We start from the raw sequence: 46,671 nt of genomic DNA on the forward strand, positions 1-46,671 counted from the left end.
GACGGGCTACGACACTTTCGACCCGGCTGTGGTCCTCCGCCGTCGGCGCCACCCCAGCCGATGTCGACCGCTGCTGGCGAGCGTTCCTACGCCGCTTCGACCTGGAGCACACCTTCCGTCTGTTCAAACAGACCCTCGGCTGGACCCCGCCCGAAGATCCGTACCCCGAGGCCGCCGACCGGTGGACCTGGATCGTCATCACCGCCCACACCCAGTTACGCCTCGCCCGGCCCTTGGCCGCCGACCTGCGTTGCTCGTGGGAACGCCCCGCGCTTCCGCAGTGGCTCACCCCGCTCGGGTCCGGCGAGGTTTCGGAACCTCCGACCGACCAGCGCTCTACCCGCCGGTGCGCCGAAACCCAGCAAGCCCGGCCCCGGCCGCCCACCCGGTTCACCAAACCGCAGACCAGCACCCAGCTATGACATCGGCAAAACCATCAAACGCGACCTGACCATCACAGCCCGCATGCAACGCACTTAAAGAACAAGCTGAGATCCCGTTCCCGAACTGACGTGCGGTGGGCGTGTCGGGGCATCGATGTGGAGAAATTCCTGGTCGACCGAGCCTCTGTTCGGCGGTGCCAGGCTACCCGAGTCGGACGATGAGGTCGCGGGCCGTTTCCTGCAGGTCCTCGTCGTCGTCGATGCTTGCGAACCGTCCGCTGCGTCTCGTGTTGGCCAGTTCCGCTACCAGGTAGGGAAGGGCCGGGGCCGCGGCCGACCCCATCACCTTCAAGACTTGCAGGACGAAGTTCGCGGTTGCGCCGTTGTTATTCCATGCTTGAAGCAGGGTGTCCAGGACGGCCTGCGTATGCACCTCACCAGCGACGTGCCACAGCCCCGCCGCGGCGAAGATCCTGGTCCAGTCATAGCTGTTCTCCAGCAACTCCTGTAGGCGCGGGACGGCCGCGGATCCCGCCGCAGGGGGGATCGTGGCGAGGATGTCGACGGCGTCGCGTATCCAGAAGCTTGTGGTGCCGCTCAATGCATCCAGGACCAGCGGCATGAGCTCGTCTGGTCCGACACCGAGGGCCGACAGGGCTTTGAGCGCGGCGGAACGCACATGCCCGTCCGGGCAGCCGGTCAGAGCCCGGATCATGGACAGCGCCGGGGCTGCCGAGGGCCCGAGTGCTCCCAGCGCCCGTACGGCATCCGCGGCGATCGACCAGTGCTTCAGGCGGACTGCGGTGTCAAGGGTGGCGAGGACCGACGGCAGCGCCGCGGGATCGGCCAGGCGACCGAGTGCGGTCAGCAGTGCGCGCGTGCCGGTGTCGAACGGCTGCTGCGCTGCGAGATCGGCGGCAGCCAGGTGCCGGCAGAGCCGCGGAGTGAACTCCGCCGCGGCCTGAGTAAGGCATCCGGCGACCTCGACGGCCCGCCAGGAGTCAACTTCGCCGTCGAGCGCGGTCAGCAGGTGGGGGACAGCCCGGTCGTCGCCGATGCGGGCCAGGGCCAGCACCGCGTTTTGGTGGGCGCGGCGCAGCCGCCGATCGGGGGCGGCCCACACATCGGGCCCGTGTGTCGCTGTCTGGGAGGAAATGTGCGCGGCGAGGCTGTCGCGGGCGGGTTCGGCGATCGCCTGGCAGGCGGACAGGACGTCTGCGGCTTCGGCCGACACCTCGAAGTTGGCGTCGTCGAGCTGTGTTGCGACCCGTCTGATGAGTGTGCTGTGGTCTCCGCGGCTGTTACGCATGAGGTCTCCCGCCATGCGCAGCGCCCGCAGGCGGCTACCCGGATCGACACTGTCTAGTTGTGCGGTCAACAGCGCCGTGCGGTCGGCGACCCGAGCGCCCAGTGCGGTGTGGAAGGTTCGCAGCAGATCTGTGGTCGGCGTGTAGACAGCGTTGTGGTACTCGAGCTGGCGGAAGGCGTCCGCGATCTGCGGGGGTGCGCCCGTCACCGGGGTGGTCTGGCGCGGCGGACCGGCCCATACGCTCGGCGGCAGCGGGTTGAGGGCGATCCGGTGCACCAGGGCTGCCGTGGTGGGAACGAGGTCCGGGTTGATCGCATCCGGGACGCATAGGGCGCGCTCGGCCAGGGCCGCCAGCCGGATCTCGGGTTCCAAATCGGTGTCGTCGGCGAGGGCGTCGAACCAGGCGGTGGCTTCGCCCAGGGCCGCGGGCAGGCGCAGCGTCAACTGCGCCATCGTCTCGACGAGCAGAAGGCGATGCATAGGCCGTTCTTCGCGCCGGAGACGGTCCTGCACCAGTCCGGCGGCGCGGGGTGCGTCGTCAACGAACTGTGCCAGGGCGGGTATGGCGGCGCGGCGCAGTCGATGGTCGTCGTCGGTGGTGAACGCGATGAAGTCCTCGGCCCGTTCGCGGATCAGGTCCGCGGCCAGGGCGTGGTTGGATTCTTCGCCGGAGTAGTCGACGAGGACGTCGTCGTAGCTTTCGACGGCGTGGGTACCGATGCTCACGAGCAGCCCGACGATCTCCGCCCGGCCTGGCAGATCGGGGGTGCGGGCCAGTTCGAGCAGGAACGGCACGGTGACCGTCGTGCATGAGGTGACGTCGCCCTGATGGTGGACGGCGCTGTAGAACCTGCTCACCGCCTTTGCACGGGCGTCGGCGTCGGGCGAGGCCATCGCTCTCAGCAGCCCGGGCACCTCCTCGGCGGTGCCGTAGGCGTGGTGCAGCGACGACCAGTCGACGTCGTCAAGTCCCGAGAACATGGGCGGCAGTATGCCCGACGCCACCGACAATCCGTGGTCCGGTCAGAGGAAAGACGCTGAGGGCGGGCCCTGTCCTGCTACCGTGTGCCGGAAATCGCACATGTCGATCCGCGGGGGCCTGACAGCGCTGGGAGCAGCATGACCGTGCGTGGGTCAGCAGCGCCGGACATCGCCACGACGCGGTCCGGGCTGCGCATCGAGGCCGAGGATCTGGTCCAGGTCGTCCGGGGCGGGCACCGTACCCTGCGGGGCGTCTCGCTGACCGTCGAGCCCGGCGAACTGGTCGCCATCATCGGAGCCAGCGGTGTCGGCAAGACGACGCTGCTCGACGCGCTCGCCGGGATCCGGCCGCCGGCCGGTGGCCGGGTCCGGTACGGCGGCGTCGACCAGGCGGCCGAGGCGTCCCGGGTGGCGTACGTGCCGCAGGACGACATCATTCACCTGCAGCTGCCGCTGGAGCGGACGCTGCGGTACGCGGCCCGGTTGCGCCTTCCCGCCGGTACCGGCGCGGCGGAGATCGACCGCCGGGTGGCGGAGGTACTCGCGGTGCTCGGCCTGACCGACCGGGCCGGGGTACGCGTCGGGTCGCTGTCGGGCGGCGAGCGCAAGCGCGCCAGCATCGGGGTGGAGCTGCTCGCCCGGCCGCGGGTGCTGTTCCTCGACGAGCCGACCTCGGGCCTCGACCCGCACACCGCGGTCGACCTGCTCCGGCTGCTGCGCCGGATCGCGCGGGACGCGGTACCGGTCGTGGTGACCACCCACAACCCGGCGGACGTCGAACGCTGCGACCGGGTCGTGGTGCTGGCCCGGGACGGACACCTGGCGTTCGCCGGTACCCCGGAAGGGGCCCGCGCCTACTTCGCCGCGGACACGATCGCGGACATCTACGCCCGGATCGCTGAGGAAGCGGATCCGGCGGTGTGGAGCGTGCGGTTCGCCGCCTCGCCCGCCGCGACCGTCACCTCCGCGGCACCCGCCACCCAGCCGGACGCCGTGCCGCCGCCGGGCGCCTCCCCGACCGGCGAGTGGGCCGGCGAGCATGCCGGTGAGCATGCCGGAGAACGGACCGGCGAGCGGGCCAACGAGCATGCCGGCGGCGGTCGAAACGGCGGCCCGAACGCCGCCGGGCGGCCACTCGGCCCGTTCCGGCAGACCGCGCTGCTGACCGTGCGGGGCGTCGACATCCTGTGCCGCAACGGCCTGACGCTGGCCATCCTGCTCGGCTCGCCGGTGGCGGTGGTGCTGATGTTCCTGATGCTGTTCAAGGCGCACGCGTTCGCGTTCGCGCACCCCAGCCCCAGCGCGACCGTCATGGTGCTGTTCTGGATCGCGTTCGGGGTGTTCTTCTTCGGCCTCATCTACGGGCTGCTCCAGATCTGCGCGGAGTTCCCGGTCCTGCGCCGTGAGGTTCGGGCCGGCCTGGGCGTCGTGCCGTACGTGGTGTCCAAGGCCGCGGTGCTGCTGCCGTTGCTGGCGCTCGCCGACCTGTTGCTGCTCGGCGTTCTGCGGGGGCTGGACCGGCTGCCGGCGCTGCCGTGGTCGCGGTTCGGCGCGCTGTACGTGACCGTGCTGCTCGCCTCGGCCGGTGCGCTGGGGCTCGGGCTGCTCTGCTCGGCCGCGGTCTCCGACGCCACCCAGGCGACGCTGATGCTGCCCATGCTCTGCTTCCCGCAGGTGCTGTTCGTCGGCGCGATCCTGCCGGTACCGGTGATGGCTCCGGTTGGCCGCTGGGTCAGCTGGGCGATGTCCAACCGGTGGTGCTTCGAGGCGCTCGGGCACACGGTCGGCGTCGAGCACCTGTGGCGCGACGGCGGATCCCCGCTCGGGCCGCCGCTGCTGGCCACGTACGGGCACACCTTCTCCCGGCCGGTGTGGGTGGACTGGGTGGTCCTCGCCGGCTTCGCCGTACTGTTCTTCGCGGCCACCTGTGCGGTGCTCGCTCGGAAGTACAACCACCGGGTGCGTGCCGCGTGACCGTGACGCTGCCAGCAGTTCCGGACAGCGGTACCCCGGAATTCCTGGCCCGCTACCCGGAGTATTCGACCACGGCCCGGCTGGACGAGCTGCGCACCACCGAGTACGCGCACCTGGACCGTGACGGCGGCGTGTACCTGGACTACACCGGTGCCGGCGTACCCGCGGCGGCCCAGTTGGCCGAACACGCGCGGCGGCTGAGCGAACGCTGTTACGGCAACCCGCACTCGAACAACCCGACCGCACGCGCCTCGGACGAGCGGGTGGCCTCCGCTCGCCGCGCCGTGCTGGCCCACCTGAACGCTTCGCCCGAGGACTACACGGTCATCTTCACCGCCAACGCGACGGCGGCCTGCCGGCTGGTGGGCGAGGCGTACCCGTTCGGTCGCGGGCGACGCCTGGTGCTCACGTTCGACAACCACAACTCGGTCAACGGCATCCGCCAGTTCGCCCGCGACCGGGGCGCCCGGGTGCGCTACGTGCCGTTGGAGCCGGGCGAGTTGCGGGTCGAGGAACGCGACCTGATCGCGGCGCTGCGGCGCGGCGGCCGGGCGCTCACCCGGCGCGGCCTGTTCGCCTTCCCCGCACAGAGCAACTTCACCGGGGTACGGCACCCGCTGCGCTGGGTCGACCTGGCGCACGGGTACGGGTACGACGTCCTGCTGGACGCCGCCGCGTACCTGCCCACCGGCCGGCTGGACCTGACCGCGGTGCCGGCCGACTTCGTCTGTGTCAGCTGGTACAAGCTCTTCGGGTACCCGACGGGCCTGGGGTGCCTGGTCGCCCGGCGCGACGCCCTCGCCCGCCTGCGGCGGCCGTGGTTCGCCGGCGGCACCATCGTCGCGGTCAGCGTCCAGCCGAACTGGCACCGGCTGCTGGACAGCGAGTCGGCGTTCGAGGACGGAACCCTGAACTTTCTCAGCATCCCCGATGTCGAGTTCGGACTGTCCTTTCTGGACAGCGTCGGCGTGGACGTCATCGCGCGCCGGGTCGGCTGCCTCACCGGCTGGCTGCTGCACCGGCTGCTGCAGATGCGGCACAGCAACGGCGCTCCGATAGCGCGCGTGTACGGCCCCGCGGACCTGCGCGACCGGGGAGCCACGGTGACCTTCAACTTCCTCGACCCGGACGGCGGGCTCGTGGACGAACGCCTGGTGGCGCGCGAGACGGCCGAAGCCGGGTTCTCGCTGCGTACCGGGTGCTTCTGCAATCCCGGAGCCGGCGAGGGCGCGTTCGGTATCGGCCGGCGGCGGCTGCGCGGCTCGATGGGCTGGGGGGTGCGTACGGTCGACGAGTACCTGACGCTGATCGGGCTGGCCACCGGTGGCGCGGTCCGCGCCTCGTTCGGGCTGGCGTCGACGTTCCCGGACGTGGAGCGGTTCCTGGCCTTCGCCGAGCGGACCTACCGGGACCGGCGGGCGGACACGACCGGACTGCCGCCGAGACTGGTCTGCTGAACCGGCGACGCCGAGCCGCCGCCCCGGCGTACGCGCCACCAGTGGCGACTGGTCTGGCTCGGCGCGTCTGGCGCGGCGTCAGACGCGCCGAGCCAGACCGGTCGAAAGCGAACACACCGCGGCCAGGCCGGCGCCGGCCGCGTTCACGAAAACGTCGTCGACCGACGACACGCGCCCGAGGTCGAGCACGTACTGCAGGGTCTCCACGGTCACCGAACCGGCGACGGCCACCGCCAGCACGGTCGGCACGCGCGCCGCGAAGCGGATCGGCAGGAAGAAGCCGAGGGCGGCGAAGACCAGCAGATTCCCGCCGATCTGCACGACCAGGTCGGCCGGTGCGAGCTGGGTCAGATCGCGGAGCGGGACGAGGCTGAGCCGGCGCGGGGTGCCGGGTGAGGGGGTGAGGATCATCCAGAGCCACGGCACGGTGCCGGCCACCATCGCCACCTCGGCCACCGCGTACCGGACCGGACGCAGCGGCCACGCCCTCGCCAGTGCCCACACCATCAGGCCGGCCAGCGGCAGCCCGGCGGCGGACACCAGGAGTACACCGCCCCAGCTCTGCCACACCCCGCTCACCGCGCCCACGCTACCGGTGCGCGCCCGGCGGCGGCGTCCCACTGGATCACCGCCGCCGGCAGGCCCGGGATGCTACGACCCGGCGGGCCAGGTCACCTGCGTCGAGGGGTAGTAGTTGACGCCCTGGATCCTCCAGCGCGGCCCCTGCGCACCGAGGCGGGCGTGGAACGCGGTGACGTCGTGGGTGCTCCACGGCGACCAGCCGAGTTCGGCGATGGCCGGCAGGCGCGGGAACGCCATGTAGTCGATGTCGGCGGACGTGACGAGGGTTTCCGTCCACAGTGGAGCTTCGACCCCGAGTACCGACGGCTCGCCGATTCCCGACACGTACGCGCCGGGATTCCAGCCGTACGCCGTGTTGACGTCGATCAGGCCGGCCCAGGTCTGGCCGAGCTTGATCTTCTTGGTGTACTTCATGTCGAGGTACGCGTGGTTGGCGGGTGACATGACGACCTTCGTGCCGGACGCGACCGCCGAGGCCAGTGCCGGGTCGGTCGTGGTGGTGTCCCAGAACTGGGCCACGGTCGAGGGCAGCAGCGTCGCGTTGGCGATGTCGTGCCAGCCGAGGACGGTCTTGCCGTGCGCCGCGACGATCTGCTGCACGCGGTTGACGAAGGACGCGTAGTCCGCCGCCGTGGTGGAGCTGGCCTCGTCGCCGCCGATGTGCAGGTACGGTCCCGGGGTCAGCGCGGCGAGTTCGCCGATGACCTGGTCGATGAAGGTGTACGTCAACTCCAGCGGGACGCACAGCGAACTGAACCCGACGTTCGTTCCGGTGTACAGCTTGGGCGCGACCCCGTTGCAGTTGAGGGAGGCGTAGGAGGCGAGCGCGGCGTTGGTGTGCCCGGGCATGTCGATCTCCGGGATCACGGTCACGTAGCGGGAGGCCGCGTACGCGACGATGGCGGAGTAGTCGGACTGGGTGTAGTAGCCGCCCGGGCCGCCGCCGACCTCGGTACTGCCGCCGTAGGTGGCCAGCCTCGGCCAGCTGGTGACGGCGATGCGCCAACCCTGGTCGTCCGACAGGTGCAGGTGCAGGTAGTTAATCTTGTACTGAGCGATCTCGTCGATGTAGCGCTCGACCTGTGCGACGGTGAAGAAGTGCCGGGCGACGTCGAGCATCGCCCCCCGGTAGGCGAACCGCGGATAGTCGACGATCGTGCCACCCGGCGCCGTCCACGGTCCCGGCGCGGTCGTGCGGCTCTGCACAGCCGGCGGGAGCAACTGGAGCAGCGTCTGCACGCCGGCGAAGAGCCCGGCGGCCTGATTGGCGCGGATGACGACGTCGGTGGCGGTGATGGTGAGCTGGTAGCCCTGCGCTCCGACGCTCGCGGGCGCGCCGGACAGGAGCAGCTCGATGGTGCCCGTGCCACCGGTCGAGACGGGTACCGGGTACCCGGTGGACGGCCGCAGGACGCCGGCCAGGTACGTGCCGACGTCCGCGGCGTCCGAGGCGATCGTGGCTGCCGGGCCGAGCGTGAAGGTCGCGCCGCTGGCGACGGCGCTCACCGGTGCCGGCACGACGACGTTGGGAAACGCCGGGACGGCGGGCGTCCCGGCGGATGCCACGGCGCCGGCCGGTGCGACGGCGCCCGCCCAGAGGAGCGCGGCCGCGGCGAGTCCGACCGGCAGCGCGGTGCGGCTGATCATCCTGTTCATCTGAGTCCCCTTCCCGGTGCCCGGTGAAATCAGCCCGCTGAAATCAGCCCGTCGAGGTCAGCCCGCTGAGGGGCAGCCCGTTGAGGGTCAGCCCGCCAGCACGTCGACCTTCGGCGCGTTCCAGCCGGAGACGCTGACCACCGGGGTGGCGCCCTGCAGGTCCGCCGACCGCCAGGTGACCGTCACCGACTGGGACTCCCCCGGCCAGAGCGTGATGTCGTTGCCGTCCCAGATCGACGACTGCAGCTCGTTGTCGCCCGACGCCTCGCCGCCGCTTGCCGTGCCCCGCCGGATGTCGGCGCGCAGGAAGAACCCGACGGTCGGGGTGGACGAGTTGTTGGTGATGGTGACCGTGGTGCGCCGGTCGGCGCCGGCCGGGCCGGGCTGGCTGACCGTCGTGGCGGACGCGCCGATCGCCGCCGTCGGCAGGTTCTTCAGCGCGGTCAGGTTCGCGTACGACTTCATCGTCGCCTGCGGGTTGCCGATCGTCTTGTTCCAGTTGACGACGTCCGGAGTCGTCGGCTGCCAGTAGACGTTGCGGTCCACGACGGTACCGTTCTGTCGCAGCACAAGCTCGACGAAGTAGACCGTGTTGGCGGTGGTCGGCACCGTGGGGGTGAGCACGGCGGTACGCACCTGCTGGCTGGCCAGCGTGATGGTGCCCGACGTGCGGTCGTCCAACACCGCACCGGCGGTGTTGTAGACCTTCGCCTCGACGGACAGGCCTGCCTGACTCGTCGCGCCCAGGTTGTCCAGGGTCACGGTGCCGGTGTCGAGGGCGTAGAGGGCGTGCAGCGGCCGGTTGGCTGCCTGCACCCCGAAGTACGCGCCGGCCTGGTCGCCGTCGTTGTTGTACAGCGACCACAGCAGCGTCGGCCAGCCCTTGTTGAGCTGCCAGTAGATGGTGCCGGTGGACGGTGCCGCCGTGGCCGTCGAGTGGGCGATGAACGCCTCGAACTGCGCCCGCGTGTTCTCGTAGTTGGCCACCTGGGCCTCCTCGACGTACTGGGCGAGGCTCGACGGGGCGCCGTACCGGCTGCTGATCGCGGTGTCGAGGTTGTACAGGGTGCCGAAGGCGTACCCGGTGTGCTTCGTGCCCTCGTAGTTGGTGTGGTACTGGTTCGCGCCGGGGCTCTGCCACAGTGCCGTCTGGTCGGCGGCGGACAGGAACCGGTTGATGGAGTCGAGGGTCGGCACCGTGTTCCCGGCGCTCTGCTCGCTGTCGAAGCCCCAGGCGCCTCCGGAGTTGGTGAGGTCGCCGCCGCCGGAGTGGCTGGTGTCGTACCAGTAGGTCGGCGGTACCCAGTCGTACGGGCCCTCCTTCTCACCGGCGGCGCCCAGTTGCGGGCTGCTCTTGTTCTCCGCCGAGGAGATGAACGGGCCGGAGTAGTCGGCCGCCGCGAAGCCCTGCAGGGCCAGCGACTCCTGGCTGGAACTCGGCGCGTTGTCGCTCCACTGGAAGCTGAACACCGACGGATGGTCGCGCAGCGCCTGCCCGATGGACTGGGCCGACAGCTGGTACGTGGCGGCGTCCGCGCTGCCGTAGCTGGTGGTCTCCCAGAAGTCGCAGCACTGGAACCCCGCGTTGACGAGGATGCCGGCCGCGTCCATCTGCTGGTAGAAGTCGTCCGGCATGAAGTGACCTTCGAGCCGGACGGTGTTGACGCCCATCCCCTTCATCAACGCGATCTGCTTGGCGATGTCCGCCGACGAGTAGCGCAGGAACAGGTCCGGATCGAAGCCGCCGCCCCGGATGACGATCGGTACGTTGTCGACGCGGAACGCCCGTACGCCGTCGGGTGCCAGAGACGACGCACCGACCAGGGTGGACGTCACGGTACGGATGCCGAATGTCCCACTCGTCGTGGTGAGCACCGTGCCGCCCTGGGCCACGGACGTGGTCAACGTGTACAGCGGCTGCGCTCCGAGCTGGTACGGGTACCAGATCTGCGGATGGGCGATCGTCAGCGCGGCGAACGCGGACGGCGTGAAGGACACGGTCTGGGTGGTGTTCGCCGCCACGGTCACGGTCTGCGTCACGGTGACCGGCGACCCGGACGGCGGGCTGACGGTCGCCGTCACGGCACCGGTCTGCGTGGTACCCGACGTGTTCGTGACGTCCGTCTTCACCGTCAGCGCCGCGCTGCTCAGGTCGGCGGCCGTGTTCTGCACGACGTGGGCGTTGCCGGCGACCAGCGGCCCGCCGGCCTGCAACTGAACGGGGAACTGGATGCCGGTGTTGTTGTCCGGCGGGATCTGCGTCCAGTCCACGTTGTCCAGCGTCAGCATCGTGTTCGGGTTGTTCGGGTACACCTCGATCGCCACCGAGTTGGTACCCGCCCGGAGCAGGCCGGTGACGTCGAAGACCCGCTTCGCGTACGCGCCGGCGACGGTGGCGGACGTGGCCACCTCGGTGCCATCCACCCACACGTCGGCCTTGCCCACGACTCCGTTGACGATGAGCTTCGCGTCCTGCCCGGCCGGTGGTGCGGTGAAGTCGGTCCGGTACCACCAGGGCACGGAGAACTGGGCGATGGTGTCCGCGCCGACCTTCGTCATTTGCCCGAAGCAGGTCTTCATGGTGGCGGAGACGAACACGCCGGGACAGCCGCCGTTCTGAAGCAGGGCGTTGATCTCGGTACCGGGCGCCTGCCCGTCGTCGTTGGCGACGGACAGCCAACCGCTGGTCGAGAATCCCGGCGTCGAGATCTGCGCGCCGGTCTGCGTGGCCGTCGCGCTGGTCAGCACCTTCCAACCGGTGGTGGCACCGAGATCGGTGACGGCACTCGACCCGGTGTCCGCGGCGGTCGAGGTAAGCGCGGCGGTCGAGGCGGGCACGGCCGGTGACGGCGCCGCGTGGGCTGGGGTGTCCAGTACCCCGGCCCACGCCGGCAGTACGGCGACGCCGAGGGTGACCGCCACGGCGGTCAGCTGCCTTCTCCTGGTTGCCTTGCGTCTCATGGGGGTGCGCTCCTTTGAGGTAGGCGCAACTGAGGTCGGCGCAACGGGACGAGCGGTGCGAGCCGGTGGGGCATCGACAGTTGTTAGGAAGGCAGTCTAACCATCAGCGCCGAGCATATCGACGCCAGTCGGTTCCAGCTCGGTAACGGGGCTTCGGTGAGGGGGTTCGGTCACGGGGCTTGGGTCACCGGGGGCTTCGGCCACCGGGGGCTTCGGCCACCGGGGGCTTCGGTCACCGGGCCGGTGGCGCGCCGGTCAGCCGAGCGCCTGCATGAGCGGGACGAACCAGCGGTCGCGGTCGCCGGGAAGCGCCGGGGCGCCGTACGCCATCACCGTGGTGGATCCGCTCTCCGGTACGCCCCGGCGGGCCGCCCACTCGCGCAGCCCGGGATGCCGGCCGTCGAGGTCGAGCCGGACCGGTCCGTCGACCGTCGCGGCGATGTCGCCCATCAACGCCCTCGCGTCCGTCTCGTCCCGCGCGATGACCGGCCCGATGACGACGTTGTCGACGTTGCGCCACGCGCCGGCGAAGCCGCTGACGATCCCCTGCCGCCGCACCACCCGGATCCGCTCGGCGAAGTCCGGCAGCCGCCGCACGACATGCCCCCGGTCGGCGCCGCAGACCTCGGCGTCGAGCCGGAGCATCGCGGCCAGGTCGCCGGGGCCGGCGTCACTGGTGCCGGCCGGGTCGGTGGGCTCGAACGGGCCCACATGCGTGTGGGTGGCGCCGATCCGGACGAAGCCCAGCTTCTCGTAGAGCGGGCGCCCGTGCCGGGTCGCGTTGAGGAACACGGTCGCGTCGCCGGCCTCGCCGAGCGCATGTGCCATCAGCCGCCGGCCCAGGCCACGCCGGCCGTACCGGGTGGCGACGAGCACCATGCTGATGGCCGCCAGCCGGTTGCCGTACCGGGTGAGCACGGTGGTGCCGACCAGGTCCCCGGCATCGTCGCGCAGCCCGTACACGGTGCCGACGGCGAAGAGTAGCCGCCACTTGTGCTCCTCGGGCAGCCACTCGCGGTCCTCGGCAAGTGCGAGGCAGGCGGGCAGGTCGTGGGGCGTCAGCCGCTCGATCCGGTCGATCACCGGCCCATCCTCACCGGCGAGCGGGCCGGCCGCCAGCCGATTTCGCCGGGCCCGCGGGCCGCTCGGGCGGGATCGAGCGGCTCGGGCGGGATCGGCCGGCCCGAAGCCGGACCGCTACCGGGCGGCCGGGAGCCGGACCGTGAAGCAACTGCCCGACCCCGGCCGGCCGTCCGCCTCGACCGTGCCCCCGTGCGCCACCACCACCTCGCGGACCAGCGCCAGCCCCAGCCCGTGCCGCCCGGTGGAGCCGCCGCTGCCCCGGTGGAAACGCTCGAAAACCCGGCGCCGGTCGGCCGGGTCGAGCCCGGTACCGTCGTCCGCCACGACCAGCTCGACCAGCCGCCCGCGATCCGGCGTGGACACGGTGAGCCACACGTGCCCACCCGGCCGGCTGTGCCCGATCGCGTTGTCCACCAACGCGGAGACCATCCGGCGCAGCGCCGACTCTATCCCGGTCACCACGCTGGCCTGCGCCTCCCGCCGCACCGCGATGGACACTCCGGCCTGCTGGGCGCGTGGCTGCTCGGCCTCGGCCACCGCACCCGCCACGTCCGCGAGATCGATCGGGCCGCCGCCCGGCCGGCTCGCCGCCAGTCCCGCCGAGTTGAGCAGGTCGTCGACGATCTCATTGAGCTCCCGGGTACCGGCGACGATCCGGCGCAGCTCATCGCTCACCTCGGAAGGTACGTCGGCTTCGGGGCGCCGCAGCAGCATCTGCGCGCGGGTGTGCAGCCGGGTCAGCGGGGTGCGCAGTTCGTGGCTCGCGTCCGCGACGAACCGCCGCTGCTTGGCCAGCGCCTCGTCGAGCGGTGCGATGGCCAGGCAGGCCAGCAGCCGGCCGGTGACCGCCGCGATGAGCAGCCCGGCCAGCTCCGCCATCGCCAGCGCGTCCATCAGCTGCCGCCGGTCGGACAGCTGCCACCGCTCGTCGAAGGCCGCCTGGCGCACCTCGCCGCCGTACCGGGCCGTGCGCACCGCGTACACGGTCCCGTTGGCCCGCAGCACTACCGTGGCGACCGGAGCGCCACCGAGCGCCGCGTTCACCGGCGCGCTCAGCGGCAGGCCGGCCGGAGCCTGGTCGGCGCCGACCAACCGCCCGTCGCGCAGCACGAACAGCCAGGAACACGGGTCGACAGCGCCGGTCCGGTCCTGGCCGAGCACGTACCCGAGGGTCATGCTCACCTGGGCCCGCTGGCGGTGCACGGTCACCACGTAGGCCAGCCCGCCGACCAGGACGACGATGGCGGTGATGGCGCCGGCGAGCTGGAGGCTCAGCATCAGCCGACCTCGACGCAGCGCGCGCTGCTCCGGCGGCAGCCGCCGGCTCCGGCTCCCGCGCAGGGCGGTCATCGCGGGAAGCTCATCGCGGGACGGCCGTCACAGCGCACCGATCTGGTACCCGAACCCGCGAACCGTACGGATGACTCCGCTGCCCAGCTTGCGGCGCAGGTAGTACACGTAGGTGTCCACTATGGACTCCGCACTGGTGTCCTCGAACAGGCGGCTGCGCAACTGGTCCCTGGAGTGGATCGCGCCCGGCCGCACGGCCAGCATCCGCAGCAGCTCGAACTCCCGCGGGGACAGGGCCACCCGCCGGCCGTCCGGCAGCGTCACCTCGTGTAACGACATGTTCAGGAACCCGTCGCCGACCGGTACCAGCTGCGCCTCGTCGAGGAACCGGCGGTTCAGCGCCCGGACCCGGGCCACCAGCTCGTCCACCTCGAACGGCTTGACCAGGTAGTCGTCGGCCCCGGCGTTGAGCCCGTCGACCCGGTCGGCCAGGTCGCCGAGCGCGGTCAGCATCAGCGCGCGGGTGGTCACCGCGCGCCGCCGCAGCCGGATCAGCACCTCCAGCCCGTCGATGGCGGGCAGCCGCCGGTCGATCAGCATCACGTTGTACCGGCGGCTGAGCGCGAAATGCAGGCCGCGCTGACCGTCCTCGGCCACGTCGACCGCGAAGCCGTTGCCGCCCAGGAGAGTGGCCAGCATTTCGGCCAGTTCGCTGTCGTCCTCCATCACGAGCAGGCGCGGGGGTTCGGCCCGGCTATCCTGCGTCATGCGGCAATGATGCCATTCGCCGCCCGTCATGCGCCGCGTCGGAAGCCATCATCGTCGGCACGCCGTCGGGAGCTGCGGCGCCGCGAGCTTCGGCGTCGGGCGTTGTCACGTCGAGCGTCGCGGCGTTGGGCGATGCGGCGTCGAGCGCTGCGGCGTCCGCTACCGGCCGGCGCCGGTCCAGCCACATCAGCACCGGCGTGGTCATCGTCGTGGTGATCAGGGCCACCAGGACCAGTGCGGTGAACATCTCCCGGTTGACCAGGTGCGCCTGCAGGCCGACGTTCAGCGCGATCAGCTGCATCAGGCCGCGCGCGTTCATCAGCGCGCCGAGGCGCAGGGCCACCGCCTGCGGCTCGCCGCGCAGCCGGGCGGCAAACCAGCACGCGCCGAACTTGCCGGCGATCGCCGCCGCCACCGCCGCGAGCGAGAACAGCAGCAGGGCCGGGTCGGTCAACAGGCTGAACCGGGTGTTCAGCCCGGAGTACACGAAGAACATCGGCACGAACACCCAACTGAGCGCGTTCGTCGTCGGTTCCACCCGGGCCGCCGCCGGGGTGTCGGGCAACGCGAGGCCGACGGAGAACGCGCCGAACACCGCGTACAGCGAGATCTCGTCGGTGAACCAGGCCGCAGCGAAGAGCACGGACAGGATCAGCAGGACGACGGTACCGTCGGCGACTCCCGGCCGGTTCAGGATCCGGCTCAGCACCGGGCGCACCACCACGACGAGTACCACGCCGAACAGCACCGCACCGCCGACCGCCTTCAGCACCGGCCAGGCGTGCCCGGACGCGACGCTCAGCACGGCGGCCAGAGCGACCCAGGCGACGGCGTCGTCCACTCCCCCGCTGGCCAGCGCGAGCGAGCCATACCGGGTGCCGGCCAGCCCGCGCTCGTTGATGATGCGGGCGAGCATCGGAAACGCGGTGATGGCCAGCGTCACGCCGACGAACGCGGCGGACACCCCGACGCTCACCCCCGGCGCGAAGATGTCGACGTGCCCCCGGACGGCCAGCGTGAGCACGACTCCGAACGCGAGCGGTACGACGATCCCGCCCACCGAGACAGACGCGGCCGTGCCGGCGAGCCCCTGGCGCAGGTGTGACCGTAGTTCCCGGCCGGCCTGGAACATCAGTGCCACCAGGCCGATCTGGCCGGCCACGTACAGCACCGGGCGCAGCTCGTCCGGGAAGATGGCGTCCTCCAGACCGGGCGCGAGCAGCCCGAGCAGCGACGGGCCGAGCAGCACGCCGGCGATCATCTCGCCGACCACGGGCGGCTGGCGCAGCCGGCTCACCGCGACGCTCACCAGCCGGCAGACCAGCAGGATCACCATGGCGGCGATGAAGAACCTGGGTGCGAGTTCGTTGGCGGTCATCGTGTCGCTCCTGTCCGGCGGGTCGTCGGTGCTGGTGCGGCGTCGGGGTGAGGGGGTCAGCGGCCGGGTGGTGTAGCGCCCGCGTGGTCGAGGCTCGCGAAGTAGGTCTGGCACAGTCGCTGGCGCCGGGCGTCGAGCACCATGTACGTCCCGAGCGCGAGCTGCACGAGGCTGCGGGAGACGTCCTCCCACCGGTCGCGCACGCGCATCGCGGCCAAGCGAGCGCGCGGTCGCGGCGCCCCGACCGGCACCCCGGCCGACGTCCCCGCCGGCGCCCCGGCCAGCAGGCACGGACCCCGGTTGGGCAGCGAACGGGTGTGCCCCGCGGAGGTGGCCAGCGCGAACCGCGCGATCACCGCGTGCGCCACCACCCGCAGGCTCAGCGGGGCGATCCCCCGGGCCGGGCAGGGCCGGTTCGCGGTGACTCCGAACGGGATGAAGTTCGCCTCACCGGGCGCCAGGTGCGCCCAGCGGTCCGGGTCGAGGTGGTCGCCGCCGGGCAGCCCCGAGTGCTGGTACTCGGCGTAGTGGAACAGCAGTACCGAGCCGGCCGGGATGGTGGGCAGCCCGTCCAGCGTGATGTCCGCCGAGGTGATCCGGTGCGCGACGCCGAACAGCGGGTACACCCGCATGGTCTCGTCGATGACCCGGTCGAGGTGGCCGCCGTCGCCGGCCCGCAGCCGCTCCTGGATGTCGGGGCGCTCGGCGACCACCATGAGCAGGTGCGCCATCGCCTCCGACATCTGCACGACCGCGGTGTTGAAGAACGTTCCCTGCAGGTACCAGGCCTGCTCCTGCGGGGAGAACAGGGACGGCAGTGGCACCGGCACGGTGCCGGCGTCGACGCGCCCGCGCAGGTACCGGGTGAGCCGGTCCCGCCGGCCCAGGTGGCGCAGCCGGGTGCACTTCAGCGCGCTGACCACGTCGTCGGCGTTGGCCACGATCAGGTCGCGTACCTCCGGCGGGCACGGCTGGCCGAACACCGCCTCGTAGTAGACCTCGGCCCAGATCGGCATCATCAGGTCGCGCAGCCGCACCGCGGTCCACCGCCGCCGCCGCCCCGGCGCCGTGGCGGGTCGCCAGTCGTCGAGGACCCGGGCGGCGCACCGGCCGACCAGGTCCTCCCACTCGTCCTTGCGCAGCCGGGCCAGGATCTGCCGGGTGGCCCGGGCGGCCTCGTCGTACCGGGGCCCCGGCTCCAGGTGCTCCTGGTGCACCTGCGGCCCGGGGGCCAGCCAGTACCAGAACAGGTCGGACAGCGCCGCGCCGCGACTGCGACCGTTCGCGGCCGGGTGCGCGTACACCCGCCTGAAGTCGGCGACACCGACCTGCCGCCCGGGCACCGGCACCCCCTCGTCGCCGTTGACCCGGGCGAAGATGCGCTCCCGCACCCCGACCACGAAGCCGGGCAGCCAGTACGGCGCGGATACCACCAAGGCGAGCGCGACCACCGCCACCGCGAGCCAGACCGTCATGGACGTCCCCTCACCAGGTCGGGAGTCAGGTCGCGGGGCGAGGCCGCGCCGCACAGCGCCAGCGCGGTGTCCACCTCATCGCGCAGCAGGTCCAGCACCCGCCGCACCCCCCGCTCGCCGTCGACCGCCAGCCCCCACAGCACCGGCCGGCCGATGCCCACCGCGCTGGCCCCGAGCGCCAGCGCCTTGACCACGTCGGTGCCGCGCCGCACCCCGCCGTCCAGGATCACCGGGATCCGGCCGCCGACCGCCGCGACGATGTCGGGCAGCAGGTCGATGGTGGCCGGTACGGTGTCCAACTGCCGGCCGCCGTGGTTCGACAGCACCAGCCCGTCGACGCCGTGGCGCAGCGCCAGCCTGGCGTCCTCCGGATGCACGACGCCCTTCAGCAGCACCGGCAGCGAGGTCGACCGGCGCAGCCAGTCCACGTCGGCCCAGCAGATCCGCGGCGACATCGCGATCGGGCGTACCGCGTCCGGCTCGCCGCCCGGCAGCCCGCGCATGTTCTCGCACGCCATGCCGGCCGGCAGGTCCAGGAATCCGTTGCGCCGGTCGCGTTCGTGGGTTCCGAACACCGGCGAGTCGACGGTGACGACCAGCGCCCGCGCGCCGGCCGCGGTGGCTCGGGCCACCAGTGCCTCGGTGACCTCCCGGTCCGGCTGGAGGTACAGCTGGAACCACAGCGCTGGCCCGCCCTCCGGTGCCGCTTCCCGGGCCGCCGCGGCGATGTCCCCGACCGCGACCGTGGCGGCCATGCTGACCACCATGATGGTCCCGGTGGCCGCCGCGGCCCGCGCGGTCGCGCGCTCACCCTCGGGATGCACCAGCCGGTGGAACGCGGTCGGCGAGATCAGCACCGGGCTGCTCGCCGGGCAGCCGAACAGCGACACGTCCAGCTCGCGCTTCTCGTGCCCGCGCAGCACCCGGGGCAGCAGGCTCAGCCGGCCGAACGCGGCCTCGTTGTCCCGCAGCGTCACCTCGTCCCACGCGCCGCCGGCGAGGTAGTCGTAGTACACCGGGTCCACTGTGGACTTCGCGGCGGCCTGGAACTCGCGGAGGTTGAGCGGGTCTGCTGGACCCGGCCGCGCAGCTGGATCCGCGCCCAACGCGTGCATGTCCGTACCCAACGCGTGCGGGCGCTCAACGCGTGGCCGGCGCCGGCGTCCGCGCCTCGTCCGGCGGGCCGGCAGGCTCGCCGGAACCGGTGAGCTGCCGGGCGAAGAAGTCGCGCAGCGGCGCCCGGTGCGCGAGTGGCTTGTCCCACTCGTTCTCCAGGTTCTCCGCGACGTGGTGCGTGGCGACGAGCTGGCCGCCCCGGTGGTGCCGGATGACCGGGTGCAGGTAGCTGGCGTCGGGCGCGTCGGCGGCGGCGTCCTGCGCGGTGCGCCGTACCGTGATGTCGAACGGATCGACCTTGTCGTGGTCCGGCCCGTACTCCAGGGTCACGGCGAAGTACTCGTCGCCGAACACGCCCTGCGCCGCGTAGCCGACCGGGACCTCGTCGAGGTAGCGGGCCGGCCCGGTGGAGCCGACCACGACCAGGTCGGCGAGCACGCTGAACTGCTGCCACAGCGCGGAACTGCGGTTGACCCGGTCGAGCACCGCGCCGGTCAACGCGTCCGGGTCGGCGGCGACCTCGCGCTGCGGCCAGGGCAGGTCCTCGTGACGCTGGCGCAGGATGTGGTATAGCGCCCGGACCGAGTAGCGGAAACCGTGGATGAACCCGCTGGTGGCCTTCTTGAAGTCGCGCTGCTGCATCAGGGTACCGGCGAAGTACAGCCCGGGTACGTTGACCGACTCGAACGCCGGGCTCAGCGTCGCGAACCGGTCCTTGTACATGAGCTCCGGCCGGCAGTCCTCGTCGAACGGGGACGTGTCCAACCGGAACCCGGTGCACACGATGACGCGGTCGTACCACAGTTCCTTGACCACCTCGTCGGCTCGGGAGAAGGAGAACCGCACCCGGTACCCGCCGTTGTCCGGTTCGATCGACAGGACGTTGCCGTCCAGGATCGCGTTCTGGGACTTGAGCTGGTATGTGTCCAGGAAGTTGTTGTTCACCGCGCGCAGGTGGCCGACGTAGTGCGTCTTCCAGGCCAGGTGCACCGAACTCGGCCCGGCGACGTGGATGACGGCGGCCGTCTCGATGAGGTTGTCCGCCGTCTCGAAGGCGGAGTTGCCCTTGCCCAGGATCAGCACCCGCTGGTCGACGAAGTCGTCCGGATCCACCGACACCGTCGGGTACTGCTCCACGGACTCGATGCCGGGGATCGGCGGGATGTACGGGCGGCTGACCCCGGTCGCCATCACCAGCCGCCGGGCCCGCCACACCTCGCCGCCGGAGTCGGTGACCGCGAATCCGTCCGCGCCGTCCCGGCTGATCCGCACCGCTCGGGTGCCGTACCGGATCCGCAGGTCGAACGCCGCCGCGAAGTCGGCCAGGTACCGCACGAACGTCTCAGCCGGTGGGAAGTACCGCGGGGTGTACCGGGTGAACAGCAGTTCCGGGTTGTCGGACAGCAGCGAGTTCCAGTCCATCCGCAGGTTCAGCTCGGCGTCCTCGGTGCCGGTGTGCCGCTTGTTGTTGGAGATGAGCGTCCGGTGTCTCGGGTACGTGCTGAAGAACGTGCCGGCCGCGTCCCCGGCCTCCAGGATCTGGTAGTCGTGGCCACCACCGGCCAGCAGCGCACCGAGCTGAAGCCCGGCCGGTCCGGCCCCGATGACCAGGTAGTCGAGAACTGTGTTGGACACGCCGACCTCCGGTCCGCAACGACGTCTGCACGAGGACTGGTCCGGCTCGTCGAGTGGCGCGGGACGCGCCGAGCCGGACCGGTCGTCACAGGGATGGACACTCGTCACTGAATCTCAGAACCACCTCAAAGCCGGGCGAGGATCCGGGGAACGTGGCAATGACGGCGATCCGGTGCCGATGCGCCATTGCGGCATGACCCGGTACGGCCGCAGAATGATCGAGCTTCGATATCGCGCGGCGGCGAACGGGGACGTGATGCGCGCACAAACCTCACCGGCCTATCCGCAGGCCCTCATCGACCTGCTCGAGAGGTCCGGAGACCGGCCCTGCTTCGAGCACGGGAGCCGGATCGTCACCGCCCGGCAGACGCTCGCGACGATCCGGCGCCTGGTCGCCGCGATGCGCGGCGCGGGGATCGGGCCGGGCACCGGGGTCGCGATGCTGCCCGGCGTCTCGCCCGAGGGCTTCGCCGCCATCTTCGCCGCGTACGCGATCGGTGCGCGGGTCAGCGCGGTACGCCCCGGGCTGACCGCGGGACAGTTCGCCCACCTGCTCACCGGGGGCATCGACGCGGTCGTCTTCGATCCGGCCGTCGCGAACCGCGACCTCGTCACCCTGGCCGGAAGCATCCCGCGGTACTCGCTGGGCAGCCATCCAGGCGCCACCGACCTGCTCGCCGGCGGCCTGCCCAGCGGCGACGCCGATCCCGGCGACGAACCGCTGGTCGCCGCGGGCCGCCCGGACGACATCGCCCGGATCACCTACACCAGCGGCAGCACCGGCCAGCCCAAGGGGTGCGCGGCCACCTACGGGGCGCTGGCCGCGGACTGGACGTGCGCTCCCGACCGGTGGTCCGGCGCGATGGCGCGGATGGCCGACGGGCTCGACCGCTGCCTGCTGTTCGGCACGCTGTCCAGCCCGGTGGTCATGAACTACGTGCTGCTGAGCCTCTTTCACGGCGGGGTGGCGGTCATTCCCGACCAGACCCCGCAGCCGTTCTTCCCCGCCGTCATCGAGCGGTACGGCATCACCGGCACCATCATGACGGTTCCCCGCCTGTACCAGCTGCTCGACGTCTTGGATGAGCACGCGCTCGACGAGCACCCGTTCGACGTGAGCAGCCTGCGGTCGGTGATGGTGTCCGGGTCACCGCTGCACCCGCACCGGCTGGCCGACGCCACCCGGCGCCTCGGGCCGGTGGTCTTTCAGGCTTATGGTCAGTCCGAGGCCGGGTCGTTGACCCTGCTCACCCCCGACGAGCTGAGCGCGTCCGGCCAGGCCGCGCTGGATTCGGTCGGGCGGCCGCATCCCGAGGTCGAGGTGAGCGTCCGCGACGACCAGGACCGGCCGGTGCCGCCGGGCACCGACGGGGAGATCTACGTCCGCACGCCGTGGCAGACCTCCGGTTACTGGGGCGATCCGGAGCAGACCGCGGAGGTGTTCGTCGACGGCTGGGTGCGCACCCGCGACCTGGGCCACCTCGACGGCGACGGATTCCTGCACCTGGTGGGCCGCAGCCGGGACATCGTCATCGTCAACGCGATGGTCTACTACGCCGGCCCCATCGAACGGGTGCTCGCCCTGCACCCGGACGTCGACGAGGCGTTCGTCGTCGGGGTCCCCGACGAGCGCACCGGCGAGGCGGTGCACGCCCTCGTCCGGCCGGCCGCCGGCCGCACCCCGCCACGCGAACAGCTGACCGCGCTGGTCCGCGACACCCTCGGCGAGGGCAGCGTGCCCGCCGCGATCACGTTCATCCCGAAGGTGCTCGCCGCGGAGAGCGGCAAGCCGGACAAGCGCGCGATGCTCGCCCGCTTCGGCGAAGCCGCGGTGCCCTGCGAACCCGCGGTGCCCCGAGGCGAAGCCGCGGTGCCCTAACCCCCGGGGCAGTTGGCCTCGACGCTCTGGCTCGCGGCCGGGTAGCCGTAGGCCGCCGAACTGCGCCAGTCGGAACACGCGCCGGCCTGGTCGTTCAACCGCTTCCGGGCATCGCCCCGGTGGAAGTACGCCTCGCCGTACTGCGGGTTCAGCTGGATGGCGGTGCTCAGGTCGGCGGCGGCGGATTCCGGGTCGCCGGACGCCAGCTCGGCGACGCCCAGGTCGTTGTAGGTGTCCGGGTAGTTCGGGTAGAGCTGCGCCGCCCGGCGGTAGTCGGCGATCGCCTCGGGGTACCGGTTCATCGCCGCGTACACCCGGCCCCGGTTGAGGTACGCGTCGACGAAGTAGCTGTCGAGCGAGAGGGCGTAGCTCACGTCGGTCAGCGCGCTGGCGTAGTTGCCCAGCGCCAGCTCGGCCTTGCCCCTCTCGTTGTACGCGGCGCCGAACCCGGAGGACAGCGAGATCGCCTTGTCGTAGTCGGTGATGGCCCCGGCGTTGTCGCCGTCGAGGCCCTTGATGACGCCGCGGTAGTAGTAGCTCAGCGTGAACGTGGGGTCCAGCGAGAGCGTCTTCTCGAAGTCGCGCAGGGCGGCCGGATAGTCGCCGCTCTTGTATTCGGTCATGCCCCGGATGCTGTAGACGAACGGCACGTCCGGCTGGTGCGCGATCGAGTTGTCCAGCACCCGCACGGGTTCGTGCCAGAGCAGGACGCGGGTGAACGTGGCGACCCCGAACAGCACGGCGACCACGGCCAGCAGTGCCGGCCACACCGGGAGCCACCGGGCCCGCCAGCCACGGTTCGCCTCGACGAAACCCCGGACGAGTTCGGCGAGGACGAGGAACAGGCCGAGGTACGGCAGGTACACGTACCGGTTGGACAGGTAGTTGTCCTCCAGCAGCGCCGCCTGGCTCAGCAGCACGTTGGCCACGAAGAAGGACAGGCCGAACAGCAGCAGCTTCCTCGGCACCGGCGCCCGGTACAGCAGGAACCCCAGCACGACCAGGACCACCGGCGACAGGTAGAGGTACCAGGGCAGGAACGCGCCGGTCTTGGCCGGGTACGCGTACGCGAACGCCAGCGGGTACGGGACGACCGCCCGGACGAGGTACCCGACCAGCGCGGAGCAGACCAGAATCGCGCGGTCGAGGAGGGTGTAGTGGTACAGCGAGTCGGTGTCCACGCGGAAGTGCAGGGTGAGCAGCCCGCCGGCCAGCGCCACCAGGCCGAACGGAACCTTCTCCGCGACCAGCCGCCAGCCGAACCTCCGGCCCCGGCAGTAGTCCAGCACCGGAAGGCACACCGCCAGCGCCACCGCGGTCGACTTGGACAGCACCGCCAGGACGAACAGCAGCACGGCCAGGGCCAGCCAGGGCCACCTCCGGCGGCGCGCGTACCGGAGGTAGGCCACCAGGGTGGCGAGCGAGAACAGGGTGGCGAGCAGGGTGCTGCGGGTGGAGACCCAGGAGACGGTGTCCACGTTGACCGGGTGGACGGCGAACGCGACGGTCACGAAGTGCGCGATGAACGCGCGCTTGGTCAACATCCGGCACAGCCGGTACACCAGCACGATGTTGGCCAGGTGCAGGGCCAGGTTGGTGATGTGGTACGCGGCCGGGTTCAGCTGCCCGACGTGGTAGTCCAGCGCGTACGAGAGGGACACCAGCGGGGTGTACATGTACTGCAGCGGCGTGGTGAACCAGTGCTCGAGGTTCGGCCAGGACAGCGCCCGGATCGAGTAGTTGTCCAGCACGTTGTCGGGGTCGTCGAACTCGAGGAACCCGCTGCCGAACACGCCCGCGTAGAGCACGACGGACAGCGCGAGAGTACCGGCGACGATCAGCGCGTCGCGCTGCCGCTGCTCGGTGGCGGTCCCGGACACGGCTCCAGATGATAGTCGATCGTCGATGTATTGGGAACGCTCCCACACGCTCGGGCAGATCAGCCGAACCGGCCGTGGACGTAGTCGGCGGTACGCGGGTCCCGGGGCGAGGTGAACATCGCCCCGGTGGGGCCGTGCTCCACGATGTACCCGGGCGTGTTCTGCTCGGCGAGGAAGAACGCGCAGCGCTGGGACACCCGCGCGGCCTGCTGCATGTTGTGCGTCACGATCACGATGGTGACCTCCGCGACCAGCTCCGCGATGGTCTCCTCGATCACCCGGGTCGATGTGGGGTCCAGCGCGGAGCAGGGCTCGTCCATCAGCAGCACGCGCGGGCGGATGGCCAGCGACCGGGCGATGCACAGGCGCTGCTGCTGCCCACCGGACAGCGCGCCACCCGGCTGGCGCAGCCGGTCCCGCACCTCCCGCCACAGCCCGGCCTTGAGCAGGCACTCCTCCACCAGATCGTCCTTGGCCTGGCGGTTTTTGCGCTGGCCGGTCAGCTTCAGCCCGGCGAGGACGTTGTCGTAGATCGACATCGCCGGGAACGGGTTCGGCTTCTGGAACACCATCCCGATCTGCCGCCGCGCCTCGGTCAACCGCCGGTCCGGATCGTAGATGTCCTTCCCGTCCAGCAGCACCTCGCCGGCCAGGGCGGCGGAGGGCACCAACTCGTGCATCCGGTTGAGGATCCGCAGGAACGTCGACTTCCCGCAGCCCGACGGCCCGATGAGCGCGGTCACCTCACCGGCGCGCATCTGCAGGGACACCGAGTCGAGCACGTGGTGGTCGCCGAACCACGCGCTGACGCCGCGCGCCTCCAACCCGGCCAGCGGCCCCACCCGTACCACCGATCCGGTCAGCGGCGCGCCGCGCGGCACCGGCGGCGGCACGGGAAACTCCTGGGTGTACGGGACGGGTGACGCGGCGGGGGCGGTGTAGCCGTCGGCTGGCGCGGTCATGGCTCGGTGTCCTCACGGGTTCGGGTCACAGCAGGTTGGGCAGTAGTCGGGTGGTCTGGTCCGCGACCGCGAGGCCGAGGAGCGTGAGCACCGGCAGGAACACGATCCAGGACTGCCGGCGACCCCAGCGGCGCCAGCACCAGGCCGCCGCCACGGTCGCCACGAGCAGCACCTCCGCCCACTGCAGCAGCGCCCAGGCGGTGCTGGTGTCGCCAGCCATCGGTCGCTCCCGCGGCTCGATCGCGCCGCGGGGCAGCGCCGCCCGGGGAGCCGGCTGGGCCGGCGAGACCAGATCGGCGTCGACCCGCAGCAGCCCGGACGGCAGGAACGGTGTGCCGGCCGCGGTGACCAGCGTCAGCCGTCCCTTGCCGGGAGCCAGCGGCGGCGGTACCGCGTCGCCGGCCCGCCGGGAGGCGACGACCTGGTACGTCGCGACACCCTGGCCGGTGGTGACCGTGAAGACGTCGCCGACGTCGAGCCGTTCGAGGTTGCGGAACGGGCCGCCGTACGCGCCGAGCCGGCCCATGATGACCGAGGTACCGGGCTGGCCGGGCAGTACCGTGTCGCGCTCGTGCCCGGGTCCGGACATCAGGATCCCGGACGTGGTGCCCTCGAACACCACCTCGTTCACGTGGATGACCGGGATCTTCAGCAGCGCCACCGGAGTGCCGGGCGCCAGCAGGCGACCGTCGGCACCGGTCTGCCCCACCGGCGCGGTGCCCTGGGCGAGCCCCACGCGCAGCGTGTTGTACCCGGAGGTCTGCGCGGCGTGGTGCTCCAGCCAGCTGACCAGGGTGAGGGTGAGCACGAAGCCGAGGACCACGACCGCGAGCGTGTGCAGCACGATGCCGGTGGCGTCCCGCCACCGGTTCAGCGGCCGCGGTGCCGGCGGGGCGAGCCACGGCGCGAGGATGTCGGGCTCCGGTGCCTGCCGGGTCGCCGTCACGGTCATGCGGGTCTACCTCCTGATCGATCGCCGCGTCAGGCCGCCGGGTTACGCGCCGGGTTGCGCGGATCGGGTTGCCCGGTGAGCGTGGCCGGGGCGGGCCGGTCGCGGCGCAGCAACGAGGTGAGCCCGGCGCCGGCGACGATCAGTGCGATCCCGCCGGCCAGCATCAGGCCGATGTCGAGCCCGGTGAGGGCGAGGGCACGGGTACCGGGGCGCTGACGCGGCAGCGGCAGGCTGGGGCTCTGGGTCGGTCCGGCCGCGGTACCCGCCGAGGGCACGGTACCGGCGGCGGGTACCGAGGTGGGTGTGGCGCCCCGCGGTCCCGGTCCGGTACCGCCGCCGCCACTGCCGCCACCACCGCCGCCCCCGCCGCCGGCCGGCGGGACGGTGACCGCGATGGAGATCCCGCCGTCGGCCGCGGCCGACGCGGACGCCGTGACGCCCAGCCCGGTGACCATCAGGGTCAGCGCGGCCGCGCACAGCGTCCGCCGGTTCACCGGGGCTCCTCGACCGCTACGGTGGCGGTCCGCCCCTCCAGGCGTCCACGGTCGACGGCGGCGACCAGCAGCCGGCGGACCATCCGGCGGCGGCGCGCGACCAGCCGGACGACCAGCCAGATCGCGGCGGCGAGCAGCACCAGTACGGCCAGCTGCGGCCACGGGACGGCCCAGATCGTGGCGCTGCGGTGAGCGGTACCCAGCGCGGCCGCGGTCAGCGACGCGGTGTAGGTGTCGCCGGTCACCGCGCCCGGGGTCATCTTCGCCGTGACGCCGACCGGCCCGAACGGTGCGCCGCGCAGCGTGAGCGCGGCGTGGTACGACTGTCCGGGCAGCAGCTCGGGCAGCGTCGGCGGCGTCGCGCTGTCCATGGTGGTGCCGAACATCGAGGTGACGTCGACCAGTTGCCGGCTGGACAGGCGGATGTTGCCGGTGTTGCGCACGGTGTAGTCGACACGTACGGCGCCGCCGCGCAGCGGGTTGAGCGTCCCGTGGTACGAGCTGTGCAGCCCGGTGACCGCGAGCGAGGGTACGAGGTTGCCCGGGATCCGCAGGTAGATCCTGCTGCCCACGCGGCGCTCCAGGCGCACCGACCCCTGCTGGCCGGGCAGCTGCACCGCGGCCACGATGCCGCCGACGTGGTCGCCGGGTGTCGCGTTGGCCGGGATGGTCAGCGTGAACGGCACGTTGGCCCTGGCGTGCGGCGGCACGGTGACGGTGGACTGGGCCAGCGTGACCCAGGCGCCGATGTCGGTTGGGGTCTTGTCACCGGGGAGCAGGTCGAACCCGCCGCTCGGGGTGTTGACCGCGTCGCTGGCGTACACGTGGAAGGTCGCCGCGGTCGCGCCGAAGTTGGCGACGCCGACGTAGTCGTGCACCACCTTCGCCGGGCCGAGCTGGTAGTCGAAGCGGCTACGACCGTCCGGGCCCTTGGCGGTGGACGGGAGCACTCCCCAGGTGATCGCGGACGAGCTGGGCGAGGGGGTGGGCGTGGGCGCGGCCACGGCCGGGGTCGCGCTCGCCAGCAGCGCCGCCATCGTCGCGGCGGCGCACGCCAGCAGCGCCCGCGGCCGTCCGCGCAGCTTGCCGGGAGAGGTCATGACGCTTCCGTTCGCTAGTGGGAACCCGGGGAGACGGGAGACCGCCTCCCCGGGTAGCGGGCGGTCAGATCGCGGTGATCGTCACGTCCGCGTGGTAGGTGTCCGCCGGCGTGGTCGCCGGGAACTTCAGGGACAGGTCGGCCGACAGCTTGGCCGTACCCAGGCCGTCGCCGGCGCCCGCGCTGGCCAGGGTGGCACCCACCCCGGTCAGGCCCGGGTCCGAGCCGGCCGCCACCGCGGCACCCGCGGAAGCGCCCTGCCCGTTGTCCTGGGACGTGACCTTCGGGGTCCAGCCCAGGGCCTTGCCGGAGAACGTGTGGGTGGCGTCGTTGCCGACGAAGGTGTCGGAGACGGCGCCGTTCACGGTCCAGCCGGGCTTGTCGATGGAACGGGTGTCGGTGACCGTGGCCAGGTCGACGTTGCTGACCGAGGTGACCAGGTCGTCGCCGTCCCGGGTCGGAGTCGGCAGGTTCACCGGCGCCGTCGGGTCCACGGTGAGGGTGAGCGCCCCCGTCTCAGTCGGCTGGCTGACGGTCGTCTGGAGCGTGACCTTGCCGGACTGGTTCGGGGTGCCGCCGTTGCCCTCGCTGATGGTGTAGTTCAGCGTGCCGCTCGACCCGGCGAACGCGGTGGTGTCGTCGGGTACGAACGTCGCCTTCAACGTGTGCGACCCCACCGAGAGGTTCTTCGTGGTGATGGACGCCGCCCCGGCCGTGACTGGCTGGCTGCTCAGCACGTCCGTACCGTCGAGGAACTCGATGTGGCCGGCAGCCGACGCCTGGTCGACGTGCGCGGTCAGGGTGACCGGCGAACCCTGCGACGCGCCACCCGAGGGCGACGCGGTCAGGGTCGTGGTGGTGGTCGCCGGGCCGCCCGGCTGTCCGCCACCGCTGACCTGCCAGCTCCACTGGGTCACCTGCCAGACCCGGTCGGACGGGAAGTCCGACGGCGGCGTGGCTTCCCGCGTGGCCACGGACACGTGGACAGCGGCGCTGTCGAACTGGGCGAGCACGCCCAGGTCCGAGTCCAGGCACAACCCGGCGATGGCGAAGTCGTCTTCGGCGATGACGGTTCCGACCGGCTTGGCCGCGTCGGCCGGGGACAGCACGGTGTCGGTCGTGCCGGCCGGCAGGATGGCGTCGAGGATGTTCTCGATGCCACCGTCCTGCCACGATCCTTCCTGTGCCGGTACCTGAAGGTTCCCGCCCAGATCGGCCATCGGGGTGAGGAATCCGCCCAGGGTCGGGTCGGTACCGGTCGGGTAGAACGTGTCCACATAGTGGGCGGATCCGGCGGGGCACGCGGCCTGCGGGGTCACGGTGATCGGGTCGGCTGGGTTGCCGTTGCCGAACTGCCAGGTACCGGAGGTGGGATTAATCGTCAGCCCGCCGGCCGGGTCGGCGAACGCCGGGCCCACTGCGAAGCTGGCGACCACCGCCCCGCCGGCCACCGCGGCCAGCAGGCGAATTGGTCTCTTCACGGAACTGCTCTCCTTAATCTGTGGAACGGCGGACGCACCGGCGATCGGATCACCGGGCCGTGGCGCGGTGTCCGGGGCTCACCGCGCCCGGTGTCGCTCCCGTTCGCGATTCGGACCGTCGCCGGCCCGGAGCGTGCGGCTGGCATGGGTGCCTCCCTCGGGCCACCCCGGGTGGCCGGGCTGCGCGTGACGGCCACCCGGGGTGTGGTCACGTCAGGCCGGTCAGTCCTTGCCCTTGAGGGCCGTGCTGCCGCAGTTCGGGTTCGACGCGAAGCCGAACTGGTGCAGCGTGGTGACCTGCGCGCAGACCGCGGAGGCGTTGCTGACGAACAGGGTGACCAGCGCCTGGTCCTGGGAGAGCCCGGTCACCGCGGTGGTCTTGAACACGTTGTAGACCGAGCGGGTGAACGCGGTCGGGAAGCTCGCGTTGATGACCTGGCCGGGAGCGGTGCCGGTGGTCGGCGCCTGCCCGTCCAGCACGCCCAGCTTCGAACTGCCCCGGCGGTCCTGCACTCCGGTCGCGGCGTGGTTGCTCTGCGCGATGTTCTGCGCGATCGAGATCGGCGCGATCTCGACGTACTGCGTCGAACCCACGGTCGGGTCGGTCAGCACCTGGCCGTCGTGCTCCTCGATCGACGCGCCGGTGTCCACCTTGTGGTCCTTCACGCAGGTGGTGTTGACGCTGGCGTCGGGCAGGCCGACCGCGCCCTCGAAGAACGACCGGGTGCCCGAGCCCGGCTGCGGGACGTACGGCTGGATGGTGAAGGTGGTGCTGCCGACCGTCACGCTGGTCAGCGTGCAGGCGTAGATGCTCTTCAGCTGCGCCGTGGTCAGGCCGGACGCGAAAGCCTGGTCGAGACCGCCGCCGCTCTTCACCGCGTAGTCCACCGCGTCGGTACCGAACGGAATCCAAGTCAGGCTGGTGTCGCTGGTGTCGTTCGGGCCGCGCGACGAACGGGCGAAGTCGACCGCCCCACGGGTCACGGGGCCGTGCGCGGCGTTGTAGTTGTCGGTCGGCGCGTACCCGTCCGAACCGCTGTTCAGGCCCAGCGACAGCCGCAGCGCCGCGATGCCGTCACCGGAGCCGTTCGGCCGCTTCAGGGTGTTGGTGGCCACCCCCTTGGTCGCGATGGCGTCGTAGGTGACGGCCGGGTTGGAGCCGGGCTTGGTGGCGTCCCACGACTCGAACTGCCGGTGGCCGCTCGCGCCGCTGCTGGTCACCGTCCTCGCCAGCTGGCTCATGACGTCCTGGACGGTGTCCGAGCCCACGCCGGCGTAGCTGGCCGGCGTCGGGTCGGCGAACGCCGGTACGGCGCCCAGCGTGCTGACCGCCAGGGCCGTCGCGAGCGGCAGCGCGACGGCGACCGCCGCGATGACCCTCGTGCGAGTTGACACGGTTCCTCCCTTATCGGGCTCGCCTGCCGGAGCCTCCGGTAGGCTTTCCGCTCGGCCTGCCCCTACCTGTCTTAGGGGCAGGCCGACCTGCACTCCGCCGGCCGGCAAGCCGCCGGCGGAAACCTCTGGCCGGCGAAGCCGCCGGCGAACTGCTGGCCGGCACGGCGCCGGCGCGAACTCTGGCCGGCAAAGCGCCGGCGCATCTGGCGCGCGCTACCCGCCGGTCGGCGGCGCCGCGCCGGGCGCATCGGCACGCCGGCGTCTTGGGCGCACGAACGGCGCGGCGACGGCGGCCAGCAGCCCGACGCCGAGCCCGATCACCAGCACCCAGCGGGAGATCGCCTGCGGGTCGCGCGGAGTGCGTGCCGACTCCACGACCGCCGCCGGGGCCGGTGGCCGGGTGGACGACACGAGCCCGGAAGGGGTCGCCCCGCCCTGGGGTACGGCACCGGCCTGCGGGACGGTGCGGGAGTTGCCCGCGCTCCCCCCGCCGCCGGTACCGCCGCCCCCGCCGGAGCCGGTCAGCGGTGGCGCGGCGGACAGCTTGCCGCTCTTGATCTCCGAGATCGCGGCGAGCGCCTGCAGCCGCAGCGGGGTCGGCAGCGGCGCGTAGCCCGGCGGCAGTTGACCGAAGTCCAGGCCCGGCGCCTGGCCGGAGCGCACCGCGTAGCTGATGAAGTCCGCGTACTGGGCCCGTGCGGTCGGGTCGCCCGCGTCGTCGATGTCGGCGATCGCGACGGCGGCGTACGTCACCATGGTTCCGGGGTAGGCGCCCGGCGCCTTCGACGACGGGTCCAGCCTCCGCACCCGGCGCTCGGTAGTGCTCGGCGTCATCGCCGCCTCCCCGGCCAGCAGCCCGGCCTGGTCGGGAGCGATGAAGTTGCCCGCCGCGTTGCGCAGGCTGGCGGTCTGCAGCCCGAACCGGGCCGCCTCCGAGGTGCTGGTCACGCACAGCACGAACCGGTTCCCGGTGGCCTGCGGCGGATTTTTGATCCACTGCGGTACGAAGACGGTGCTGTTCCCGCTGGTCTGCCACAGGCCGCCGACGCCGCCCGGGTTGGCGGCCCGGGTCCGTTCGGCGGCATCCGTCATGTCGTTCACGTACGGGGACACGTCGAGCACGCACTGCGGCGTCGCCCCCTTGGCCGCGTCCTCCGCCGAGGGCTGGGTACACGTGGGGTCCGACTTCGGGAAGTTGTCGATCGGCGTGATCTGCCCCCGGTACGACGGGTTCACCGTCATCCCCCACGGATCGGGCTGGCCGGAGAGGAACGCCCGGGCGTCGGAGTCGGCGTCGATCCACTGCCACAGCGCGTTGGCGGCGTCGGCGTTCTGCACCGTCATCAGCGGGGCGCCGGTGGCCGGCCCGTTGCCGGGGAGGGCGAGGAGGTACTTCGCCTCCGGGTTCAGCGCCACGAAATCGGGGTCGGCGAACAGGGTACGGGGATTCTTGGCCAGGTACGGCGGCGGTCCGGCACCGAAGGTCTGCGGAGCGACCGATCCGCCGTAGGACTCGGTGAGCAGCTTCGCCACCAGGCGGGGCGTCAGCTTCAGGTGCGCCATCCTGGTACCGGACAGCAGCTGTTCCGCGGCCGGCGGCTCGACGTTCGGGTCGAGGCTGCGCTCGATGTTGAAGCCGATCACGAAGCCGGACAGCGCCACCGGCGCGTACGCCACCGGGTGGTCCGGGTCGGGCTCCAGCGGTCTGGTGGTCAGTGCCAGGTGCGCGGTTCCCGGAATGTTGTTGAGGATCGACGAGCGGGCGACGTCCTCGGCCTCCGTGGTCAGGTTGTACGGCACCTTGGTGGTCTGGCACAGCGTCGGCTGCCAACTGGTCAGCGCGTCGGTGGCCAGTTCGCTGCCGACCAGGCGCCGCTCCGCCGCACCGATCGGGCACAGCCCGCTGACCGGCTTGAAGTCCAGCCGGAACGACAGCCGGTGCTGCCAGTTGGCCATGCTCAGCGGTGAGGAGAACAGCGAGCCGAGGCTCGGACCGATCTGCGCACCCGACTTGTACCCGTCGTCGGTGACCCCCCGCGGCACCACGACCAGCCAGCACGCCCGCCCGGTCACGCCGGCGTTCGGCTGTGTCACCGGTGCGCCGCACCCCAGCGACGGGGACTCCAGCGCGGTCTGGGTCTCGAACAGCTCCTCGCCGGTGCCGTCCGGTCGGGTCAGCCCGTAGTCGTCCTCGTTGGTGCTCGCGGAGTCGAAGACACCTCCGCCGGCGACATCGACCGACTGGCCGACCGGCGCGATCACCGGCTTGGTGTCCGCCGCCTGCTTCGGCCAGCCGCTGGTCACCGGCCAGAACGGGACCGTTCCGCTGGTACCGCCGCCGTTCGTGTCGTAGTTGAGCGGCTTCCCGTCGGGTCCGGTCGCCGACCGCTCCGCCACGTCCGCCCGCAGCACGCTGCGGGTACGCGAGTAGCTGAAGCCCGGTACGCCGGAGGCACCGGCCGGGTCCTTGCTGTCCGAGGCGAAGGCGCCGTACTCGCAGGTCTCCCGCGCCGGTTGCGGATCGCCCGCCGGTGCCGTCGGATCGTCGCCCCAGCACTGCATGACCTGCAGGTAGTTGTCGAAGTACACGCCCGAGCCGGGTTGGGTCGGGGCCAGGCCAGACCAGGACACGGTGATCGCCTGGTTCACCAGGCCCCGGGTCTGGGAGACGGTGACCGACAGGCCCGGGAACGCGCCGTCGCCCTTGAGCGTGACCGCGGAGTTGGTCACCGGCGTACCGGTGTATTCGCCGACGCCCACGGCCGGGTCGGTGTCGGCCGACGCGACGCGCAGCGTCACCACCTCGGTGGTACCGGCGGCCAACAGCCCGGCGATCACGCCGATCAGCAGCCGGCGGTACCACGGCATCGCGGTGGCCACCGCCGCACGGGCCGCGGTCACCGCGACCTCCTCCCGCCGAGCAGCAGCGAGACGGCCCCGGGTGCCAGGACCAGCCCGAGCACGACGGCGGCGGCCAGCAGCATCAGGGTCTGCTCGCCGGACCAGCCGCGCCGCGCGGCCAGTGCCACCGGCACCCCGGCCACGGCCTGGTCCGTCCCGCCGTCACCGCCGGCGCCCACGTACTGGTCGGTCGCCGGGTCGTAGCGCAGCGACGCCCCGGGAGTCGGGCTGCCGCTCGCCGTGACACCCGTTGTCGAGCCGCCACCGCCGCTCGTCCGCGTGCCGCCCTTCGACGGCGTGGTCTGGGACTTCGCTCCGCCGGTGCCGTTCACGCACTGGGTCGGGCCGCGCTTGTCGCACGCCTGTGGCTGCGGAGCGACGTCGACCAGCTTGTTGTGCCCGTCCCGGCTGAACGTGGGATTGTTGCAGCCCTGGATGTTGATGTTCTGGGTGACCGCCCCGGGGATCTTCTTGATCTGGTCGAAGCTCGCCTGGACCAGGTTGATCGGCAGTGGCGAGTAGCCGAGATCGGGCGCCTGCTGCTGTCCCTGGCACTCGAAGAAGTAGCTGAAGGCGGCGAGAGTGCGGCCCGCGTCCGTGGACACCTTCTTGCTGGTGACCGTGGGCAGGATGAAGTACGAGTACGACGACATCGGGTACACCCGGGGATCGGTGTACGCGTAGACGTCGGTGAGGTCCTGGGTCAGGTACACGGCCGGGTTGCTGGCGTCGGTGTTGATCTTTGCCTTGAGCAGCGCGACGGCGACGTTGTACGGCGTCGGCTCGGTGTAGTAGCCGGCGGCGTTGAGCATCTTCGCGACCGGGAACCCACGGTTGATCGCGTACGAGTACTCGACATAGCCGATGGCGCCCTCGGCGTAGCTCTGCGCCACGTACCCGGACACCCCGAGGTCGCCGGACTGGGCGATCGCCCCCGCGAACGTCGGCCAGTACGACGTCGCGCCCAGGCCGCAGCTGTGCTTGGCACAGAAGGCGTTCCAGATCGACAGTTGCTGGTTCTGCATCCACAGGCTGAACTGCGCGCTGCTGCCCGAGCCGTCCGACCGGATCACCGGCACGATCTTCTCGGCCGGCATGTTCAGCCCGGGGTTGTCGGCGACGATCGCCGGATCGTTCCAGCGGGTGATGCCGCCGGTGAAGATCTTCGCGATCACCGGGCCGGACAGCCGGAGGTTGGTCACCCGCCGGCCGCCGATCTTCAGGTTGTACATGAAGGCGGTGCCACCGGCCACGATCGGCATGTACGCGTACGTGTTCGGGGTGGGGTTCTCCGGCGAGGACCCGTCGGTCGGGTGTTGCTGGAACGGGATGTCCGAGGCGGCGAAGTGGACCGTCTGGGCGAGGAACCGCTGCCGCCCGTCGGAGGAGCCGTTACCGGCGTAGGTGACCCGCATGCCGTACTGCTTGACGTCGGTGGTCCACTGGTTGACCGCGTTCGCCGCCCAGCTCGAGCCGGCGCCGTCGATGGGCACGTACGTGTCGGCGAACGCCGGCACCGGTGCGGTGAGTACCGCCAGAGCCAACGACACCGCCAGCAGGACGGCCGAGCGCGCCCGTCGCCGGAGCCGGTGACCGCTATCAGAACTCACGGGTCTCTCCACTCGTATCGTCGGCGCTGTGCGAGTTCACCCGCGACGCCGTCAGGGCGATCGGAGCCGGGCGTCGGGAGAAGCGGATGACGTCGCGGGCCGATCGCTGGGCGTTGCGCACCACCTGCCGCGAGCTGGGCTGCCCGGGGGCCCGACCGCCGACCGCCCGGGCGAGCACGAACAGCACCACCACCAGCGACATGAGGAACGCGGCGGTGGCGAACCCGCGGGCGATCATCGTCGGCTGCGGCGACTTGACCAGTTCGAACGTCGCCAGCGGCAGGGACACCTGCGGCCCGTGCAACGGGTCGGTGTTCATGAACGTCGTGTACCCGGCGGTCAGCAGCACCGGGCTCGTCTCGCCGATGCCCCGCGCGGTACCGAGGATCACGCTCGTGGCAAGCCCGGACCGGGCGGTCGGCAGGACGACGTGCCACACAGTCCGCCACCGTGGCGCGCCCAGCGCCTCCGCCGCCTCCCGCAGGTTGCCGGGCACGAGGCGCAACACGACGTCCGCCGCCCTGATGATGATCGGCAGCATCATGACGCTCAGCGCCAGCGCCGCCGCCAGGCCGGACAGCTCGAAGTGCAGGATGAGGATCCAGGTGGCGTAGATGAACAGCCCGGCCACGATCGAGGGCAGCGCGGTCATCGCCTCGACGACGGTACGCACGAACCGCGACCCGAACCCGCCGACCTGGGTCAGGTACACCGCGCAGGTCAGCCCGAGCGGCACCGTGATGACCAGCGCGATGGTGATCATTTCGAGGGTACCGACGAGGGCGTGCTCGATACCGCCGACCGTCAACGGGTCCAGCGGGCCGGCGTCGGACAGGTCCTGGGTGAAGAAGTTCGGGTGGTGCAGCGCGGACGCTCCCCGCACGACGGTGAATCCCACCACCAGGAACAGCCCGGACATCAGCGTGCCGGCCGCCGAGTAGAGCACGACCGTCCAGATCCGGTCGCGTACCTGCGGCCCGTCGCCGCCTAGGCGGACCAGCAGCGCGTACGCGGCCAGGAACGCCAGGTACGCCACCACGATGAGGCCCAGTACCCCGGACAGCGGCGCGATCCGGCCGAACAGCAGCAGCGCCACGCTCACCCCGCTGGCCAGCGCGCCGCACAGGTTGAGCCAGTCGTCGCGCCGGAACACGCGCAGGTCGCGCCGGGTCGGGGCGCCGGCGAGCGGGCGCACCGGCAGAGTCGTGGACTCCGCGGCCGGTACCGCGCCGGCCACCGCCGCAGAGCCGTTGCCGCCCGGCTGCACAACGGCCGGCGGCTCGCTGCCCTGGGGGTCGATGGCCCGTGAATCGCTGCCTCGTGAATCGCTGGCCCGTGAATCGCTGGCCCGTGAATCGCTGGCCGGTGAATCGCTGGCCGGTGAATCGCTGGCCTGTGAATCGATGCCCTGGGGCTCGATGGCCTGCGGCTCGATCGTCACGTCACACCTCGCTCTGCGCGCCGGAGCGGGACCTCGCCACGATCGACGAGGCGGTGAAGTTCACGATCAGCGTCAGGATGAACAGCGCCAGGCCGGCGGCCATCAGCGCGGACATGCCGAATCCGGACGCGTCGCCGTAGCGCAGCGCGATCAGGGCGGAGACTGAGTTCGCGCCGTTCTGCAGGATGTGCGGTTGGATCTGGAAGACCGGCGAAATGATCAGGTACACCGCGATCGTCTCGCCCAGCGCCCGCCCGAGCCCGAGCATCGTGCCGCCGATGATCCCGCCCTTGCCGAACGGCAACACGACCGCGCTGACCATCCCCCACCGGGTCGCGCCCAACGCGTACGCGCCCTCCCGCTCTCCGGGCGGTGCCTGGCTGAACGCCTCCCGCATCACCGAGCACTGGATCGGCGCGACCATCAGCGACACGGTGATGCCGGCGATGAACGTGCTGGCCGTGTAGACGCTGGCGGTGGCCAGCGGGTTGGTCGGGTCGGCGCCGTCGACCGCGAAGATCGGGATCCAGCCGAACCAGGTCGACAGCCACCGCGCGAGCCCGACCACCTGGCCCTGCAGGAAGAACAGGCCCCACAGCCCGTACACCACGCTCGGCACGGCCGCCATCAGGTCGACCAGGGTCACCAACGCCCGCTTCATCCAGCGGGGGGCGATCTCCGAGATGAACAAGGCGGTACCGGTGGACAGCGGCACCGAGAAGCACACCGCGACCGAGGCGATCAGCACCGTACCGGTCAGCACGGCCGCGATGCCGAAGCGATGGGTGTCCGGCTGCCACTCCTGAGTGGTCACGAACCGGAACCCGACCGCCTTCAACGCTTCGGCGGCGCGGAGCGACAGGAACAGCCCGACCGCGAGCATGATCACCAACACGGTGAAGCCGGAGGCGCGGGCACCGCCCCGGAAGACCCGGTCGGCCGCGTTGGACTTCGCCCGCAGCCGCCGCGGCGTCGCCGGACGACCGGCCGGAACCCACGGCCGACCGACTCCCGCGGGGTCGCGCCCATCACTGATGACGGCGACCGTCGGGTCGCCGTCTCGCGGTTCGGGTGCTGCGGTCACCAATCCTCCAGAGTGGACGGATTCGCGTGCTGCGGAACCCGTCGGTTCGCGATCAGAACACCGGCCGCAGATTGCCTTTCGCGGTGGACCGACGCAAACAGCGCGCTAACAGATCGCTTCCGCGCGACGTCATTGCCGGCCACCGACCATCGGCGCAACAACGTCATGTCCGCGCCCGGCCGGAATCGCTGCCCCAAAACCGTCCCCGCCTACCGACGACCGCGTCGATTTCGGCATGCAGAGCGGTTTCCACAAAACGATCCACCGCTTGGTCACATTCGGTCCGCCGTTCGTATGACCGTGCGGCTTTCGCCAGTACCCGGCCGTCGGCGTCGGTTATCGCCCAACGCCATTTCAGCCGGAAATCGGGCGACACCTCGATCGTCGCCCGGCGAGCCCGGTCGCGCACGACCATCGCGGCCTTCATGGCTCCGGCCAGATCGGCAAACCGTATCGGCGAAACGCCGAGAATCCGATTGTTTCTGCCGATGAGTTGCCAGATCACCAGACCGTCGCGTGTCCGATGGAACTGGTATCGCACGAACGTTGCCCCGTTTCGCCACTTACCGCCAGCATTTTTTGACTGTAGTGACCGGCCCAGTCACGGAAGGACGTTTCCTGATCGCCGGATAGCGGGGAAACGCGTGGGAAATGAAAACGCGGTGACGAGAACGACTCCTAGCGGTAACGGCCCTGCCGGGCGGGCATGGCACGCGCAAGAAATGACTTTGGTGGATTGGTCGACCTGGGCCGGAAATCGGTCGGGAGGCGCCGCATGCGCCACATCGGCCATCGGCCCGGCTGGTCACCAATCCCACCAAAGCGATGGATTCGATGGGTTCGATCGGCTCGCGCGGGACAGGTCGCAAACGCACGATGTGCGTCCACTGTGGACCCATTGAGGTGATCTCAACGAGGATTGGCGGTTCCGCGTGTGTCTATTCAAGGGATCGGTGACTTGGTGTCAGGCGGGTGCGGGAGTGGTGGCAGGCAAGGCCTGCCGTCGATGGCGCCGCGGATGGCGTCGAGTGTGCTGATGCCGTGGGCGCCCGGGTCCAGGTAGTTTCGGAACCTGGCACCAGCGGGCGAGGGTGGACAGTCCAGCCTGTATGGCAGGATCAAGCCGTGCACGAGAAGACCGAAGGTCAGCTGCGTGTTATCCGCAAGGTCACAGCGGTCATGCAGACAGCCGGTATCCCAGCGTGGCTGTTCGGGGGCTGGGGACTCGATGCGAGGATCGGCCGGATCACTCGAGAGCACGGCGACGTGGAGTTCTGGGTTGAGCGTGTTCACGCCGGGCGGTCGAAGGCAGTGCTGGTAGGAGCTGGCGCCACGGCTCTGGCGACTCAGCCCCCAGAGGAGGCCTGCGAGTTCCTGTTGGACGATGTTCCGTTTAGCACCGCTTACTTTGATAGGCGGCCAGACGGATTGTTCAGTCAGCCCCTGGGGCGATGGTCTGACTGGCTGTTCCCACCAGGATCCTTCGGCGACGAGCCCGTGATGCTCGATGGCACGCCGGTACTGGCTATGAGCGTCTCCGGCATGCTCGCCATGAAGGAGCAGTTCCCGCACCTACGCAACGGCCGGCCATGGCGGCAGAAGGACATCGCCGATATCGAGATACTCCGGGGGCTGGCCTTCCAGGGAAGGACCGACGGCCACATCGGAGTGGCCTGAGCGGCGCAGACCGTTACATCGGTAAACGGCACGACTTCGGCGGCAACATCCAGGCCGTGATGTGCCCGGACGGCATGCCGATCTGGGTCTCCGCCGTGGAACCCGGCAGCGTGCATGACCTGGTCGCCGCCCACGAGCACGCCCTCGGTGCGTTGTACGCCGCGGCCGCCCGTGGACTTCCACGCTGGCCGACCCGGGATACGCCGGCGAGGGTATCGGCGTGCACACTCCGTTCAAGCAGCCCACCGACGCACGCCAACTGGGCCTCGACAACCGCAATACAACGCGCTGCTGCGCTCTCTGCGTTGTCTCGGCGAACGCGGCTTCGCGCTGCTCGTGGGTCGCTGGCGGGTACTTAACACGTCACCGCATGCCCAAAGAAGATCGGCGACCTCGCCGAGGCAGCGCTCGTGCTCACCCAATTCGAGCACCGATACCTGCCTCGCTGAGATCACCTCGTTGGGCCTTGTGCGCCCGGGGATGCGACCGGGCCGCGGGCCGGTGGGTGGGTACTGGCCAGTAACCTGGCGGGCATGACCGACCTGGAGACGTTGAGCGCCAGCATGCTGAGCGCCGTACCGTTCGCCCGTACCCTCGGCGTGGAGTTCACCGCGGTGGCCGACGGCGGCCGCACCGTCACCGTCCGGCTGCCCGACGCCGAGCAGTTGCACAACCACGTCGGCGGACCGCACGCGGCGGCCATGTTCGGGCTCGCGGAGACCGCGTCGGGCGCGGTGGTGATGTCGCTGTTCGCCGATCAGCTCGACCGGGCGGTGCCGCTCGCGGTACGGGCGGACATCGCGTACCGGAAGCTGGCCATGGGGCCGATCGAGGCGACGGCGCGGCTGGACCGCTCCCGGGACGAGGTGCTCGCCGAGCTGGACGCCGGCCAGCGGCCGGAGTTCACGGTCGCGGTCGACATCACCCGCGGGGACGGCGCGATCGCGGCCGAGATGCGCGTGGTCTGGACGCTGCGCCCGAACCGCCCCGAGGCGCGGTGAAGCCTCAGCGGCAGCCTCTGTTCAGTTACGATGACGGTATGAGCGCGGAAGCCGTCGGTATGCACATGCCGCCCGTTGTCACGCTCAATGACCTCGCGGCCATGATCGCTGCTGACCCGCACGGGCACCGATACGAGACCAGCCCCGAAGGAGCGCTGTCCGTCATGCCGCCGCCCGACTCCGAGCATGCCGAGACTGCCAGCCGCCTGCTCGTCTGGCTCGCCATGGGCGGCTGGCCGGCAGAGCAGATCCTGCAGGCCGCCGCCGTCCGGATTCCCGGGCCGACCGGCGACGGCGGACGGACCCCCGATCTGACCCTGTGGTCTCCCGGCCTCAGCCGCGAAGCGTCTGGTTGGCTGTCACGGACATTCTGCTCGTGATCGAGATCGTCTCGCCGGGCTCTGAGGCGATGGACGAGATGGTCAAGCAGCATGAGTACGCCCGCGCTGGCATTCCGCGCTATTGGGTCGTCGACCGGGATGCCAACCAGACCGTCACGCTTCACACCATCGCGCCAACCGGCGACTACGAGGTCGTCACGAAGCTTCCCCTGGCGTGGCTGCTGAACACGGCGCCCGCTGATCACCTGAGCTGATCGGCGCGGGCGGATCCCGAAAATCTCGAGACCCGCCCGCGCTGTCGGGGTCAGCCGCTGTGTGAGATGTTCAGTGCGTAGAACGCGACCGTCGCGCCGACCGTGGAGCTGCTTCCACTGGTCTGGTCGTAGTCGCCGGCCTTGAAGTACATGCCGTACCCGTTGAACGTCGTCGACATCGGCCAGGTCTGCGTCGCGCCGCCGTTGATGACCAGACTGATCGTGTTGCCGCTCAGCCCAATCGTGTAGCTCCACTCCGTACCCAGCGGCACGTTGCCGGCCAGGTGTTGCACCTCGTTGCCGCCGGCCGGGGTCTGCTCGATCGCCATCTCGATGTTCCCGTTGCTGTAGTAGAACAGCTCCAGCAACGGCTTCGTCGAGCCACCCGAACCGAGGTGGATCTGCCCGACCGCGACGTGGCTCGGCACCTGGGTCACCTTGAGCGTCGCGCTGAGCTTGTGGGTACCCGGGCTGAACCAGTTGGCCGCCGCCCCGCTCGCGGTCATCTCCCGGAACTCCGAGCGCGAGTAGTTCGAGTTCGGCGTCGTGACGCCGTTCTCCGGATCCCAGAACGTCATCGCACCGTCGTTCGGGTCGGTGTAGAAGTACGCGTCCTGGAAGCCGTTCGGCCCCTTCAGCTGGGACGGCAGGATTGTGGTGGGCGCACCGGGCGAACCGGTCGGCAGTTGGAGTTCCCACAGCGACAGGTCGAAGTTGCCGCCCGGGGCCACCGACGGGTCGAGGCCGCCGGGCGGGTTCGTCGGGGCGCCACCGCCGCCCGACACCGTCCACTGCTGGTTGGTGGCGCCGGTGCAGGACCAGATCTGGAGTTGGTTGCCGTTGGCCGAACTCTTGTCGGTGGCGTCCAGGCACTTGCCCGAACCGGTGTTGACGATTTCGCCGTCGCTGACCGTCCACTTCTGCGCGCTGGTTCCGTTGCAGTCGTACAGCTGAACCTTGGCGCCGTTCGCGGTCGACGCCGCGGCCACGTCCATGCACTTGCCCAGCGCCCGGATGGAGCCGTCGGAGTTGCCCACGGTCCAACTCTGCGCGCTGGTCCCGTTGCAGTCGTACAGCTGGACGTGCGCGCCGTTGGCGATGCTGGCCGCGGCCACGTCGACGCACTTGCCGCCCAGGCCGGTGATCGGGCCGGCGCTGGCGGCCATGGCGTCGGTGACACCGAAGACCGCCGCGGCGACCGTGACCGTACCGGCGGCGACCGCCGCCGCGATGACCCCTCGGCGCCGGCGTGACTGCCGGGGCCTGCCCGTTTCTCCCGTCACGAACACTCCTTCAGGTGTGGGACGCGCGACGGCGCGGGCGGGTGGACGGGCGACGCCGGGTCGGCTCCGGACACCCGGCCGGTCGGGCGCGGCCGGTCGGGACGTCCCGGGCGCGATGGTCGTGGCGCCTGGGCCGCCTGACCGGCCCGCCCATCAGACGGGCCTAGCGGCCCATTTGCCGGCAAATCCGCCCGGGCCTTTCGGGACAAGGTAGGCGGAAGATCGATGACTGTAAAGACTGTTTAGCATTGAACTTTATCTCAGTCCGGAACCGCGTCTCAGTCCTGAGCTCCGCCTCGGTCCGGATCCGTCAGCCGACTCAGGCGCGGACCGCCTCGCGCCGGCGCCTCGCGGCGACGGCCAACTCGCCCAGCAGCCGTTCGGTGTGCTCCCAGCCGATGCACGCGTCGGTCACGCTCTGGCCGTAGGTCAGCGTGTCCCGCGGCCCCGGCTCCTGCCGCCCCTCGACGAGGAAGCTCTCCATCATCAGCCCGGCGATCCCGGACTCGCCGCCGGCCACCTGGTCGGCGATCTCGCGGACGACCGCCTCCTGGCGGACGTGGTCCTTTCCGCTGTTGCCGTGGCTCGCGTCGATGACCAGCCGGCCCGGCATCTCGGCCTTTGCCAGCAACGCCAGCGCGTCGCGGACGTTCTCCGGGTAGTAGTTCGGGCCGCCGCGCCCGCCCCGGAGCACGACGTGGCAGTCCGGGTTGCCGGTCGTCGACACGATCGAACCGCGCCCCTCGTCGTCGATGCCGAAGAACACGTGGCTGCCCGCGGCCGTGTGACAGCCGTCGATGGCGGTCTGCACATCGCCGTCCGTGGCGTTCTTGAAGCCGATCGGCATCGACAACCCCGATGCCAACTGCCGGTGCACCTGACTCTCTGGAGTACGGGCCCCGATCGCACCCCACGAGACCGCGTCCGCGATGTACTGCGGACTGGTCGGCTCCAGGAACTCGCAGCCGACCGGCAGCCCGGTGGCCAGCACGTCCAGCAGTACGCCGCGGGCCAACCGCAACCCGCGCTGCACGTCGTGGGTGCCGTCCAGGTCCGGATCGTTGATGAGCCCCTTCCAACCCAGCCTCGTGCGCGGCTTCTCGAAGTAGACCCGCATGACCACGCAGAGGTCGTCGGCCAGCGGCGCGACCGCGGCGGCCAGCCGCTGCGCGTACTCGTGCGCGGCGGCCGGATCGTGCACCGAGCACGGCCCGACGACCACGAAGAGCCGGTCGTCCTCGCCGCGCAGCACGTCGCGCACGGCCCGGCGGCTGTCGGCCACCAGGCGGGCGCCGGCGGCGTCCAGGGGCAGGGCGGCACGCAACTGCCCCGGCGGTACCAGCGGCTGGAAGCTGGCGATGCGCAGGTCGCTGGTGGACGCCGGATCGGTGGAAGCGGCTGGGGTCATGATCTTCCCGTCTTCTCAAGGAGCGGGTCCCGTCCGCGACCTTCGCGATGTCCGGAGCGTGCCCGCCACAATGACGAAAGGCAGAGGCGATCGCCTCTGCCTGGCTGGCTCCGGGTGGTTGGTCGGTCAGCGCACCTGACTACCGGCTCCACCCGGAGCCGGCGTAAAGCGCCGATAGCAACGAACCCACGCGGACATGGTGGGGAGGCTAGCACGGCCCGGGAAGGGCGGACAAACGGCGCCGGCGCGGACATGCCGCCTGCCGTGAGCGACGTCACCCCGGTGCGGTTCGCCCGCCGGGCGGCGCCGTCCGGCCGGGACGAGGCGAAGCGGGGCGCCGGGTTCACCGCCGGCATCACGGCGGGCGTCAGGGCCGGTCACGTGTGTATCGACGACCGCCCACGCCGGCCGGAACGGCCGGGACGCCCGCCGGCGGCAGCCGCGACGGTGGGGGCGCACGCCGCCATCGAACCCGCCTCACGCCACGCCCTGGCCAGCCGTGTCCAACTAGCGGGAAGTGATTGACGAATGTGAGTCGGCCCGCTCCCGCGTCGCGCCGTTCCCCATCCACGGACGTCTCAGTGACGCCCGCCGGACGCCCGTGAAGAAGCTCCGCCGCACGTCACGGCTATGATGTGATCTTAAAAGTGGTCAGGAAGGCGTGCTCAGCGAGTCGGCCCGCGGGAGTCGGAAATCAGTGTGGGCGCCGTCTCGGTACGCACGTGTTCGGGGAAGGCACAGCAATGTCCGGTTCCGCCACCCGGGTCTGGGAAGGCATCACGATCCCGGCCCCGGGAACCTATCTGCTCGACCAGGCGCACAAGCGGATCGGATTTCTGGCGCGGCACATGATGGTGAGCCCGGTACGGGGCGCGTTCACCGAGGCAACCGCGCGCATCGTGGTCGACGAGGATCCGCTGCGATCCTGGGCGAGCGCGACAATCTGGGCGGCGACCGCCAACACTGGCAACCCCGATCGCGACAAGCACCTGACCAGCGCAGACTTCCTCGACGTCGAGCGGTACCCCACGCTGGAGTACCGCAGCACCGGCATCAAGTGGCAGGGCAACAACGACCCGATCTTCTACTGGGCGTACCTGAGGGGCCACCGCGCACTGGGCCGGCGAGGCGACTCCGCACCGCCGCAGCCCAACCAGGCGACCGGACGGTTCGTGCTCACCGGGGAACTGACCGTCAAGGGGATCGTCCGGCCGGTCGACCTCCAGGTGGAGTTCGGTGGCGCCCGCCGCGACCCGTACGGCAACGACATCTTCGGGTTCTCCGCGACGGCCGAGATCAACCGTGAGGACTACGGCCTGCTCTGGAACGTGACGCTGGAAAGCGGCGGGGTGCTCGTCGGCAAGAACGTGCGCATCGAGATCGCCGGCGAGGCGATCCGCCAGGCGTGAGGCGCGGCCGGTCCCGGCAGCCACCGGCCGCGGAGCACCGACACGCACCGACGTCGATGCCCCGCACGGCGCGTCGATCCACGGCTGTCTCTTGACAGGTCTGGGGCGGACCCGTACACATCTGTTGGTAGAGAGCGCTCTCCCATTCCGTCCCGCACCATCCGGCCCCCATGACCGACCGCGTTACGGCAGCGCCGTGCCGCGACTACGCCATGCTTCGGGCCGGAACTTGAGAGCGCGCTCCGCGCTGAAGGGAAGCCATCGTGTTCCGCATTCCGCGCATGGCCGACAGAACCAGTGAGCATTCGAGTCCACCGCAGGACGGCGGTGGTGGCGCCCGCCCGCGCCGCAACCCGCTGCCCGGCAAGGGCCGCACCGCCCTCGCCGCGCTGGCCCTGGTCGCCGGGTGCCTGACCGGCATCGCGACCACCACGCTGGTCGCCGCCCCCGCGGCGCTCGCCGACCCCGTGCCGCCGCCACCGTCCGGCTGGACGACCGTGTTCGGCGACAACTTCGCGGGTACCGCCGGGTCGCCGCCGTCGTCCGCGAACTGGTTCTACGACATCGGTACCGGCTACGGCACTGGTGAGAAGGAGCAGACCACCAGCTCCACCGACAACGTCTACCTCGACGGCAACGGCCACCTCGTCCTGAAGGCCATCAAGAACGGCAGCACCTGGACGTCCGCGCGGATCGAGAGCACTCGGGACGACTTCCAGGCACCGCCCGGCGGCAAGATGGAGATGACCGCGTCGATCCAGCAGCCGAACCCGGCCAACGGCCTCGGATATTGGCCGGCCTTCTGGGCGCTGGGCTCCCCGATGCGCGCCGGCGGTGGTTGGCCGCAGTCCGGTGAGATCGACATGATGGAGGACGTCAACGGCCTGAACGAGGCGTCGCAGACGCTGCACGACTCGGCGAACAGCCCCGGTCACGCGCTGATCCCCTGCCCCGGCGCGGGTTCGACCTGCCAGACCGGGTACCACACCTACTCGGTCATCATCGACCGCACCAACACCAGTGCCGAGACGCTCCAGTTCCTCATGGACGGCGTGGTGGAGAGCACCATCACCGAGGCGTCGGTCGGCGTCGGCGCCTGGCAGGCCGCCATCGACCACGGGTTCTTCATCATCTGGGACCTGGCGATGGGCGGCAACTACCCGGACGGCATCTCCGGGCAGACGACCCCGACCGCGGCCACCACCTCGGGGGCGTCCATGAGCGTGGGGTACGTGGCCGTGTACGAGCAGGGCGGCAACTCCACGCCGACCGGTACCGCCACCGCCACCGGGCAGGTCAAGGGAATCAACGGCCTCTGCCTGACCAACCAGAACTCGCTGAACACCGAGGGCAACCCGATCGGGGTCAGCGCGTGCAACGGCGGCTCGGGCCAGCAGTGGTCGCCGTACACCGACGGCACCCTGCGGGTCCAGGGCGGCTGCCTGGACGTGGTGGCCGCCGGAAAGACCAGCGGTACCAACGTCGACTGGTACCCGTGCAACGCCACCAACGCACAGAACTGGACGTACCAGGCCAACGGTGAGCTGGTGAACCCGAACTCCGGCCTGTGCCTGACCGACCCGGGCGGCAACACCGGCGCACGCCTGGACATCGAGACCTGTACCGGCTCCCCGCAGCAGCTGTGGACGCCGCCCACCGGCGGCGGTGGCGGCGGCAACACCGTGACGGTCAGCGGTCCGGGCAACCAGAGCGGGACCGTCGGCACCGCGACCAGCCTGCAGATCCACGCCACCGACTCGGCGTCCGGCCAGACGCTGACCTACAGCGCCACCGGCCTGCCGGCCGGGCTGTCCATCAACGCGTCGTCGGGCCTCATCTCCGGCACCCCGACGGCGGCCGGCACCTCGAACGTCACGGTGACCGCGCGGGACACCACCGGCGCCACCGGCGCCGCGTCGTTCACCTGGACCGTCACCGGCGGCGGGGGCGGCGGCACCTGCGGGACGACGAACATCGCCCAGGGCAAGACCGCGACCGCGTCCTCATCCGAGAACGCCGGAACCGCACCCGCCAACGCCGTCGACGGCAACACCGGCACCCGCTGGTCCAGC

The 46,671-nt window shown here is 71.1% G+C and carries 36 protein-coding genes and 1 pseudogene; 12 read left to right on the plus strand and 25 right to left on the minus strand.

All coding sequences use genetic code 11. From position 1 onward, the window contains the following. Positions 1-480: pseudogene (locus Raf01_RS42345) on the plus strand (NF041680 family putative transposase); the annotation flags it as partial. Positions 481-585: 105 nt separating this feature from the next. On the opposite strand, the gene Raf01_RS42350 reads toward Raf01_RS42345, so the two are convergent. Beyond that, positions 586-2,673 carry a HEAT repeat domain-containing protein gene (locus Raf01_RS42350; protein ID WP_203923788.1) on the minus strand — a complete coding sequence of 696 codons (2,088 nt, stop codon included), beginning with the start codon at positions 2,671-2,673 and terminating at the stop codon, positions 586-588. A gap of 138 nt (positions 2,674-2,811) precedes the next feature. On the opposite strand from Raf01_RS42350, the gene Raf01_RS42355 reads away from it, so the two are divergent. Both Raf01_RS42355 and Raf01_RS42360 read left to right on the plus strand, forming a co-directional pair. Continuing rightward, the gene (locus Raf01_RS42355; protein WP_203923789.1) at positions 2,812-4,647 is read left to right on the plus strand and encodes an ABC transporter ATP-binding protein/permease; all 1,836 of its coding nucleotides are present in this window, start codon (positions 2,812-2,814) and stop codon (positions 4,645-4,647) included. After that, complete coding sequence (locus Raf01_RS42360) at positions 4,644-6,104, plus strand: aminotransferase class V-fold PLP-dependent enzyme (protein ID WP_239134408.1); 1,461 nt, start codon at positions 4,644-4,646, stop codon at positions 6,102-6,104. The genes Raf01_RS42355 and Raf01_RS42360 overlap by 4 nt, the downstream gene beginning before the upstream one ends. Positions 6,105-6,182: 78 nt before the next feature. Here Raf01_RS42360 and Raf01_RS42365 read toward each other — a convergent pair whose 3' ends face one another. From Raf01_RS42365 to Raf01_RS42410, 10 genes are all read right to left on the minus strand, one after another. Then, positions 6,183-6,683 (minus strand): VanZ family protein, encoded by a 501-nt coding sequence (locus Raf01_RS42365; protein ID WP_239134409.1) that lies wholly within the window; start codon positions 6,681-6,683, stop codon positions 6,183-6,185. 72 nt (positions 6,684-6,755) lie between these two features. Beyond that, the gene (locus Raf01_RS42370) at positions 6,756-8,342 is read right to left on the minus strand and encodes a beta-N-acetylhexosaminidase (RefSeq protein ID WP_275413178.1); all 1,587 of its coding nucleotides are present in this window, start codon (positions 8,340-8,342) and stop codon (positions 6,756-6,758) included. 87 nt (positions 8,343-8,429) lie between these two features. After that, a complete protein-coding gene (locus Raf01_RS42375; RefSeq protein WP_203923790.1) occupies positions 8,430-11,303 on the minus strand; it encodes a glycoside hydrolase family 2 protein in 2,874 nt (957 codons plus the stop codon). Positions 11,304-11,558: 255 nt separating this feature from the next. Then, positions 11,559-12,386 (minus strand): GNAT family N-acetyltransferase, encoded by an 828-nt coding sequence (locus Raf01_RS42380; RefSeq protein ID WP_239134410.1) that lies wholly within the window; start codon positions 12,384-12,386, stop codon positions 11,559-11,561. A gap of 114 nt (positions 12,387-12,500) precedes the next feature. Further along, a complete protein-coding gene (locus tag Raf01_RS42385; protein ID WP_203923791.1) occupies positions 12,501-13,736 on the minus strand; it encodes a sensor histidine kinase in 1,236 nt (411 codons plus the stop codon). Positions 13,737-13,763: 27 nt separating this feature from the next. Continuing rightward, positions 13,764-14,444, minus strand: a complete 681-nt coding sequence (locus Raf01_RS42390; protein ID WP_203923792.1) for a response regulator transcription factor — start codon at positions 14,442-14,444, stop codon at positions 13,764-13,766. Further along, positions 14,431-15,822 (minus strand): cation:proton antiporter, encoded by a 1,392-nt coding sequence (locus tag Raf01_RS42395; protein WP_203923793.1) that lies wholly within the window; start codon positions 15,820-15,822, stop codon positions 14,431-14,433. The genes Raf01_RS42390 and Raf01_RS42395 overlap by 14 nt, the downstream gene beginning before the upstream one ends. Positions 15,823-15,878: 56 nt before the next feature. Then, complete coding sequence (locus Raf01_RS42400; protein ID WP_203923794.1) at positions 15,879-17,297, minus strand: cytochrome P450; 1,419 nt, start codon at positions 17,295-17,297, stop codon at positions 15,879-15,881. Then, positions 17,294-18,412, minus strand: a complete 1,119-nt coding sequence (locus Raf01_RS42405) for an alpha-hydroxy acid oxidase (RefSeq protein ID WP_239134411.1) — start codon at positions 18,410-18,412, stop codon at positions 17,294-17,296. Before Raf01_RS42405 ends, Raf01_RS42400 begins: the two co-directional genes overlap by 4 nt. A 25-nt stretch (positions 18,413-18,437) precedes the next feature. Beyond that, positions 18,438-20,048, minus strand: coding sequence for an NAD(P)-binding domain-containing protein (locus Raf01_RS42410; RefSeq protein ID WP_203923795.1), 1,611 nt, complete (start codon positions 20,046-20,048; stop codon positions 18,438-18,440). A gap of 214 nt (positions 20,049-20,262) precedes the next feature. Here Raf01_RS42410 and Raf01_RS42415 point away from each other — a divergent pair, with 214 nt between their 5' ends. After that, positions 20,263-21,927 (plus strand): class I adenylate-forming enzyme family protein, encoded by a 1,665-nt coding sequence (locus Raf01_RS42415; RefSeq protein WP_239134412.1) that lies wholly within the window; start codon positions 20,263-20,265, stop codon positions 21,925-21,927. Here Raf01_RS42415 and Raf01_RS42420 read toward each other — a convergent pair. The 12 genes from Raf01_RS42420 to Raf01_RS42475 form a co-directional block, all read right to left on the minus strand. After that, positions 21,924-23,807, minus strand: coding sequence for a tetratricopeptide repeat protein (locus Raf01_RS42420; protein ID WP_203923796.1), 1,884 nt, complete (start codon positions 23,805-23,807; stop codon positions 21,924-21,926). The two genes, Raf01_RS42415 and Raf01_RS42420, sit on opposite strands and share 4 nt — an antisense overlap. Before the next feature lie 59 nt (positions 23,808-23,866). Beyond that, positions 23,867-24,769 carry a phosphate ABC transporter ATP-binding protein gene (locus tag Raf01_RS42425; RefSeq protein ID WP_203923797.1) on the minus strand — a complete coding sequence of 301 codons (903 nt, stop codon included), beginning with the start codon at positions 24,767-24,769 and terminating at the stop codon, positions 23,867-23,869. A gap of 25 nt (positions 24,770-24,794) precedes the next feature. Continuing rightward, entirely contained in the window at positions 24,795-25,721 is a 927-nt protein-coding gene (locus Raf01_RS42430; RefSeq protein WP_203923798.1) for a sortase, read from the minus strand. Positions 25,722-25,750: 29 nt separating this feature from the next. After that, the gene (locus tag Raf01_RS42435) at positions 25,751-26,215 is read right to left on the minus strand and encodes a hypothetical protein (RefSeq protein ID WP_203923799.1); all 465 of its coding nucleotides are present in this window, start codon (positions 26,213-26,215) and stop codon (positions 25,751-25,753) included. Next, positions 26,212-27,315, minus strand: coding sequence for a WxL protein peptidoglycan domain-containing protein (locus Raf01_RS42440; protein ID WP_203923800.1), 1,104 nt, complete (start codon positions 27,313-27,315; stop codon positions 26,212-26,214). The genes Raf01_RS42435 and Raf01_RS42440 overlap by 4 nt, the downstream gene beginning before the upstream one ends. A 64-nt stretch (positions 27,316-27,379) precedes the next feature. Then, entirely contained in the window at positions 27,380-28,795 is a 1,416-nt protein-coding gene (locus tag Raf01_RS42445) for an Ig-like domain-containing protein (protein ID WP_203923801.1), read from the minus strand. 222 nt (positions 28,796-29,017) lie between these two features. Beyond that, positions 29,018-30,190, minus strand: a complete 1,173-nt coding sequence (locus tag Raf01_RS42450; RefSeq protein WP_203923802.1) for a type 2 periplasmic-binding domain-containing protein — start codon at positions 30,188-30,190, stop codon at positions 29,018-29,020. Positions 30,191-30,403: 213 nt separating this feature from the next. Then, entirely contained in the window at positions 30,404-33,091 is a 2,688-nt protein-coding gene (locus Raf01_RS42455) for a hypothetical protein (RefSeq protein WP_203923803.1), read from the minus strand. Continuing rightward, positions 33,088-34,701, minus strand: a complete 1,614-nt coding sequence (locus Raf01_RS42460) for a phosphate ABC transporter substrate-binding protein PstS (protein ID WP_203923804.1) — start codon at positions 34,699-34,701, stop codon at positions 33,088-33,090. Before Raf01_RS42460 ends, Raf01_RS42455 begins: the two co-directional genes overlap by 4 nt. Beyond that, entirely contained in the window at positions 34,691-36,142 is a 1,452-nt protein-coding gene (gene pstA / locus Raf01_RS42465; protein WP_239134413.1) for a phosphate ABC transporter permease PstA, read from the minus strand. Before pstA ends, Raf01_RS42460 begins: the two co-directional genes overlap by 11 nt. Position 36,143: 1 nt before the next feature. Further along, positions 36,144-37,226 carry a phosphate ABC transporter permease subunit PstC gene (pstC, locus tag Raf01_RS42470; RefSeq protein ID WP_239134414.1) on the minus strand — a complete coding sequence of 361 codons (1,083 nt, stop codon included), beginning with the start codon at positions 37,224-37,226 and terminating at the stop codon, positions 36,144-36,146. Between the two features lie 163 nt (positions 37,227-37,389). Beyond that, positions 37,390-37,767, minus strand: a complete 378-nt coding sequence (locus Raf01_RS42475; RefSeq protein ID WP_203923805.1) for a YegP family protein — start codon at positions 37,765-37,767, stop codon at positions 37,390-37,392. 584 nt (positions 37,768-38,351) lie between these two features. On the opposite strand from Raf01_RS42475, the gene Raf01_RS42480 reads away from it, so the two are divergent. The 5 genes from Raf01_RS42480 (at position 38,352) to Raf01_RS50220 (ending at position 40,499) form a co-directional block, all read left to right on the plus strand. After that, positions 38,352-38,903 (plus strand): nucleotidyltransferase domain-containing protein, encoded by a 552-nt coding sequence (locus Raf01_RS42480; RefSeq protein ID WP_203923806.1) that lies wholly within the window; start codon positions 38,352-38,354, stop codon positions 38,901-38,903. Next, positions 38,816-39,262, plus strand: coding sequence for a transposase family protein (locus Raf01_RS42485; protein ID WP_203923807.1), 447 nt, complete (start codon positions 38,816-38,818; stop codon positions 39,260-39,262). Before Raf01_RS42480 ends, Raf01_RS42485 begins: the two co-directional genes overlap by 88 nt. Positions 39,263-39,436: 174 nt before the next feature. Continuing rightward, positions 39,437-39,904 carry a DUF4442 domain-containing protein gene (locus Raf01_RS42490; protein WP_203923808.1) on the plus strand — a complete coding sequence of 156 codons (468 nt, stop codon included), beginning with the start codon at positions 39,437-39,439 and terminating at the stop codon, positions 39,902-39,904. 38 nt (positions 39,905-39,942) lie between these two features. Next, positions 39,943-40,284, plus strand: coding sequence for a PDDEXK family nuclease (locus Raf01_RS50215; RefSeq protein ID WP_239134415.1), 342 nt, complete (start codon positions 39,943-39,945; stop codon positions 40,282-40,284). Then, the gene (locus Raf01_RS50220) at positions 40,281-40,499 is read left to right on the plus strand and encodes a Uma2 family endonuclease (RefSeq protein WP_239134416.1); all 219 of its coding nucleotides are present in this window, start codon (positions 40,281-40,283) and stop codon (positions 40,497-40,499) included. Before Raf01_RS50215 ends, Raf01_RS50220 begins: the two co-directional genes overlap by 4 nt. Before the next feature lie 50 nt (positions 40,500-40,549). Here Raf01_RS50220 and Raf01_RS42500 read toward each other — a convergent pair whose 3' ends face one another. Both Raf01_RS42500 and Raf01_RS42505 read right to left on the minus strand, forming a co-directional pair. Further along, complete coding sequence (locus tag Raf01_RS42500; RefSeq protein ID WP_203923809.1) at positions 40,550-41,782, minus strand: polysaccharide lyase family 7 protein; 1,233 nt, start codon at positions 41,780-41,782, stop codon at positions 40,550-40,552. A gap of 319 nt (positions 41,783-42,101) precedes the next feature. After that, positions 42,102-43,190: a 3-deoxy-7-phosphoheptulonate synthase gene (locus Raf01_RS42505; RefSeq protein ID WP_203923810.1), complete on the minus strand. Its 1,089-nt coding sequence runs from the start codon at positions 43,188-43,190 to the stop codon at positions 42,102-42,104. A gap of 264 nt (positions 43,191-43,454) precedes the next feature. Here Raf01_RS42505 and Raf01_RS42510 point away from each other — a divergent pair, with 264 nt between their 5' ends. The 3 genes from Raf01_RS42510 to Raf01_RS50225 all read left to right on the plus strand — a co-directional run. Further along, a complete protein-coding gene (locus tag Raf01_RS42510; RefSeq protein WP_203923811.1) occupies positions 43,455-43,715 on the plus strand; it encodes a hypothetical protein in 261 nt (86 codons plus the stop codon). A 218-nt stretch (positions 43,716-43,933) separates the two neighbouring features. Next, the gene (locus Raf01_RS42515; protein ID WP_203923812.1) at positions 43,934-44,599 is read left to right on the plus strand and encodes a YceI family protein; all 666 of its coding nucleotides are present in this window, start codon (positions 43,934-43,936) and stop codon (positions 44,597-44,599) included. Positions 44,600-44,880: 281 nt separating this feature from the next. Then, positions 44,881-46,671: ricin-type beta-trefoil lectin domain protein (locus Raf01_RS50225; protein WP_239134417.1), on the plus strand; the 1,791-nt coding region annotated here is incomplete at its 3' end.

The sequence above is a fragment of the Rugosimonospora africana genome (assembly GCF_016862975.1).
In the GTDB taxonomy this organism is placed as follows: Bacteria; Actinomycetota; Actinomycetes; order Mycobacteriales; family Micromonosporaceae; genus Rugosimonospora; species Rugosimonospora africana.

What these genes read in the sequence shown, in the direction of transcription:
- Raf01_RS42370 (WP_275413178.1), bottom strand. Translation starts at nt 8,342, where the DNA reads ATGAACAGGATGATCAGCCGCACCGCGCTGCCGGTCGGACTCGCCGCG.
- Raf01_RS42415 (WP_239134412.1), top strand. Translation starts at nt 20,263, where the DNA reads ATGATCGAGCTTCGATATCGCGCGGCGGCGAACGGGGACGTGATGCGC.
- Raf01_RS42400 (WP_203923794.1), bottom strand. Translation starts at nt 17,297, where the DNA reads ATGACGGTCTGGCTCGCGGTGGCGGTGGTCGCGCTCGCCTTGGTGGTA.
- Raf01_RS42395 (WP_203923793.1), bottom strand. Translation starts at nt 15,822, where the DNA reads ATGACCGCCAACGAACTCGCACCCAGGTTCTTCATCGCCGCCATGGTG.
- Raf01_RS42430 (WP_203923798.1), bottom strand. Translation starts at nt 25,721, where the DNA reads ATGACCGTGACGGCGACCCGGCAGGCACCGGAGCCCGACATCCTCGCG.
- Raf01_RS42390 (WP_203923792.1), bottom strand. Translation starts at nt 14,444, where the DNA reads ATGACGCAGGATAGCCGGGCCGAACCCCCGCGCCTGCTCGTGATGGAG.
- Raf01_RS42385 (WP_203923791.1), bottom strand. Translation starts at nt 13,736, where the DNA reads ATGACCGCCCTGCGCGGGAGCCGGAGCCGGCGGCTGCCGCCGGAGCAG.
- Raf01_RS50215 (WP_239134415.1), top strand. Translation starts at nt 39,943, where the DNA reads ATGAGCGCGGAAGCCGTCGGTATGCACATGCCGCCCGTTGTCACGCTC.
- Raf01_RS42505 (WP_203923810.1), bottom strand. Translation starts at nt 43,190, where the DNA reads ATGACCCCAGCCGCTTCCACCGATCCGGCGTCCACCAGCGACCTGCGC.
- Raf01_RS42405 (WP_239134411.1), bottom strand. Translation starts at nt 18,412, where the DNA reads ATGCACGCGTTGGGCGCGGATCCAGCTGCGCGGCCGGGTCCAGCAGAC.
- Raf01_RS42485 (WP_203923807.1), top strand. Translation starts at nt 38,816, where the DNA reads ATGGCGGCAGAAGGACATCGCCGATATCGAGATACTCCGGGGGCTGGC.
- Raf01_RS42425 (WP_203923797.1), bottom strand. Translation starts at nt 24,769, where the DNA reads ATGACCGCGCCAGCCGACGGCTACACCGCCCCCGCCGCGTCACCCGTC.
- Raf01_RS42355 (WP_203923789.1), top strand. Translation starts at nt 2,812, where the DNA reads ATGACCGTGCGTGGGTCAGCAGCGCCGGACATCGCCACGACGCGGTCC.
- Raf01_RS42515 (WP_203923812.1), top strand. Translation starts at nt 43,934, where the DNA reads ATGTCCGGTTCCGCCACCCGGGTCTGGGAAGGCATCACGATCCCGGCC.
- Raf01_RS42440 (WP_203923800.1), bottom strand. Translation starts at nt 27,315, where the DNA reads ATGACCTCTCCCGGCAAGCTGCGCGGACGGCCGCGGGCGCTGCTGGCG.
- Raf01_RS42375 (WP_203923790.1), bottom strand. Translation starts at nt 11,303, where the DNA reads ATGAGACGCAAGGCAACCAGGAGAAGGCAGCTGACCGCCGTGGCGGTC.
- Raf01_RS42350 (WP_203923788.1), bottom strand. Translation starts at nt 2,673, where the DNA reads ATGTTCTCGGGACTTGACGACGTCGACTGGTCGTCGCTGCACCACGCC.
- Raf01_RS42490 (WP_203923808.1), top strand. Translation starts at nt 39,437, where the DNA reads ATGACCGACCTGGAGACGTTGAGCGCCAGCATGCTGAGCGCCGTACCG.